This is a genomic window from Pseudomonadota bacterium, from assembly GCA_039033415.1.
Classification (GTDB): domain Bacteria; phylum Pseudomonadota; class Gammaproteobacteria; order Xanthomonadales; family SZUA-38; genus JANQOZ01.
In genome coordinates this window covers 1-57450 of the sequence record JBCCCR010000022.1, presented here as the reverse complement: position 1 = coordinate 57450, position 57450 = coordinate 1, and the positions used below count along the sequence as shown (strand labels likewise).

54 protein-coding genes (1 of these 54 only partly in view) are annotated in these 57450 nt (G+C 61.2%); 26 read left to right on the top strand and 28 right to left on the bottom strand.

The genetic code is table 11. The annotated features are described in order from the left end of the window. Both AAF358_17725 and AAF358_17720 read left to right on the top strand, forming a co-directional pair. On the top strand, positions 1 to 364 hold the final stretch of the coding sequence (locus tag AAF358_17725; GenBank protein ID MEM7707403.1) for an FRG domain-containing protein. The gene continues 428 nt to the left of window position 1, outside the view; the window shows 364 of its 792 coding nt (coding positions 429-792); its start codon lies beyond the left edge, outside the window; its stop codon occupies positions 362 to 364. Between the two features lie 70 nt (positions 365 to 434). Then, positions 435 to 1064 (top strand): glutathione S-transferase family protein, encoded by a 630-nt coding sequence (locus tag AAF358_17720; protein ID MEM7707402.1) that lies wholly within the window; start codon positions 435 to 437, stop codon positions 1062 to 1064. A gap of 43 nt (positions 1065 to 1107) precedes the next feature. Here AAF358_17720 and AAF358_17715 read toward each other — a convergent pair whose 3' ends face one another. From AAF358_17715 to AAF358_17670, 10 genes are all read right to left on the bottom strand, one after another. Continuing rightward, positions 1108 to 1386, bottom strand: a complete 279-nt coding sequence (locus AAF358_17715) for a peptidylprolyl isomerase (GenBank protein ID MEM7707401.1) — start codon at positions 1384 to 1386, stop codon at positions 1108 to 1110. 56 nt (positions 1387 to 1442) lie between these two features. Then, positions 1443 to 2441 (bottom strand): VWA domain-containing protein, encoded by a 999-nt coding sequence (locus AAF358_17710; protein MEM7707400.1) that lies wholly within the window; start codon positions 2439 to 2441, stop codon positions 1443 to 1445. Then, positions 2438 to 3529: a VWA domain-containing protein gene (locus AAF358_17705; GenBank protein MEM7707399.1), complete on the bottom strand. Its 1092-nt coding sequence runs from the start codon at positions 3527 to 3529 to the stop codon at positions 2438 to 2440. The genes AAF358_17710 and AAF358_17705 overlap by 4 nt, the downstream gene beginning before the upstream one ends. Beyond that, positions 3516 to 4898: an FHA domain-containing protein gene (locus AAF358_17700; GenBank protein MEM7707398.1), complete on the bottom strand. Its 1383-nt coding sequence runs from the start codon at positions 4896 to 4898 to the stop codon at positions 3516 to 3518. The genes AAF358_17705 and AAF358_17700 overlap by 14 nt, the downstream gene beginning before the upstream one ends. Before the next feature lie 42 nt (positions 4899 to 4940). After that, a complete protein-coding gene (locus AAF358_17695) occupies positions 4941 to 5738 on the bottom strand; it encodes a MotA/TolQ/ExbB proton channel family protein (GenBank protein ID MEM7707397.1) in 798 nt (265 codons plus the stop codon). Positions 5739 to 5830: 92 nt separating this feature from the next. Further along, positions 5831 to 6154, bottom strand: a complete 324-nt coding sequence (locus AAF358_17690; GenBank protein MEM7707396.1) for a hypothetical protein — start codon at positions 6152 to 6154, stop codon at positions 5831 to 5833. After that, positions 6151 to 8268, bottom strand: coding sequence for a PEGA domain-containing protein (locus AAF358_17685; GenBank protein MEM7707395.1), 2118 nt, complete (start codon positions 8266 to 8268; stop codon positions 6151 to 6153). Before AAF358_17685 ends, AAF358_17690 begins: the two co-directional genes overlap by 4 nt. A gap of 59 nt (positions 8269 to 8327) precedes the next feature. Continuing rightward, the gene (locus AAF358_17680) at positions 8328 to 10550 is read right to left on the bottom strand and encodes a hypothetical protein (protein MEM7707394.1); all 2223 of its coding nucleotides are present in this window, start codon (positions 10548 to 10550) and stop codon (positions 8328 to 8330) included. 11 nt (positions 10551 to 10561) lie between these two features. Next, entirely contained in the window at positions 10562 to 11767 is a 1206-nt protein-coding gene (locus AAF358_17675; GenBank protein MEM7707393.1) for a hypothetical protein, read from the bottom strand. A gap of 8 nt (positions 11768 to 11775) precedes the next feature. Continuing rightward, positions 11776 to 12663 (bottom strand): hypothetical protein, encoded by an 888-nt coding sequence (locus AAF358_17670; protein ID MEM7707392.1) that lies wholly within the window; start codon positions 12661 to 12663, stop codon positions 11776 to 11778. Between the two features lie 13 nt (positions 12664 to 12676). Between AAF358_17670 and AAF358_17665 the strand changes: the two genes are divergently transcribed. The 3 genes from AAF358_17665 (at position 12677) to AAF358_17655 (ending at position 14526) form a co-directional block, all read left to right on the top strand. After that, positions 12677 to 12997, top strand: a complete 321-nt coding sequence (locus AAF358_17665) for a hypothetical protein (protein MEM7707391.1) — start codon at positions 12677 to 12679, stop codon at positions 12995 to 12997. Positions 12998 to 13234: 237 nt separating this feature from the next. Further along, a complete protein-coding gene (locus tag AAF358_17660) occupies positions 13235 to 13873 on the top strand; it encodes a hypothetical protein (GenBank protein ID MEM7707390.1) in 639 nt (212 codons plus the stop codon). After that, on the top strand, positions 13870 to 14526 hold the full coding sequence (locus AAF358_17655; GenBank protein MEM7707389.1) for a hypothetical protein: 657 nt from the start codon (positions 13870 to 13872) through the stop codon (positions 14524 to 14526). The genes AAF358_17660 and AAF358_17655 overlap by 4 nt, the downstream gene beginning before the upstream one ends. 124 nt (positions 14527 to 14650) lie before the next feature. On the opposite strand, the gene AAF358_17650 is transcribed toward AAF358_17655, so the two are convergent. Next, on the bottom strand, positions 14651 to 16087 hold the full coding sequence (locus tag AAF358_17650; protein ID MEM7707388.1) for a tetratricopeptide repeat protein: 1437 nt from the start codon (positions 16085 to 16087) through the stop codon (positions 14651 to 14653). Positions 16088 to 16421: 334 nt separating this feature from the next. On the opposite strand from AAF358_17650, the gene AAF358_17645 reads away from it, so the two are divergent. Beyond that, the gene (locus AAF358_17645) at positions 16422 to 17345 is read left to right on the top strand and encodes a patatin-like phospholipase family protein (protein ID MEM7707387.1); all 924 of its coding nucleotides are present in this window, start codon (positions 16422 to 16424) and stop codon (positions 17343 to 17345) included. A gap of 20 nt (positions 17346 to 17365) precedes the next feature. Here the strand turns inward: AAF358_17645 and typA are convergent, their stop codons facing one another. Next, entirely contained in the window at positions 17366 to 19189 is a 1824-nt protein-coding gene (typA, locus tag AAF358_17640) for a translational GTPase TypA (protein MEM7707386.1), read from the bottom strand. 137 nt (positions 19190 to 19326) lie between these two features. Then, positions 19327 to 20256, bottom strand: a complete 930-nt coding sequence (locus AAF358_17635; GenBank protein MEM7707385.1) for a polyprenyl synthetase family protein — start codon at positions 20254 to 20256, stop codon at positions 19327 to 19329. 225 nt (positions 20257 to 20481) lie between these two features. Between AAF358_17635 and ssb the strand changes: the two genes are divergently transcribed. The 5 genes from ssb (at position 20482) to AAF358_17610 (ending at position 24210) form a co-directional block, all read left to right on the top strand. Next, entirely contained in the window at positions 20482 to 20955 is a 474-nt protein-coding gene (ssb, locus tag AAF358_17630) for a single-stranded DNA-binding protein (GenBank protein ID MEM7707384.1), read from the top strand. 61 nt (positions 20956 to 21016) lie between these two features. Continuing rightward, positions 21017 to 22093, top strand: a complete 1077-nt coding sequence (gene rfbB, locus AAF358_17625; protein MEM7707383.1) for a dTDP-glucose 4,6-dehydratase — start codon at positions 21017 to 21019, stop codon at positions 22091 to 22093. Further along, positions 22087 to 22977, top strand: coding sequence for a glucose-1-phosphate thymidylyltransferase RfbA (rfbA, locus tag AAF358_17620; GenBank protein ID MEM7707382.1), 891 nt, complete (start codon positions 22087 to 22089; stop codon positions 22975 to 22977). The genes rfbB and rfbA overlap by 7 nt, the downstream gene beginning before the upstream one ends. Next, on the top strand, positions 22974 to 23546 hold the full coding sequence (gene rfbC / locus AAF358_17615; protein ID MEM7707381.1) for a dTDP-4-dehydrorhamnose 3,5-epimerase: 573 nt from the start codon (positions 22974 to 22976) through the stop codon (positions 23544 to 23546). Before rfbA ends, rfbC begins: the two co-directional genes overlap by 4 nt. Continuing rightward, positions 23518 to 24210, top strand: a complete 693-nt coding sequence (locus tag AAF358_17610) for a 4'-phosphopantetheinyl transferase superfamily protein (GenBank protein MEM7707380.1) — start codon at positions 23518 to 23520, stop codon at positions 24208 to 24210. Before rfbC ends, AAF358_17610 begins: the two co-directional genes overlap by 29 nt. A 344-nt stretch (positions 24211 to 24554) precedes the next feature. Here AAF358_17610 and AAF358_17605 read toward each other — a convergent pair whose 3' ends face one another. Further along, positions 24555 to 27389 (bottom strand): biotin/lipoyl-containing protein, encoded by a 2835-nt coding sequence (locus tag AAF358_17605; protein MEM7707379.1) that lies wholly within the window; start codon positions 27387 to 27389, stop codon positions 24555 to 24557. Further along, positions 27389 to 29089, bottom strand: coding sequence for a carboxyl transferase domain-containing protein (locus AAF358_17600; protein MEM7707378.1), 1701 nt, complete (start codon positions 29087 to 29089; stop codon positions 27389 to 27391). The genes AAF358_17605 and AAF358_17600 overlap by 1 nt, the downstream gene beginning before the upstream one ends. Positions 29090 to 29453: 364 nt before the next feature. Between AAF358_17600 and glmS the strand changes: the two genes are divergently transcribed. The 4 genes from glmS to AAF358_17580 all read left to right on the top strand — a co-directional run bounded on the left by glmS (position 29454) and on the right by AAF358_17580 (position 32879). Next, a complete protein-coding gene (gene glmS, locus AAF358_17595) occupies positions 29454 to 31286 on the top strand; it encodes a glutamine--fructose-6-phosphate transaminase (isomerizing) (GenBank protein ID MEM7707377.1) in 1833 nt (610 codons plus the stop codon). Positions 31287 to 31407: 121 nt separating this feature from the next. Beyond that, complete coding sequence (locus AAF358_17590; GenBank protein MEM7707376.1) at positions 31408 to 31566, top strand: hypothetical protein; 159 nt, start codon at positions 31408 to 31410, stop codon at positions 31564 to 31566. A gap of 273 nt (positions 31567 to 31839) precedes the next feature. Next, on the top strand, positions 31840 to 32334 hold the full coding sequence (locus tag AAF358_17585; GenBank protein MEM7707375.1) for a mobile mystery protein A: 495 nt from the start codon (positions 31840 to 31842) through the stop codon (positions 32332 to 32334). After that, complete coding sequence (locus tag AAF358_17580; protein ID MEM7707374.1) at positions 32280 to 32879, top strand: mobile mystery protein B; 600 nt, start codon at positions 32280 to 32282, stop codon at positions 32877 to 32879. Before AAF358_17585 ends, AAF358_17580 begins: the two co-directional genes overlap by 55 nt. 206 nt (positions 32880 to 33085) lie before the next feature. Here the strand turns inward: AAF358_17580 and AAF358_17575 are convergent, their stop codons facing one another. Then, positions 33086 to 34471 (bottom strand): hypothetical protein, encoded by a 1386-nt coding sequence (locus AAF358_17575; GenBank protein MEM7707373.1) that lies wholly within the window; start codon positions 34469 to 34471, stop codon positions 33086 to 33088. 164 nt (positions 34472 to 34635) lie between these two features. Between AAF358_17575 and AAF358_17570 the strand changes: the two genes are divergently transcribed. Beyond that, a complete protein-coding gene (locus AAF358_17570) occupies positions 34636 to 35478 on the top strand; it encodes a hypothetical protein (GenBank protein MEM7707372.1) in 843 nt (280 codons plus the stop codon). 137 nt (positions 35479 to 35615) lie between these two features. Here the strand turns inward: AAF358_17570 and AAF358_17565 are convergent, their stop codons facing one another. The 5 genes from AAF358_17565 to AAF358_17545 all read right to left on the bottom strand — a co-directional run bounded on the left by AAF358_17565 (position 35616) and on the right by AAF358_17545 (position 40442). After that, positions 35616 to 36839, bottom strand: a complete 1224-nt coding sequence (locus AAF358_17565; protein MEM7707371.1) for a serine hydrolase — start codon at positions 36837 to 36839, stop codon at positions 35616 to 35618. Then, positions 36832 to 38019, bottom strand: coding sequence for an MFS transporter (locus AAF358_17560; protein ID MEM7707370.1), 1188 nt, complete (start codon positions 38017 to 38019; stop codon positions 36832 to 36834). The genes AAF358_17565 and AAF358_17560 overlap by 8 nt, the downstream gene beginning before the upstream one ends. Positions 38020 to 38102: 83 nt before the next feature. Further along, a complete protein-coding gene (locus tag AAF358_17555) occupies positions 38103 to 38543 on the bottom strand; it encodes a hypothetical protein (GenBank protein MEM7707369.1) in 441 nt (146 codons plus the stop codon). After that, positions 38530 to 39207 (bottom strand): response regulator transcription factor, encoded by a 678-nt coding sequence (locus AAF358_17550; protein MEM7707368.1) that lies wholly within the window; start codon positions 39205 to 39207, stop codon positions 38530 to 38532. The genes AAF358_17555 and AAF358_17550 overlap by 14 nt, the downstream gene beginning before the upstream one ends. Beyond that, positions 39204 to 40442, bottom strand: a complete 1239-nt coding sequence (locus tag AAF358_17545) for a sensor histidine kinase (protein ID MEM7707367.1) — start codon at positions 40440 to 40442, stop codon at positions 39204 to 39206. The genes AAF358_17550 and AAF358_17545 overlap by 4 nt, the downstream gene beginning before the upstream one ends. Before the next feature lie 186 nt (positions 40443 to 40628). Between AAF358_17545 and AAF358_17540 the strand changes: the two genes are divergently transcribed. From AAF358_17540 to AAF358_17515, 6 genes are all read left to right on the top strand, one after another. Next, entirely contained in the window at positions 40629 to 41453 is an 825-nt protein-coding gene (locus AAF358_17540) for a DUF2306 domain-containing protein (protein ID MEM7707366.1), read from the top strand. A gap of 197 nt (positions 41454 to 41650) precedes the next feature. Continuing rightward, on the top strand, positions 41651 to 42073 hold the full coding sequence (gene mce / locus AAF358_17535) for a methylmalonyl-CoA epimerase (protein MEM7707365.1): 423 nt from the start codon (positions 41651 to 41653) through the stop codon (positions 42071 to 42073). Then, positions 42066 to 44222 (top strand): methylmalonyl-CoA mutase, encoded by a 2157-nt coding sequence (gene scpA / locus AAF358_17530; protein MEM7707364.1) that lies wholly within the window; start codon positions 42066 to 42068, stop codon positions 44220 to 44222. Before mce ends, scpA begins: the two co-directional genes overlap by 8 nt. After that, positions 44222 to 45190 (top strand): methylmalonyl Co-A mutase-associated GTPase MeaB, encoded by a 969-nt coding sequence (meaB, locus tag AAF358_17525; protein MEM7707363.1) that lies wholly within the window; start codon positions 44222 to 44224, stop codon positions 45188 to 45190. Before scpA ends, meaB begins: the two co-directional genes overlap by 1 nt. Further along, on the top strand, positions 45190 to 46092 hold the full coding sequence (rfbD, locus tag AAF358_17520; GenBank protein ID MEM7707362.1) for a dTDP-4-dehydrorhamnose reductase: 903 nt from the start codon (positions 45190 to 45192) through the stop codon (positions 46090 to 46092). Before meaB ends, rfbD begins: the two co-directional genes overlap by 1 nt. A 67-nt stretch (positions 46093 to 46159) precedes the next feature. Continuing rightward, positions 46160 to 47215, top strand: a complete 1056-nt coding sequence (locus tag AAF358_17515; protein MEM7707361.1) for a mannose-1-phosphate guanylyltransferase — start codon at positions 46160 to 46162, stop codon at positions 47213 to 47215. 872 nt (positions 47216 to 48087) lie between these two features. Here the strand turns inward: AAF358_17515 and AAF358_17510 are convergent. From AAF358_17510 to AAF358_17500, 3 genes are all read right to left on the bottom strand, one after another. Next, positions 48088 to 48363 carry a PqqD family protein gene (locus AAF358_17510; protein MEM7707360.1) on the bottom strand — a complete coding sequence of 92 codons (276 nt, stop codon included), beginning with the start codon at positions 48361 to 48363 and terminating at the stop codon, positions 48088 to 48090. Further along, positions 48360 to 49172: a hypothetical protein gene (locus AAF358_17505; GenBank protein MEM7707359.1), complete on the bottom strand. Its 813-nt coding sequence runs from the start codon at positions 49170 to 49172 to the stop codon at positions 48360 to 48362. Before AAF358_17505 ends, AAF358_17510 begins: the two co-directional genes overlap by 4 nt. A 72-nt stretch (positions 49173 to 49244) precedes the next feature. After that, complete coding sequence (locus AAF358_17500; GenBank protein MEM7707358.1) at positions 49245 to 50288, bottom strand: nucleotidyltransferase family protein; 1044 nt, start codon at positions 50286 to 50288, stop codon at positions 49245 to 49247. A 276-nt stretch (positions 50289 to 50564) separates the two neighbouring features. Between AAF358_17500 and AAF358_17495 the strand changes: the two genes are divergently transcribed. The 4 genes from AAF358_17495 to AAF358_17480 all read left to right on the top strand — a co-directional run bounded on the left by AAF358_17495 (position 50565) and on the right by AAF358_17480 (position 54050). Continuing rightward, positions 50565 to 51563 (top strand): PhoH family protein, encoded by a 999-nt coding sequence (locus AAF358_17495; GenBank protein MEM7707357.1) that lies wholly within the window; start codon positions 50565 to 50567, stop codon positions 51561 to 51563. Then, positions 51544 to 52023, top strand: a complete 480-nt coding sequence (gene ybeY / locus AAF358_17490; GenBank protein MEM7707356.1) for an rRNA maturation RNase YbeY — start codon at positions 51544 to 51546, stop codon at positions 52021 to 52023. Before AAF358_17495 ends, ybeY begins: the two co-directional genes overlap by 20 nt. 66 nt (positions 52024 to 52089) lie before the next feature. Beyond that, a complete protein-coding gene (locus tag AAF358_17485) occupies positions 52090 to 52935 on the top strand; it encodes a transporter associated domain-containing protein (protein MEM7707355.1) in 846 nt (281 codons plus the stop codon). After that, positions 52935 to 54050 (top strand): DUF4105 domain-containing protein, encoded by a 1116-nt coding sequence (locus AAF358_17480; GenBank protein MEM7707354.1) that lies wholly within the window; start codon positions 52935 to 52937, stop codon positions 54048 to 54050. Before AAF358_17485 ends, AAF358_17480 begins: the two co-directional genes overlap by 1 nt. A 61-nt stretch (positions 54051 to 54111) precedes the next feature. Here the strand turns inward: AAF358_17480 and AAF358_17475 are convergent, their stop codons facing one another. The 4 genes from AAF358_17475 to AAF358_17460 all read right to left on the bottom strand — a co-directional run. Further along, positions 54112 to 54903, bottom strand: coding sequence for a TIGR04325 family methyltransferase (locus AAF358_17475; GenBank protein ID MEM7707353.1), 792 nt, complete (start codon positions 54901 to 54903; stop codon positions 54112 to 54114). Between the two features lie 44 nt (positions 54904 to 54947). Further along, complete coding sequence (locus AAF358_17470; GenBank protein ID MEM7707352.1) at positions 54948 to 55898, bottom strand: cupin; 951 nt, start codon at positions 55896 to 55898, stop codon at positions 54948 to 54950. Beyond that, on the bottom strand, positions 55895 to 56941 hold the full coding sequence (locus tag AAF358_17465; GenBank protein MEM7707351.1) for a hypothetical protein: 1047 nt from the start codon (positions 56939 to 56941) through the stop codon (positions 55895 to 55897). Before AAF358_17465 ends, AAF358_17470 begins: the two co-directional genes overlap by 4 nt. Positions 56942 to 56958: 17 nt before the next feature. Beyond that, on the bottom strand, positions 56959 to 57450 hold a 492-nt coding region (locus tag AAF358_17460), incomplete at its 5' end, for a phosphopantetheine-binding protein (GenBank protein ID MEM7707350.1).

The window sequence follows — 57450 nt, the reverse complement described above, 5'->3', positions numbered from 1 at the left end:
CCGCCTGCGCAGCGAGAGCGCCCGCGTGTTCACCACCCGGATGCTCCACGAAGAGGTCAATACCCTTGACGCTTTTGACGCCCAGCGCGCGAATCCGTTTGTGGTGTTTATCGAGCCGCCGTCGCTGGATGCGCGAATCGTTAATCAGTCCGGGCTGTTCTCGGTGATGTCCAATCCGAAGATTTCCATGGACCAGTGGTTTTCCCCGGCAGAAACCGTGTGTCGCAAGATCATCATTCCCGCAGCGATGAAGTGGGAAGTGCGCGACAAGCTCGATCAGTCCAACATCAATGAGCGGGTGCTGTTTCCCGGCCTCGACGGCCTGTGCACCTACCTGACGCGCTACTACAGCCCGAAGCAGTGACCCGCGAGCTTATGACCCCTGCGGCTGATCCGGCAGATCCAACCCGTTACCCTGAACAGGAATCGACCCTATGAAGTTTTACGACTTTGCCCACGCCCCCAGCCCGCGCCGGGCCCGCATGCTGATCGCTGAGAAGGGGCTCAACATCGAGACCGTGGTGGTCGATCTGGGCAGAAAAGCACAGTTTGAACCGGCGTTTCGAGCGATCAACCCGGCCTGCACCATTCCCGTACTGGAGCTGGACGACGGCACGGCGCTCACGGAAAACAACGCCATTGCGGTCTACCTCGAGGAGGTTTATCCCGAACCACCGATGCTCGGGGTCAGCGCCAAAGAAAAAGCGCTGGTCACCAACTGGAATGATCGCTGCACGCTGGAGGGTTACAGCGCCGTCGCCGAGTCGTTTCGCAATTTCTCGAAGTTTTTTGCCGACCGATCCGTGACCGGACCGCAGCCATTTGCGCAGATTCCAGAGCTGGTAGAACGCGGTCGCCTGCGCAGTGAAGCGTTCCTGGCGACGATGGACGAACGGCTGTCGGAAACGCCGTACCTTGCCGGCGAGAATTTTACCTATGCGGACATCACCGGCTTCTGCCTGGTGGAGTTTGCCGCACGCATCAAGCTCGAACCCGGTGAAGACCAGCCGAGCCTCAAGCGTTGGTACAGCGAGATTGCTGAGCGGCCCTCAGCGGCCGTCTAAGGCGGGGCGCGGCCACATGCCGCGCCCACGCATCTGGTCACGCTCAGGAGCGCTCGGTGACCTCGAGCAGGTGGTAACCAAACTGGGTTTTGACCGGTCCCTGAAGCTCTCCGACCGGTGCGCTGAACACCACCTGGTCAAACTCCGGCACCATCTGACCCGGGCCAAACTCGCCCAGGTTGCCACCCTGCTGACCCGACGGGCAGCTGGAGTGCTGGCGGGCGACGTCGGCAAAGTCGGCGCCACCTTCGATTTCACTTTTCAGGTTCAAACAATCAGCTTCGGTGGCCACCAGAATGTGGCGCGCAGATGCTCGGCTCATGGTGTGAGTCTCCGTTTAAGAAAAAAGGGGGAACGAAAAACGAGGGGTATCGTGAACTACGGCTGGTGAGAATTCAATCCGACAAAGGTTCCGCCATTTTTTTCCGCCAGCAGGCGCATCAGGGTGGCAAAGCGCTCCACCGATGCCTGCTGGGAGCGGGGCGCGGTGAACCACACCGGGAAGCCGACCGTGTGGATCCGCACCAGGCGGTTGCCCTCAGCGTCTTCACGGTTGATTTTGTCGATCGTCTCGATCACGCGGGCGATGGAGCGGCCCGAAAAGTCGTCGCCAAAAACGTAGACGCTGATTTTTTGCCCCGGCTTGTAGAAGCGGGCAATCGCCTTGGTGATCCCCTCGACGGGGCTGGAGTTGGAAAACGCGCTCCAGGTTTTCATCCGATCGATGATCGCCCGACGACGCCCGGGCGAGTCGGGAATCCAGCGCTCGGCATAGCGCGAGAACATGTATTCCCCCATGTCGTTGAGCACCTGGATGCCCTTCACTTCCGGGTAAACGTCGAGGGTCTCAATGATCTTATCCAGCAGGAGGTCCCAGCCGAAGTTGCGCATACTGCCGGAGGTGTCGATCACAAAGATCACGTATTCGCTGTCCACCGGGATACCACCCACCGTGGTGTCTTCGAGCGCCCGGGAATAGTTCAGCCGCCGCTGCATCTCGTTGAGCTGCTGACGGGCTCGGCTGAGCTGGTTTTCGATCGCCGTGATGGCGTCACTCTGATCGGAAGAGGAGTCAAACTCGGATTTGAGGGTCGACAGCAGCATCCGCAGGCGCGCGATGCTGTCCTCAACCTCCGAGAGCTGTTCCTCTTTGGTTTGCAGATCGCGGTTCAGTACCGTGGTCTCGCCGCGGATTTGCACCAGCTGCTCCTGCAGATCCGCCAGGAGCCCGCTTAAGTCTTCGCGGGTTTCCTCGATGATCATCGGCTCGGCCGTTTTCACGATCACCAGCAGCAAAATGATGGCGCCGAAACCACAGCAGATGCAGTCGAGGAACGACAGGCTGACCTGCTCAACGGTGCGCTTACGCCGGCTCATGGCCAGTCCTTCGCGGGCGTGATGAACGAGCCGCCGCTGAGGATCGCCAGGCGCCAGAAGCCGCTGGCGGCCTTCGGATCACCCTCCATGGGAAACAGGATCGTGTTGACCGGCACGCCGATCGGCAGGTCGGCGGTGGCGTCGTAAAAAAACCGCTCCCGCTCTCGGGACGTGACGGTGCCGCGTTTGGTGGCCGGATTCAGCCCCTGGGTCGGCAACCCGTCCACCAGCAGAAACACGTTGTCCGGCAGTGGATTCATCCGGTTGATGGTTTCAGTGACCGAGTGAAGCCGCGTGCCGCCGGTGGGAATGATGCTGCGAATCCGGTCCACCGCCTCATCCAGGCGGCGCCCTTTTTCCACGTCCAGCCACTGGCCGTCGGTGCCCTCGAGCGCCGGCGTGGCCTTGGTATTGAAGGTATACACCTGAAACTGCGCGTTTTCCGGCACCTGCGTCGTAATCCAGTCAACGGTCCGAACAACCCGCTGCCACTTGTCCGCCCGCAGCTTTTGCTCGTCCGGCAGGTTGCGGCGCCGGATCACGTTGACGATCGTCTCGTCCAGCATGGAGGCTGACGCGTCCACAAAGATGGCAATTCGCCGGCCGCCAACCCGAAGCCCGGTCAGGTACTGCCGGTCACCTTCGCCGGTGTAGCTGCGAACGCTCTCGCCACCTTCGGTCTCGAGCTGCTGTAGCCGGTCGCGCTCCTTTTCCAGCGCCTTCAGATCGGTGATGAGCTGGTTCATATGCTCGCGCTTGGCGGCGGTCTCCGCGTCCTGCTCCGACAGCTCCTTCTCGGTGTCGTCCACCTCGGACAGCAGACGATCGGAAGCCCCCTGGGCCGTCACGATCTCCTCTTCGACCTCCGTCAGCGCGTTCTGCAGTTTCGCCAGGTTCAGCTGCTCCAGCTTGAGCTCGGTTTCCACCAGGTTGACCTCACCGGAGAGGTCCGCCGTCAGGTCGTCGTTCCGCTCGTCCTGGGCGTGATTGATGATCACAAAAAACAGGATCACCGCGCCGAAGCCGCAGGACATGATGTCCAGAAACGACAGGTTGAAGGCGTTAAATTGGCGCTTACGACGCGGCACTGGGAGACCTCACGGTGGCGGCTTCGGCGATGAGGATCAGCTCCTGGGCCGGGTTGCCAAGCTGGATGCGGTCCCCGGCGGAAACCGGTCGGCGGCCCTCCAGCGGCTCGCCGTTGATGCGGGTGGCGCCGCCGGACAGATCCTCCAGCAGCCAACCGGTACTTTCCTGGCGCAGCCTGAAGTGCCGCTCACCCACGCCGCCCCCGCCCAGCTTCAGCCCATCGTTTTGCTGGACGCCAGCGCCGACTACAAACGGCTGTCCCGCCGCCAGCCGGTAGGCGGTGTGCTCGTGGAGCAGATGGGTCGGGGCCGAAGCGCGGGCGCTGCCCGGCGCCTCATGGCTCGCCTGGTCCTCCGATTTGAACCAGGGGATGCGGGTGACGTTCACCGCACCACCCTTGCCGGCGTCCCGCGGCAGGTACAGTCGATTCAGCACGCCGGCGAAGTCCAGCCGTCCGCCCGGAATCAGCTGGACGTTCGGCAGCGCGGCCAGCTCCTCGCTGACACCCGGCAGAACCGCAAGCCGCGGGCTGATCACCAGCGACACCGGGTCAACGCCGGCAAGGTGTGAGCCGACAAATTCCGCCATGCGGCGATACAGGGGTTCCGCGGCATCCCGGAAGATTTGTGAAGGCGCCCGCGCCTCAACCGTATTGCCGTTGTGATCTACGCTGAGCGACAGCTGGCGGCGCCCGCTTGCCGCCGCCAGCCACGCCGGCAGCCGATCGAACAGCTGCTGCTCGGTCTGCGCCTGGTGGAGCGGGTCAAAGCGGGTGGCCTGCACAAACGCGCCGGCCGCTGCAAACGCCCAGCCGTCGAGCAGCCGCAGCAGGCCCACCTCTCGGGTGCTCTCAACCGCCGCCTGCGACAGCCACGGCCCCTGGTCCAGCGTGCTCAGCACCAGCCGGTGCAGATGGATGTCCAGGTGCATCAGCGTACGCCCGGGCTGGGGCATCGCGCTGGCCGCCAGCGCCACATTGACCAGCGCGCGCACGGGAATCTTGAGCGTCTGGCAGATCCCCAGCAGCAGACCGAGCTCCGCCCGGCCCCAGTCGGCCGGTACACACAGCACCAGCTGCTTGAGGTCCTTGCCGACGATGCTCCACAGGCGCTCCAGGTGACGATAGGCGAGATCCGCGTGTTTCAGGCCCGCCTGGGGCAGCTGGCCCGTCGGGAGCGTTTCGCTCGCAAAGTATTCCCAGAAGGCGTACTGGGTCTGCGTGGGGATCAGCTTGACGCGCTGCGCCGCGGCCGCCCCGACATGAAGGTTTTTGCCTTCAAACGCCAGGTAGCCCGGGCTCTCCAGCAGCTCGGTGCCGTCAGCCGCTACCAGCAGGCCGGCGTCATTGAGTTCGACAACGCCGATCACGGGCGGCTCACCCCGCGGTTGGAGACACTGCTGCTGGCGAGCTTACGACTCACGCAGCTTCCCGATCAGGTTTTCTTCGGCGTAGTCCTGCGCGTCCAGCGACAGGCGCTCCTGCATCAGCTGGAGCTGGTGCATCAGAAACATCAGAAAGATACTCAGGACCAGCGCAATAAACGTGGAGTTAAACGCCACGCCTAGCGAGTCCGTGACGCCGGTGATGTCACCCTCCACGGCCTTGTGGGCCTGCGCCAGCGCTTCACCGATCCCGCGCACGGTGCCGATAAATCCAATGGAGGGAATCGCCCAGGCGATGTAGCGCACCATCGAGAGCTCCGATTCGAGGCGCTCCGCCTCCTGCTCACAGAGCTCGCGCACCGTGGTCGCCACGCTCTGGATGTCCCGCGTGGAGCGAAAGCGGTGCAGCGCCGTCAGCAGCACCTTGGGCAATAGAAAGCGGCGCTCCTGATCGGGCAGCGCCTGCAGTGGGCGCGAGTATTCGCGCGTGTCTTCCGGCAGGATACTGATGCCGTCGCCGACGGGCATAAGCACCTGTTCGAGCAGCCGGCGCTCCCGCAAACCCCGATAGGCTTTGTAGGCCATAATCGCCAGCGCCCAGAACAGCAGCACAAAACAGGCCTCCTGCTCAAAGTCCCGGATCAGAACGTAAACGGATCGCTCCGGCACGTAGTTGGGGTCTTCTGCGATCGCCTGCGTCTGCGCCTGCATCACCTCAGCGGCCGCCGGGCGCACCACCGTGACGTACACGGTATGCACAATCAGCACCGACACGAGCAGCGCAAAAAGCTGAAACACAAACTCAACCGGGAAACCTTTTTTCATCGTTGTGGGTGTCCTGACAGTACCGTCCATGTTGATCTTATTCCTATAAAAACCGCTTGGGTATCAATACTTAAATGAGGCTCGCAGTCAGCTCAGATGTCGTTGGGAAACGCCACTGAGCTGTCTTCCGAGATTTGTTCGCTCGGGACGAAGCGACGCATCGTGGCGCGCATTTCACCCGCGTCGACGTCGTTGGTAGGCCCTTCGCCCGCCAGCTCCGCGCATTCGGACGGTAGGGTCTCCCCTTCCGCCGGCGGCTCCTGGCATACCGCGGGGTCGAACTCCGCGGCGGATTCGTTGGCCTCCTCGGCCGTCTCCGACTTGTCGGCGGCGTCGTCAGCCTGACCGGCCGCCAGCCCTGTAAGGCCGAGACCGAGCAGCATAGCCAGCATGATCTTTAAGGCATTTTGGTTCATGGCGTTCCTCCGCCCTGGTCGATGTAGCGCGCCACGCGGAAGCCGATGTCGTCCTTGCCGCCGGAGCCCTGGTCGCGCCAGGCCAAACGTAGCTCCGTGATGCTGCCGCTGCGCCAGCTGGAGCCGCGGATCACGTGATTGTTGCCTTCCGCCGCGCCCAGCGGATCGAGCGGCGATTTGCCGAGGCCGCTGCTGCTGATCAGGTAGTAGTCGTGAATCCACTCGTGCACGTTGCCACCCAGATCGTGCAGCCCCAGCGAGCTGCTGCCGTAACGCGCCACCGGCGCGCTGACGGGATATTCGTCGGTGTAGTTCGACAGGCCGCGCTCCACCTCACTGCTGGACTCCGTGCCGGCAAAGTTGCCGGCGGCGCCCGGCGGCGGCATCTGCTCACCCCACGGATATTTGCGCGCGGACTGGGAGCCGCCGCCATAGCGGGCAGCATAAGCCCACTCCGCTTCGCTGGGCAGCCGATAGCCGATGGTCATCGGAGTGACCGGCACCATCACGCCATTGCTCTCCTGATAAGCCGCGGGCAGGCCTTCTTTGGCGCTGAGCCAGTTACAGAACCGCGCAGCCTGATCCCAGCTGATCCGCACCACCGGCTGATCCTTCAGGCTCAGGCTGTTGGTGCTCGCGATGCCGGAGTCGTGGCTCGAGCTGAACGCCTTAAACTGAAGGTTGGTCACTTCCCGGGTGCCGAGATAAAACGGCTTCTCCAGCTGGACCTGGCGGATGAATTCGTTGGAGCGCCGACCCTGCTCGCGCCGCGGGCTGCCCAGGCGATACACGCCGCTGGGCCGGATCAGCTTGAGCTCATAGCCGGTGCTGGTCACCAGGGTGTCTGGATTGGCCTCAGCCGCCGCGTCCGCGAAACTGGTGAGCTCCACGTTCAGCAGCTGCTCCTGGTTTGGGCTCGGCGTCACGGTGGTGCTGTAAGGCTGATAGCCCTCGCGCCGCACCTCGATGCGCTGCGGATGCGCCGCCAGCTCGAAGCGGTCGTTCAGCCGGCCCTGGAATACGCCGTCGACATAAACCTCGGCATCTTCGGGTTCACCCGCCATCTGCACAACCCCGAGGATTGGCTGAAGCCGGATGTTGAGCCGGGTGTCATCACCCTCAGCCACGTCCACGACGCGCTGCCGCGACTGGTAGCCAGCCCGAGTGAAGCCCATGCGGTAAGAACGGCCCGGCGCCAGCGCCAGCCGCAGCGGCGTTTGTCCGCGATACTCGCCTTCCACGGTCACGCTGGCACCGCTAGGGGTGCTGGCCACGGTGACCAGGGTGTCAGCCGGCGTCAGCTCCACCGTCGGCAGCGCCAGCTCAGCGCCGGCGGTCAGGGTGAGGCCGGTGGCCCAATCTTTGTAGCCCTCAAGCTGCAGCGACAGGTCGCGTTCGCCTTCGAGGATCTGCGCCGTCAGCGGCGTTTCCCCCACCGGATCGCCGTCCACGTAAAGCGTGGCCCCGGCCGGGGTGCTCGTCAGCTGAACGTCGGCCCAGGCGGGCTCGAGGACCGCCGCAACGGTCTGCTCGATCTGCTTGCCCTCGATGTCGATGGTCTGGTCGAAGTCGCGATAGCGGGGCGCGCGCACCGTCAGCTGATAGGTGCCGGGTTCCAGCTCGTGCTGGCTGAGCGGCGCGGGGCTCAGCGGCTGACCGTCCACCCAGACGTGGGCACCGGGCACGTCACCGGCCGTCACGCTGAGCAGTCCAGGCAGCTTGTCCATGGTGAAGGCAAACTGCTGGCCGTCTTCCGACAGCACGGCAAAGTCGGTCTTGAGCGGATGATAGCCCTCGAGGGTCGCCTCCACCGTGTAGCCGCCAGGGTGCAGCAGCCACCGCTCGCCGAGCTTCAGCGGAAACAGCAGCGCCCCGTCCAGCTCCATCGAGTCGGGGGCCGGCGCGATGTCGATCAGGACCGAGCGCGCGGTGAAGAGGTATAGGGCACAGCCCGCCACCAGTCCGAGCAGCGCGAAGCTGCCGACGGTCCACCACGACACGCCGCCAATGCCGCGGCTGGTGGTCGCCGCCGCCGGCTGAAAGTCGGTCGGCGTGATGACCTCAAAGTGATCGTCACCCGAGCTCTGCTGCGCGGGCGTTTTCAGGTCGCTCATGCGCCGCTCCTCGCCGTGCCGGCGTTCTCTGTGGGGATGTCACTGCTCCTGGTCATCACTTAGCCTCGCGCCAGGACCTGTTCTTCGCAGCGCAGCGAGACCGGCTGCGGCGCCTGGTCGGCCGGGACCATAAATTCGACGCGGACATCGCGGTAGCCGTCGCGCGTGCCGACCGCCGTATAGCGGCCGGGCAGCAGCTCAAGCTGGTGCCGGTCGAACTGCCCGAGGCGCGCGACCTTATAGACCACCACGTTGCAGGCGTTGTCGGACACCAGCGTCACCGGCTGCGGCCGCGCCGCAAGGTCGATCTGTTGGTCGAGGCGGACGAGCTGGTCGCGCAGCCGCGGGCCAGGACCCTCGATCGCCCGCGCGTCGTAAAGCAACGAACGCGCCGTCGAGCGGCCCTCGTTGGACCAGAGCTGGGCCGGGTCTCGCAGCAGCGAGGTGAGCCGCTGGTCCAGATCCTGCCGCTCAACCGCCTGGGCACGCCCTTCCTGGGCCACCCGCGAGTTGGGGTCGCGCTTTAAGATATCGTCGAAGTGTTTGATGGCCGCTTCCCAGCGCTCCTGATCCTGCGCCGTGCGGGCTTTGCCAATATCGCGGGCGACCAGCGCATCGCGCTGCCGCCGCTCCAGTTCGATCAGCGCGTCTTTCGGCGCGCGGTTGGCCGGCTCAAGCTTGGCGGCCCGATTCAGCGCCGTGCGCGCCTCCTGCCAGCGGCCTGCCGACAGCGCGGCCAGCCCGTCCGACATCGCGTTGCGAAAGCGCGCGTCAGCCAGCTCGGTTTGCAGTTCACTTTTGAGCCCGACCGCTTCTTCGGTCAGGGGGTCGAGTGCCAGCACCTGGTCTAGCAGCGACAGGGCGTCGCTGAGGCGGAGCTCGTCGCGCGCCTCCATGACGTCCGCCATCAGCGCTTTGACCCGATCCAGCGTTTCGGACCGGGCTTTACCGATCTTGGCCTGCTCGTTTTCCGGATCGATCGCCAGCGCCAGCGAGTAGGCGTCGCTCGCGTCCGCCGCGTTGCCCCGGTCGAACGCGTAACGTCCTCGCTCCAGCGCCTCGGCCACAATGATGGGACGAAGCGCTGCAACAGCCTGCATCTCCTGAAACGCATCGGCATAAATCTTTTCCGCGAGCTCGAACTGCTGCTCGCGAAACGGCTCATCGCCGGACGCGGCCAGATCGCGCGCCTCACCAAACCGCCGTTCGGCCCAGCGTTCCACCTGCTGCTCCTCCAGCTCCAGCTGGAGATTGATCAGCTCGTCCAGCACCGCCTGAGCCGACTCACGCTGGCGCAGCAGACGCTCAAGGTCAGCCTGACTCAGCGGCGCCGCCGCCGGCGGCGGCGGTTCGGGCGCTGCCGGCTCGGGCGCAGCGGCCGCGGTCTCAGCGACGCGCTCGGGTTCGGGGGCAACCCGGTCGGGCAGGACGCCAACGACAAATACAATCGCCAGCAGCAGCACGCAGGCGGCGGCGGTAGCGATAAAAGCTGGCGCCTTCGATTGTGGCTGCGCGGCGGGTTGCACCGGGCTAATCGAGGGTGTCGAGCCCTTGACGGCTTTGACCGGCTCATACGATTCGGTTTGCCAGTGCGCCTGCACCTGGGCATCCGCTCGGGCGAGACTCAGCCGGATGTCCTCGAGGTCTTCAGCCGCCAGCGTTGCGGCCGGCGGTTCTTCGGATAGCAGCTGCAGGATCAGACGCGCCAGACGAGGCGGTAGCGGCCGCTGGGCCGCTTGCCGCGTGAGCGCGGCGGCCAGCTCCGGCTGCTGAAGATTTTGGGCGCTCTGCCCCGTCTCCCACTCAAACAGCACGCGTCCGAGTGCCTGCATGTCCTGGGTGGGTGTCGCTGCGGCGTCGAGCGTCGGATCGACGAGCTTCAGGCCGTCCGCGGGCGTCATGATGAGGTGTATGCCGTCCACCGCGCCATGCGCAAAGCCCGCTCGATGAATCAGCCCCAGCGCTTCACAGGTGCGCTGGGCGAACGCCAGCCGCTGTTCCTGGTCGTCGCTGACGGGGGCCTCACCTTCCAGCTCCGGCCGCCATACCCAAACCTCACCGTCCTGCACCAGCAGACCGCTGTCCGGCACAATCGCTGGATGGCTGATGCCGGCCGCAGCCGCCAGCTGCTGCCGGGCCGCCGTCACCGCGTCGGGTGTCAGCGGCAGCCGTCGCAGCCGGACCGGTGCGCCGTCCAGGTTCGCGAGCAGGCTATTTCCGCTCGCGCCAGGCAAAGGCTGCCGGTCGCTGAACTGTTCCAGCGTTGTCGGATCAGTGGGCATGGGGTCGTCGCTTATTGCGGAACCGCGTCCGCTACGGGTATGCCGGTCTCGGCTTCGTAGATCTCCCGCATCAGCCGACGCCATTCCTGGTACTGCGCGTCGAGGGTGCCGTTGAGTTTCACGACCTCACCTTCCACCTCCAGCACAATCGGCTTGACCTCAGCGTCGAACGACGCGGCGAGTTCTTTGAGCGCCTCCTGGTGGATCTTGGCTTCCTGATAGGTGTCGTAGCTCTGCTTCAGGGCGTATAGGCCGCCCAGCGCGGCAGCGTTGCCGATACTGTTCTGGGCCCAGTTGCCGTTGGCGTTGGACGAGATGGCCGCGCCACCCACCACACCCAGCAGGCCGGCGAGCATACGGGTCCGGGCGGAGCGCTTGATGTCTTCTTCGGCCAGCGTCTCCTCGTAGGAGTATCGACGCCACTGGTCGTAGCTGGGATCCATCTGCTGATAAAACACCGCGTACTGCTGATCGACCGTATCGATAAACAGGTACTCACTCTCCCGGATGCGGGCCACGCGGCGCATCATCGGATCGTCGTACGCGGGCAGGCGGTTTATGACCACGTCTCCGTTGCGATCTTCGGTCAGGTGGTTGCCGAACGCGTCCGGCGCCACCTCCGCCGCGTAGCGCAGATTGGCCACGGTGCGGATCTCCTTGAGCTCCTCACGGCTCAGCTCGTCGCGCGCCTTGCGCAGATCGTTGGCGACCAGGTTGTACAGATCCTGAAACGCATCGCCGTCGTACTCCACGTCGTCGCGATAGGCAAACTGGGTCGCCAGGTCAGCGTACTTCTTATCCAACCAGGTGCGCCCGGTGGCGTCGGTGGCGGTGACGCGCACCTCCAGCACCACGCCGTCGGAGTGGAGAATCTCGCCGGTGACGGTGACCTCAGAGGCCGGGTCTTCACCCGGCAGCACCCGCACCGCCCCCCATTGGTTAGACTCCTCGAGCGTGGTCCGCAGCAGGTAAGGGACGTAGCGAGCCTCAGCCCGGCGGACGGCCGGATAGATGTTGTCGTCTTCCCGGTCTTCCTGGTCGGCGGGTATGCCCGGATTAAAAATCTGCAGACCCACATCCAGCAGCTGATCCTGAGCCAGCTCCTGATCGGCTTTGTCGATTTGAACCGAGTTAACGGTTTTCACCGTGGCGGTGGTGCAAGCGGACAGGGCAGCCGCAAGGGCCAGCACAACGGTCACTGAAACGATCCTTGACATGACGTTCCTCATTGAATGGATTTTTTGTAGTTGCGGTACTCTTCCCACAGCTTCTCACGCAGCGACGGGTCGTCTTCGTTGATCGCTGCTTCACGAATCTGACGCGCGACCACGTCGTCGTCCAGGCCGTCACCCACATCGCCCGGTACGCGAGGATAAGTTTCGTTGGCCGTACCCCCGCCTTCCAGCCCGGGCCGGCCGGTGATCGGTTCGTCGCCCGTCTCACCATCCACGTCCTGGGAACTACCCGGCAGCAGCGAGGGATCGCCGTTTACCAGCACCAGCTCAGCGCCGGCACCCGTCTGATCAAACAGCCCACCCTCTTCCTCTTCGCCGCCGTTGCCGCCGGCGGCGCCCTGCGCATCGCCGTCAGCATCGTCATTGGAGGCCAGGATGGTGATGGTGCGTTCCATTTCACCTTCGAAGATCTCGAGCGAACTATTCAGCTCCGCCTCAAGCGACTGCTCCGTACCCGCCGGTGAAGCGCCGCCCGGCATGCCGCCGGTGGCGGCAGCCATCTCGCCGCTGGTGGGGTCGCCGCCGCCCGGCGCGCCGCCGCTGGCACCGGCTTCACCGGCCTCAGCGAGTGATTCTTCTTCCAGCGACTCTTCGCCGCCCGATGCACCGCCACCCGCCGAGCTCTCGGAGGCGTCGGCGAGCGACTCTTCGCCACCGCTTTCTCCTTCGTCCCAGGTGGGCTCAGCGCTCGCATCCGCGGACGCTTCGGACTCTTCCGGCTCTAAGACTTCCAGCTCGCTGGTACCGCCAGCCGCGCTCGACTCGGCGTTCGCCTGCGACTCCGCGCCGGCTTCACTCGGGCTGCTGGAACCCGGCGGCTGGGCACTTGGCGACTGCTCTGGACTCGGTGAAGAAGGGGCGCCCGAAGGTGTTGGCATCGACGGTGTTGGCATGCTGGGTGACGGCATACTCGGGGTCGGCATGCTCGGCGAGGGCGACGGCATGCTCGGCGACGACGACGGCATCGACGGTGGCGACGGCGGGGAGGCCGAAGGAGACGGCATCTGCGGCATTTGCTGCTGCTGCATTTGGCTCTGGCTGGCGCACCCGGCGGCCAGCGCCAGCAAACACACCGGGAGCCAGCGTGCAGGCGTAGCTACGGGGTTCGCCAAAGGCGTTCCCAACGTCCTAGACAGGTTTTGCACCGGCTGCTTCATGGTGTTGCTCTCCACGGGTCGTGTCGCGTTTGCGCTATGTACCAGACCATTATAATCGCCAAATAGTTGCAAGACGCAGGGCCGCTCAGCAAAATACTAAAAGCTTCGTAGTGGCTGTGGGCGATTTCCCGCCAATTCACGGCCTTACGACGGGTAACGCGATACTTTTACTGTACGGAGCGCTTCGTGGTGCTTAGGTGTAGACTTAAATGCAACCTTTTCGCCCGACGAGCGGTCACTTTCAGATGAGGCCACGCAGCAGCATGAGCAAATCGACAGGGACAGCCCACCCGTGAGGATCCATCCGCAACGCCGAGAGCGGCGTCCCATCCGTCTGTTGTTCGCCCTGCTAATGGCTTTGACCCTCGCCGGCTGCGCCGGCACGGTGGTCATCGAGCAGGAGTTTCCTGAGCCGGTTGTGCAGCCCCTGCCCTTCAGCGCCGGCATCTATTACAGCCCGCAGTTCAGCCAGTACGTTTACACCGAAGAGGAAGGCAAGCTGACCTTCGAGCTGGGCACCAAACAGCAGGCGGTGTACGACAAAATCTTCGGCGCGCTGTTCGAGCAGACCATCGCGGTACCCAGCCCAGATCAGGACAACTCCAGCTATGGCGTCGACCTTGTGCTCGAACCGGTCCTCGAAGAATATGCGTTTCTGTCGCCCGCTGAGACCGCCACCAACTTTTACGCCGTCTCGATGAAGTATCAGATCCGGCTCTATTCCGACCAGGGCACCATTGTGGGGTACTGGCCATTTGTCGCCTACGGCAAAGACCGCAAGCGGTTTGTTAACGGCAACCAGTCACTCGGCGAGGCGACGACGCTCGCACTGCGCGATGCCGCCGCCGCCATGGTCAGCCAGTTCAAAGGCGTTGTTGAAAAGCAGCAGTGGCGCACGCCGCTGCCACCAAACGAGGTAAGTTCACCATGAATCCAGGTTTTCGACTGGGTGTCACGGCCGCGCTGACGGTCGCGCTGTCGGGTTGCGTCACGGCGCGCGTGGAAGAGTTTATGCAAACCGATCTGGATATGAGCGGCGACGAGTCGGTGGTGATCCTCACCAATCGCCAGGACGCTGTGATCGAGACCGAAGACAGCTTCTCCGAGTGCCTCTTCGGCCAGCTCCGATCCCGGGCCGGTGACGTCAATATCATCAGCGAGAACCGCTTCAAAGACGAGATGTTTCCCTGGTTTGAGCCGCGGCTGGCGCCCACCCGGGCGGAGCTGGTGAACGTGCTGCTCGAAGAGCCGGTCATCGCCAAGCGAGTGGAAGACCTCAACGTCCGCTACCTGGTGTGGATCCACGGCGAGTCGGAGGCCCGCAACAAGCAGGGGGTGATGACCTGTACGCTCAGCCCGGCCGGCGGTGGCTGTCTCGGGGTCTTGAGCTGGGACAACAACTCCAACTATGAAGCGTCCATCTGGGATATCCAGGCCGGCGAGCCCATGGGCATCATCAGCACGGAGGCCACCGGCACGTCGGTGGTGCCCGCTTTGGGTGTGCCGCTGCCGCTGATTGCCCGGACCAAGAACGCGTCGTGCAAGAGTCTTGGCCAGCAGCTCGGTGACATTCTGGCAGGTTAATGTCTTAACGCTTCAGGGCGGTGTCGGAACCGATTCCCCGAAAAAAAAAGCGGCTCGAGTAAGCCGCTTTTTTTATGCCTGACGGATCGTCATGAGATCCGCGGCGCAATTGACGAGGTGTGGTCTAGCCACGCTGCCCAACGTCCGCCGTGCCGTAGCCGGGGGGCGCGTCGGTGGGATAAACCCGGCGGACCTTGTAGCCCGGCGTGGCCACCGTCGCACCATCAACGATGCGGGGCCGGAACCGCGCAAAGCGAAACGCCTGCAGCGCGACCGATCGGGTCTGTCCGTGAAGGTTGGTGCCGATAATTTCGATATCTTCGGGTCGGCCGCTGCGGGCGATCGTAAACTGGAAGTCGTAGTAAACCTCATCGCCGACCCGGCCGTAGCCAATCACCTCAAGACCCAGCCGGGCGCCGGGGTAGATCAGGTGCGGCCGGTCGAAATACTGCGACCAGTCGCGGCCGCTTTCCCCATCGGTCTGGGCCAGCTCCCAGCCGGCCCGATATTGCCCCCAGGCGTCATCGGACCGATTGAACTGCACAAACCAGTCACCCATCTCCAGGTGCGCCAGGATGCGCTGCTCCATGCTGAACTCCTGGGGGTTGTCGTTCATGATGTCCAGAATGTCTTCGGAGGCGCGGAGCCCTTTGATCGCGTCCGGACCGTTCTCTTCGAGATAAGCCCCGGCAATACCTTTCAACGGCGGAATCAGCTTGGGCGAACGCTCGCCGTGAATCTCGGCGATGCTGGCCATCGCTTTGCGGTATACCACCCGCGCCTGGCGATAGTCCTGTACCTGCTGATACCAGCGGGCGAGTCGGTAAAGGCCCGGCAGCGCGTCCTCGCTGTCGACGCCGTAGTTGCGCTTGTAGAGCTTGTAGGCCAGGAGGTGCAGGTTTTCCGCCTGCAGCCACTGCTCCTGTGCCGCAAAGCTGCTGGCGGTGGCTTCAATAATGCGAATCTGATCGAGGTTGTAGACACCCTGATCCCGGTGGGTCACGTGCTGCGCGTAGTTGAAGGTATCGATCGCCTGGTCGTGCTCAGACATATCCTGGAACGCCAGGCCCATGCCGATCAGAGGCTCCACCAGCTCGGTGCTGAAGATGCCCGCCTTTTCGCGCAGGAGGTTGACGCTCTTTTCAAACTGGATGCGCGCCTCGCCAGGCTGACCGTTGCGCAGGAGCGCGTTGCCGAGATCATTGATATAGGGCACGGTTTCGAGATGACCTTCACCGAGCTCGGTGCGGGTCAGCTCAAGCCCGGTCGCCGCGGCGTCAATCGCCTGCGGATACTCCTCAGACCGCATGTAGTTGATGAATACCTGGCGAGCCTCGTAACGGTCGACACGCAGGTCGCCGATTTGGCCGAACTTCGACTCCCGCTTGGATGAGTCCGTCCCGGTCAGCTCGTCGTACATCGCCTGCTCTTCGTCGTCGAGCTCAGCTTCTACAACGCCCGGTGAGGGCGTGACGTCGTCCGCAGCAGCGGCCGGAAGGTTGGATGCTTCAGCGCTGGACTGAGCGTCCTGCGGGGCGGTAGCCGCCTCAGTTTCGGGCAAAGTTTGGGCGCCGGCAAACGGGGTTGCGCCGCTCAGCGCGACCGCAAGCAGCAGACTGAAGCATAAAGAATGACGCGTGGACACTGGTGTCATAAGCAAAGAGTAGAACGAGTCCGTGGGCCAGGCAAGGCGCAGGAGGTTGAGAAAACCTGCCGAACCTCTGGATTTAGGCCGTTTTTCCTGTGGCGTCGCTCAGCCCGAACGCGGGAGAGTCAGGCGCCGTCCCCAGTGTAGACAACTTAATCCCTGGATCAGTTGCACTTAAGGGGTTGTCGATAAGTGCAATCGCCTGGTCATCAGGGCACACTCACCGCATCCAGGAAGGAGCGTCGGCATGGCGAGAATCCTCACGGGACTGGCGCTGGCCGGCGGTGGTGCCCGAGGCATTGCACACATCGGAGTATTAAAGACCCTTCATGAACACGGTGTGACGGTAGACCGGCTGGCGGGGACCTCCGCGGGCGCCATCATTGCGGCCATGTACGCGTCCCGGCCAGACCCACTTTGGATTGAGTCTCATTTCCGCCAGTTTCTTCAAAGCGAAGCGTTTCTCCGCCTCGGCACGCAGCGGCTGGCGCAGCGCTACGAGCGCGATTCGGACGGTGGCGTGTTTTCCCGCCGCCTCAAAGACCACATGGTGGTGAACCTGTCGCTACTGCGTCAGTACATCATCCCGCGCGGGCTGCTCCGCGAGGCGCTTGAGTTTTTGGTGCCGGCGCGAACGTTTGCCGAACTTAAGATCCCGCTCATGGTTTGTGCGGCTGACCTCAACGCCGGCGAGGCGGTGGTGTACGAAGAAGGTGACCTGATCAACGCGCTGTGCAACAGCGCCAGCATCCCGGGGGTGCTGGAGGCGGAGATCAATGACGCCAGCGTGCTGGCTGACGGCGGCGTGTTTCTCCCCGTGCCGGTGGAGCCCCTGCGGTCGAAGGTGGATTTTGTGATCGCCAGCGAGGTGAATCAGCGACGACTGCCTAAGCTTGAGCAGCTCAGCGTGTATTCCTTAATGATGCGCGCAGAGCACCTGACCCAGATAACGCTAGCCCACCTGCAGGCGAGCGCGGCTGACTTTGTGTTCTATCCCGAGGTGAAGGCCCTGCACTGGTCGCAGTTTGGGGCGTTCGACGAACTGCTCGCCAGCGGGATCTTCGAGAGCCTGCAGCGGATCGAGCCGCTGCAGCGGCGCTTGTCGCGGGCCCGCTCACCCGTGCGGCGCTGGTGGCACGGAGTGCGAAGCCGGCTAGCCGGCTCAGCCTAAGCTACGGTTGCATGCCTGGTTCAGGCGTCGCTCTTTGACTCACGCCCCGCCCGCTTGCGGTCCGACTCGCTGAGCAGCGCCTTACGCACCCGCAGCGCGGTTGGCGTGACCTCCACCAGCTCGTCGTCTTCGATAAATTCCATCGACTGCTCCAGCGACATTTTGATCGGCGGGGTGAGCAGCAGCGCATCATCTTTGCCGGCCGCGCGCACATTGCTGAGCTGCTTACCTTTGAGCGGATTCACCGTCAGGTCGTTGCTGCGCGAGTTTTGACCGATCACCTGCCCGCCATACACCTCGTCGCCGGCGTCGATCATCATCCGGCCCCGCTCCTGAAGATTGAACAGCGCATAGGCCAGCGCTTTGCCGGTGCCGTTAGAAATCAACACGCCATTCTTGCGGGGCGCGATACGCTCGTCGATGCGCGGACGAAAGTCTTCGAAGCGGTGGTGCATCAGACCTTCGCCGGCCGTGAGCGTGCGGAACTCCGACTGAAAGCCGATCAGCCCGCGTGAGGGGATGGCGTATTCGAGCCGGACCCGGCCGTCCCCTTCCGCGCTGATGTTGCGCAGCTCGCCGCGGCGTTCCCCGAGGCGCTGCATCACGGCCCCCTGACCGGCCTCGTCAAGGTCACACACCAGCTCTTCATAAGGCTCACACAACACGCCGTCAACTTCCTTCAGCACCACCCTGGGTCGTGAGATCGCGAGCTCATACTTTTCCCGGCGCATCGTCTCAATCAGCACGGCCAGGTGCAGCTCGCCGCGGCCGGAGACCTGGAAGACGTCCGGGTCTGCCGTATCCTCGACCCGCAGCGCCACGTTGTGGCTGGCCTCCCGCATGAGTCGCTCGCGGATTTGCCGCGACGTTAAGTACTTCCCATCACGTCCTGCAAACGGTGAGGAGTTCACCCGGAACGACATGCTGATGGTGGGTTCGTCGACGGTCAGCTGCGGCAGACCCTCTGGCTGCTGACGGTCGCACAGCGTGTCGGAAATCCCTAAGCCCTCCACGCCCGATACCGCAATGATGTCGCCGGCGCTGGCGCTCGGCACCTCAAACCGCTCAAGCCCCGTCATGCCCAGCACCTGGAGCACGCGCGCGCTGCGCTGCGAGCCGTCAGCTGCCACCACGGTCACCGGCGTGTTGGTCTTCACCTGGCCGCGGGAGATCCGCCCGATGCCGATGACGCCGACATAGGATGAGTAGTCGAGCGTGATGATCTGCATCTGAAACGGGGCGTCCGGGTCCACCTCGGGCGCCGGCACCTCGCCGGTGATCACCTGAAACAGGGGGTCCAGGCTGTCGTCCAGCGCGTCGGGCTCAAGGCCCGCTTTACCCTGCACCGCGGAGGCGTAAATGGTGGTGAAGTCGAGCTGCTCCTCGGTGGCGCCGAGACGGTCGAAGAGGTCAAACGTCTGATCCAGCACCCAGCTGGGCCGGGCCCCGTCACGGTCCATCTTGTTGATGACCACAATGGGCTTCAGGCCCAGATCGAACGCTTTGCGAGTTACAAACCGCGTTTGAGGCATCGGGCCTTCCACCGCGTCCACCAGCAGCAGCACCGAGTCCACCATCGACAGCACACGCTCTACCTCACCGCCAAAGTCGGCGTGGCCCGGGGTGTCGACGATGTTGATCCGATAGTCGCCCCAGGTCACCGCGGTGTTCTTGGACAGGATCGTAATGCCTCGCTCGCGCTCCAGGTCGTTGGAGTCCATGGCGCGTTCAGGCAATTCAGCCCGGGCGTCCAGCGTGCCGGACTGCTGCAGGAGCTGGTCCACCAGCGTGGTTTTGCCGTGATCGACGTGAGCGATGATGGCAATGTTTCGAATTTCGGTCACAGGGACTCTCCAGTCTCAACCCGAAATAAGGGAAAAAGGAAAAAGGGGTCAGGTTAAATTTCGGCCCTCGGCCGAAATTTAACCTGACCCCTTTTTCAGACCCCTTTCTCGGGCGGGTCAGTCTTGGCCTTTTAGATTCAGCTGCGGCGCGAAACCGCCAGTTCAGTGAGCGTAATCAGGCCGTCTTTGGCCGGCCCCGGCGCCAGACAGTCTAGCGAGGCGCGCGCCATCTGGGCCTCGGCCAGCGCTCGATCGCGGGTGTAGTCCAGGGCCTGGGTGTCTTTGATCGCCTGGATCACGAGGTTCAGATCCTGCAGACCGTCGTGTTCGATGGCGTTGCGCACTAGCGTTCTCTGCTGCTCGTTGCCTTCGCGCAGGACGTGGATCAGCGGCAACGTGGGTTTGCCTTCCGCCAGATCGTCACCCAGGTTCTTGCCCAGCTCCCGGGTGTCGCCCGCGTAGTCCAGCATGTCGTCAGCCAGCTGAAAAGCCAGGCCCAGGTGCATACCGTAGTTAGCCAGGCCCCGCTGCACCGGCTCAGAAACCCCGCCGATCACGCCGGCGAGCTCCGCCGCGGCCTCAAAAAGTTTGGCCGTTTTGCAGCGAATGACCGCCAGGTAGCGCGCTTCGTCAGTGTCTGGGTTGCCCTGGTTGAGGAGCTGCATCACCTCGCCTTCGGCGATGGTGTTGGTGGTGTCAGACAGGATCTGCATCACCGGCATCTGATCCACTTCCACCATCATCTGAAACGCGCGCGAGTAGAGAAAGTCGCCCACCAGCACGCTGGCGGCGTTGCCCCAAACCGCGTTAGCGGTGTCTTTGCCGCGCCGCAGCTCCGACTCGTCCACCACGTCGTCATGCAGCAGGGTGGCGGTGTGGATGAATTCGATAATGGCGGCCAGCTTGATGTGGTGCTCGCCGCGATACCCCACGGCCTGGGCGCACAGCAGGTGCAGCGCCGGGCGCAGACGCTTGCCCCCACCCCCGACGATGTAGTCGGAGATCTGGTTGATCAGCGGGACGTCGGAGTACAGGCCGCTGCGGATACACCGATCCACCGACGCCATGTCTTCGCGCACCAGGTCTGTAACGCTGGCAAAAAAGTCGCCCGAAGCGGGCGTCTTGAGATCGTTTACGGTTGCGGACACAGAAAAACTCGTAGTTAGCCCCAGCATTATAAGCTAAATGCGCACCTGACTCACATAGATCCAGGCCCCGCGCCTACAGCTCACAAACACCTTTCTGGTAGACTCTGCCGCCTGCTTTCAGCCCCACGCGCACAGGAGGAAACCATGGCCCGCGGCATCAATAAAGTGATTTTGGTCGGAAATCTGGGCAACGATCCCGATACCCGCTACACGGCCAGCGGCGCGGCGGTGAGCAACCTGAGCGTGGCTACCTCCCGGAGCTGGCGCGACAAGCAGAGCAACGAAATGCGCGAAGAGACCGAGTGGCACCGCGTGGTGCTGTTCGGCCGGCTCGGCGAAATCGCCGCTGAGTACCTGCGCAAAGGCTCCAAGGTCTACCTCGAAGGCCGGCTGCAGACGCGCAAGTGGCAGGACAAGCAGGGTCAGGACCGCTGGACCACCGAGATCATCGCTGACGAAATGCAGATGCTGGACAGCCGCGGCGGCGGCGGCAGCGCGCCGTTTGAAGGCGGTGGCGGTCGGCCGCAGCAGCAGCGCAGCCCGGCGCCCGCGGGTGGCCAGGCGCAGGCTCCGGCCGGCCCGCCGCCGGACGACTTCGACGACGACATTCCGTTCTAAGGCGCGTCAAGCCCGGCAGCATCCAGACCCAAGAACTGCCAAGAAATGAGAAACCCCGAACATGAGTAAGCCCGTGTGGCTGGTGACCGGCGGCGCCGGATTCATCGGCGGTAATTTTGTGCTGGACGCCGTGAAAAGCGGTCGCGCGACCGTGGTTAACCTCGACGCCCTCACCTACGCCGGCAATCTGGAGACGCTGAACTCGGTGATGGGTCAGGAAGGCCATCAGTTTGTGCATGGCGACATCGGTCACGCGGAGCTGGTGGCCGGCCTGCTGAGCGGGCACCAGCCGACGGCGGTCATCAACTTCGCCGCGGAGAGCCACGTGGACCGCTCCATCGACGGGCCGGCAGCCTTTGTCCAGACCAACGTGGTGGGCACGCTGTCGCTGCTGGAGTGCTGCCTGAAGTACTGGCAGGGGCTCGCCGAGACGCAGCAGCAGGCGTTTCGCTTCCTGCACGTATCTACCGATGAGGTCTACGGCTCGCTCGGAGAGACTGGCAAATTCACCGAAACCACGCCCTACGCCCCCAACTCACCCTACTCGGCCTCCAAAGCCGCATCAGACCACCTGGTGCGCGCGTTTCACCACACCTACGGGCTGCCGGTGCTCACCACCAACTGCTCGAACAACTACGGTCCGTACCAGTTCCCGGAGAAGCTCATCCCGCTGATCATCAACAAGGCGCTGGCCGGCGAGCCGCTGCCGATCTACGGCGATGGGCAAAACGTGCGCGACTGGCTGCACGTCTCAGACCACTGCGCCGCCATCACGGCCGTGCTGGAAAGAGGTACGCCGGGCGAGGTGTACAACGTGGGCGGCGACGCCGAGATGGCCAACCTCGACGTGGTGGAAACCATCTGCGCGGAGCTGGACCGTCGCCGGCCGCTGGAGAGCGGCCAGTACCGCGACCAGATCACGTTCGTCAAAGACCGACCGGGCCACGATAGACGCTACGCCATCGACGCCAGCAAGCTGCAAAACGAGCTGGGCTGGGCCCCGGCCCTTAGTTTCGCGGACGGCATCCGCGACACCGTGGCCTGGTACCTGGACAACGAGCCGTGGGTGAACCACATCCAGGACGGCAGCTATCAGGGTCAGCGGCTCGGACTCCAGGGCGGAGGAGCGGCATCGTGAGTCGACGCGGCATCATTCTCGCCGGCGGCAGCGGAACGCGCCTTTACCCGGTCACGCGAGTCGTGAGCAAGCAGCTGCTGCCGATCTACGACAAGCCGATGATTTACTACCCACTGAGCACCCTGATGCTGGCCGACATCCGGGAGGTGCTCATCATCACCACACCGCACGACCAGGCGCAGTTTCAGGAGCTCCTGGGTGACGGCGCCGGCTGGGGCATGTCCATCAGCTACGCTGTGCAGCCCGACCCGGGCGGGCTCGCCCAGGCCTACCTGATCGGCGCTGATTTCGTGGACGGCAAAGACTCCTGCCTGGTGCTGGGTGACAACATCTTCTATGGCCACGGCCTGGTGCCGATGCTCAAGAGCGCTGACGAGCGCCAGTCGGGCGCCACCGTGTTCGGCTACTGGGTGCGGGACCCGGAGCGCTACGGCGTGGCGGAGATGGACGCCAGCGGCAAGGTCATCAGCATTGAAGAAAAGCCGGAAAAACCGCGCTCCAACTACGCGGTGACGGGCCTGTATTTCTACGACGGCCGCGCACCCGCGTTTGCCGCGGAGCTCGAGCCGTCCCCTCGCGGCGAGCTGGAGATCACCGATCTGAACCGACGCTACCTCGAGCAGGATGAGCTTCACCTGGAGCGGATGGGACGAGGCTACGCCTGGCTGGATACCGGCACGCACGAGTCGCTGGTGCAGGCCAGCACCTACATCGAGACGCTGGAGCAGCGTCAGGGGCTGCGTATCTGCTGTCCGGAGGAGATCGCTTTCTCCAAAGGCTGGATTTCCGCGCAGCAGCTTGAGCGGCTTGCCACCCCCTTAAGCAAAAACGGCTATGGCCAATACCTGCTGAAGCTGGCCGCTGACGGCGCCCATCCGATATGAAGGTGCTCCCTACCCAGATTCCCGGCGTGATGCTGTTTGAGCCGGTGCTTCACGGCGACGATCGCGGCTTCTTTATGGAAACCTGGAACCACGCACGCTATAGCGAGGTGGGGCTGCCGACGATGTTCCGGCAGAACAACCTGTCCAAGTCCGCTCAAGGGGTCCTGCGCGGGCTTCACTTTCAGGAGCCCAACCCGCAGGGAAAGCTCGTGCACGTGCTCAGCGGTGAAGTCTTTGACGTTGCGGTCGACATCCGGCGGGGCTCTCCGACGTTTGGCCAGTGGGAGGGTTATCACCTCTCCGGCGACAACCATCGCCAGCTCTATGTGCCGGAAGGGTTTGCGCACGGTTTCTGCGTGCTGTCGGAGTTCGCTATCTTCAGCTATCAGTGCACGCGCGTTTATGAACCGGCCAACGATCGCTCACTGGCCTGGGACGACCCGGACATCGGCATCAGCTGGCCGGTCGACCAGCCGCTGCTGTCGGACAAAGACCGCAGCGCGCCCAACCTTGCCGACTGCAACACCCTGCCCGCCTACGATGAGCACGAGCAAGCCGCATCAGTTTGAGCTGAGCCTGATCCAAGCGCTGGAAGCCTCAGCCCCGGGCTCCAAGGCCGCCTGGTGCCAGTTCTCCGACCACCACTGGTCTGACCTCACCGGAGAAGAACGCCAGCCGCTGAGCCGAGCGGTGGACAAGCGCCGGCGGGAGTTTGCCGCCGGCCGCGTGGCTGCCAAAGCGGGTGCCGCCGCGTTGGGCATTGAACTGTCTTCGCTACCGGTCGGCTCCCAGCGCGAACCCTGCTGGCCGGGTGGCCTCGTCGGCACCATCACGCACGACAACGTCAGCGCCTTAGCCTGGCTGGCGCCACAGGCGCAGTGGCTGGGACTCGGGCTGGACGTGGAGTGCAGCACGCGGCTCAAACCCAACACCTGGCGCCTGTTGTTTAATGACGATGAGCTGGGCGTGCTCAACGCCAGCGATGACCCTACGCTTGCCGTGCTGATGTTCAGCGCCAAAGAGAGTATCTACAAATGCCTGTTTCCGCTGGTGAAACGGTTTGTGGGCTACAAAGAGGTGTCGGTGCTACCCGGGAATCGCGAGCAGCTGGAAGTTGTGCTGAATGATGAGCTTGCGGCCGAGACGGCGATCAGCGCCATGACCGTGCAGGCTTTTCACCTCGACGATCGCCTTGCGACCTGGACGTGGCTCACCCGGGAACCGTCACGGTAACAACGCCGAGCCTCAGGCTCGGCGGGGTCGAGTCCGCGTGGTCGCTAGCCCTGTGGGCGCCGACGAACCGGCCTGTCGCGGCGTCGCTCTCGGTGCATACGCCGCCCGGACGAGCCGGACTGCGCCATGGCGGGCGTTGCGGTGAGCGTGAGAACGGCTGGTGCGACATAGCCCGCCTTTTTCAGTAAAGCCCGACGGCTCGTCTTCTGCATATTGATGTCCTTTGCTTCGCATCACCGGCCCCCACCGGCGATCAACGTATGCCGACATTGTCACCGAAAAAAGTCCCAGAAACCGTTTCTGTGACATTCCTTCACACGTCGCCCGCATCGGACAGCAATACGTCAGGTTAGGCGTGCAGAAAGCTCCCGCAAACGCTGCGAGCGGGCAGCGTCATCTTCACTCTCACCGTCACCGTCAGTGGCGTCTGGCTCGATGTCGAATACCGGCTGACCTTTTTTCACCACCACGCCGTCGTCCGCAATCAGTAGACGGGTGATGGTGCCGGCAAAGCGCGCCCGCACCACGTTGAACATTTTCATCACCTCAATCACGTAGAGCGGATCGCCCGCCTCGAAGTGGTCGCCCACCTCAATAAACGGCGGCAGGTCCGGCGCCTGGCGGGCGTAGTACATCCCGCCGGCTTCCGCGAGGATCTGGTTGCCGGTGGCGCGCGGCGGCGGCGCCAGCACCAGGCGGGCGGCATCCTGCGTTTCTTTGCCCTGCAGCCGGTCAGGGATTTCGACGGTGAGATCTTCGTTGACCTTCAGATCGTAGAAACCGCTTTCCTGAGCCAGCAGCTGAGGCAGCGCCAGGATTGCGTTGCCAAGCTGGAACCCGGCGTGACTGGCTTTGAGCGCTGCAGCCGACGGACCATCGCCCGCATCTTCCGACGCTGCCGCCAGCGCGGCTTCGGCTGAAGCGTAGTCTTGAGCACCGAGCTGCTGCTGGAGCTGCTCGTAGAACGCCATCGCCTGCTGCAGCAGCGCCTGATCGTGGTCCCAGATGACGTAAGCCGGCGGTTGATCTGGCTGCGCATCCATCGACAGGAACGAATACAGGCGATCCAGCACCTCCAGCGGGTTGACGGACCAGCGCCAATGCTCGTCATCCCAGCTTCCCCAGCCGCTTGAAGCGCTCAGCCAGCCCGACAGCACGTGCGGATGATCAAAAAGCCGCCGCAGAGGCCGCAGCAGCAGAGTGCGTTTCTGCTCCGCGATCGCCTGTACCGCTGCCCGATGCTCCGCGCCAATGCTCTGCAGCTCCTGGGAAACCACCGCCGAATAGACGCCGGCAAGGTCCAGCCCCTCAGCGCTGGTGGCCAGGTCCGCCACCGCAACCAGGTAAGGCGGCACAAAGCGGGTTCCAACCTTCGCGCGGACGTCGTTGGCCAGCAACCAGTGCAGCAGGCCGTAGTGAAACTCGAGGTTGGTCTCAAGGTCGCGACCGCGAAGCTTGGCCCGGCGCATCACGTCGCCCAGCCCTTCACACGTTTCGCGCCGTGACTCCCCAACCGTCAGCAGAAGCGCGAGGTTGCTGTCGTACGCGCCAGCCAGGTAGTACGGCATAAACAGGCCCGTATCGGGATTGGGTACGCTGATTCCCTGGTCGTCGCGAATCTCATTTGGCAAACATGGCGACCACGACTGAATCAGGCCACCCGCGTGCGGCGCCAGGGCGTCATTGGTGGCGTTGAGGCGCATCTCGATGGAGTCCATGTTTCGCACGACTCGCTTCGGCCTTGGCAGCCGCGGACCGTGTGCCGCGAGTATCGCCATCGCCTCGATCAGCGAGTTGACCTGAAACGCCTCGCCGGGAAACTCCGGGTTCTCGAACTCCAGCGCGTAGCACAGCTCCGTCACGCGGTGCTCCACCTGGATGCGGGTATTCATCTCCATGAAGTAGTGGTTGTTGCCGTCGACGATACATTCCCAGGTGGACACCGAGTCCAGCCCCGTCGCTGCGCCGAAACGCTCCGCCTCGGCCTGCATGCGATTGAGAATGTCCAGCTCATCCTGCAGCGCCTGAGCACGTATCTCGTTGCCGGCCGACCGGGAGGCTTCGATGGCCCGTTCGATCGACGGCTCGGTCACCGAGATTTCCAGCAGCTTCTGCTCATGCATCTGGAGCGAACAGTCGCGCGAACCGAGCGCGATACACCAGTCGCCATTGCCGAGCAGCTGCACCTCCTGGTGCCGGTTGCTGTCGATGTTGAGCTCGATCAACAGGTTTTTGTTATCGCCGGGCCCGGTGGCCTTCACCTCAGAAAAGATCTCTCGAGCCTTCTCCGGAGCCTGGGCGGCGGCTTTGGCGATACAGGCCTCAGGGCTGTCGGCACTGAGGCTGCTCGGCGACTCAAGGAGCCGCTGGCCTTTTCCCCCACCGCCACCAATGGCCTTGAGCCGTAAGCGACGATCGGGATACTTCTCAAACAGGTTGGCCACCTGCCGGCGAATCTCATCGCAGAGCTCGTCGACGGTGATGACCTCCACCGCAGCGCGGTAGCTAGCATCCAGCACGTCTTCCGCCAGCAGCTCGGGGGTGTCGGGTAGATCGGCCGGCAGCTCAAGACCTTGCTCCTGGGCCAGCGCCGTGAGCGCGTCGACCGTTGAATGTTTGCGCAGCAGCGCCAGGGCGCTGACGTTATCCACGCCAGGCGTTACGCTGATGTCGCAGGCCAGCGCGGTTCGTTTGGCCACGTCTTTGCGCCCGGCATCGCGCACGGTGCGGCTGCAGGGGCCGATAAAGTTGAGTCCGGCCTCCTCCAGTGATCGCACCAGAATTTCCTCTTCGGCCATGAAGCCGTAGCCGGCGAACACCGAGTTGTAGCCGTTTGCCTTTGCGATGCCGATGATTTGCGCGATGCGATGCTCCCGCTCGGCTTGATCCACGCCGCTGTAGTCGGGCAGCCGGTGGATGCGCGACTGGTCCTTGAGCTCCCGCAGCTCCGGCGCAAGCGCTCGGGGAAAGGCGATTGAATCTTTTTCCGAGAGCAGAATGCCGAAGTGCTCGATGCCCATCTGGGAAAAGACGTCCATCGCCTCCTTGCGCACCGGGCCGCGGCAGATGATCAGTGGCCTCAAATGTTCACAGGCAAAGCTGCGCTCCCAGTCGGAGCCGCCCCGGCTGCGGCGACGGTCTTCGAAGACCTGCGGGTTTTGGGTATAGATGCCGGCCATCAGTGGAACTCCCGCTGGACGCCCGTCAGCGGACTGGGCTCGTAGTGACGCAAACAGAAATCGATGGTGGTGCCCAGGAGCTTCCGTAGCTCGGACGGCATGACAATCTGCGAGATGGAGCCGAGGCTCAGCCCCTCTTTCGGATTCATCAGCGCCTTTTCGTAGCGTGCTACGAGCTCAGCGTCTTTGCCGGCGAACCAGGCATCTGCCTCGCGGGTGGCCTCAGCGGTCGCCGCCTCCGGCGTGCTGCCCGACTCTCGCAGCTTGGCCGCCAGCTCAGCCACGCGCTGCTTTCGCTCAGCACGCAGTGACTGCAGCTCTTTTTTGTAGACAAACTCACGGCCGGCAGGACCCATCACCGCCACACGAGTGGACGGCAGGGCGAAAACGTAGTCCGCCCCGGTGGGGTAGTTGTTGAAGGAGGCGTAAGCACCGCCGTAAGCGTTGCGGACCAGCAACAGAATTCGCGGGGTGCGCAGATCGACAATCGCATCCAGCATCGCCCGGCCTGCCTGCACGACACCCCGCTGCTCCTGCTCGGTTCCCGGCAGGAAGCCGGGGGTGTCTTCCATAAAGATCACCGGAATGTTGTAGAGGTTGCAGAAGCGAATGAAGCGCGCGCTCTTGAGCGCTGAGTCGACGTCGATAAAGCCCGTTGAGACGGCGCTGTTGTTGGCCACAAAGCCCACCACATGACCGCCGATGCGGCCGAGCGCCGTGGTCATGTTGCCAGCCCGATCGGGCTGCAGCTCGAAGTAGTCTCCGTGGTCACAAATCTGCTGGATGATGATGCGGATATCGAACGGTGTGTTGAACCCCGCCGGCTGGGCAAAGGTGCGATGAAACAGCACGTCGATCTCCGGCGTTTCCCGGTCGAGCGGATCGGAGCTTGGGCGAAACGGGGGCGACTCGTGGTTGTTGCCCGGAAGGTACGACAGCAGACGCCGGACGGTCTTTAGTGCGCCCACTTCGTCGGGGGTGGTCAGGTCCGCGACACCGGAGGCGCCGTGTACGCCCGGGCCGCCGAGCTCGTCGGGCGTCACGTCCTCACCCAGCACCTCGCGGACCACGCCGACACCGGTCAGTCCAAAAAACGAGTCGTTGGGCTGGATGACAAAACTCCCCTGCCGCGGCAGGTAGGAACCGCCACCGGCGTTGAAGCCAAACATACACATGATGCTGGGGACCACGCCGCTGATTTTGCGCAGCGCGGTAAACGCCTCGGCGTAACCGTCCAAGCCGCCGACGCCGGCCGGTACGTAAGCACCCGCGCTATCGTTCAGCCCCACCAGAGGTATGCCGCGCTTCGCGGCCAGCTCGTAGAGCCGCGCAAGCTTGCGGCCGTTGGTGGCGTCCATGGATCCGGCGCGCACCGTAAAGTCGTGCGCGTAGAGCGCCACGTCGCGGCCGTCGACATTCAGGATCGCGGTGACCAGCGAAGCCCCATCAAGGTTGGGCCCCCAGTTTTGAAACAGCACGGTGGGCTCTTTGTCGCTCAAGACCTTCATCCGCTCCCACACGGTCATGCGGTTTTTCAGGTGCTGGCGCGTGATGTTGCGAAGACCGCCCGCAATCCTCGGGCGTTCCCGAAGCATGCGCGCTTCAGCGAGCATTTCTTCGTATTGAGTCAGCGACTCTTCGGGACCGGCATCGGGTGGCAAAAACGGGTTGTTCAAAGAGGGAACCACGGGGTCGGTCATCGGGATACCTAAATGGGGAAACCCGCCTATGCTACAAGCGGTTACTGCGTATTTCTAGCGTGTTCGAGCGGCTAAGGAAAACCCGATGACATGTGTCGGGAAACCTGATCAAAGTGGCAAAAATCGATGAGCCGCAAGCCATAAATTCCCGGCATGGAGAGGGCAAGTCCAGTGCATCGACGCCAGAGCGACTCGGCGTCCACCAGCGACGAAATCCGGGAAGCAAGTCACTAGGTGACTATTTGGTCGCCGGGAGCCCGCTTAGAGGCAAATGTAAATTTTTCCTACCGCTGGCGTTTGGGGGTGACCGGACCCTTCGGGCCGATTAAGCTCAATTCCTGCCGGTTTACGACTAGGAAACACCATGTGCGGAATTGTGGGCGCTATTGCCCAGCGGGACGTCAAGCTGATCCTCATGGAAGGGCTCAAGCTGCTGGAGTATCGGGGCTACGACTCCGCCGGCATTGCGATCATCGAAGCTGACGGCTCGCTGGAACGCCGCCGGGCGGTTGGCAAGGTGGCGGCGTTAGCCGAAATCCTGGAAAACGAACCGCCGCAGGGTACGATCGGCCTGGCTCACACTCGTTGGGCCACACACGGCTCACCCTCAGAAAGCAACGCACACCCCCACTTTTCTTCACCCCGGATTGCCGTGGTCCACAACGGCATCATCGAGAACCATCTGGAGCTGCGGAAAGAGCTCGAAGCCGCCGGCGTTGAATTCGAATCGGAAACCGACAGCGAAGTCGCGGCTCACCTGATTCGCGACCGGCTGGAGAAAGGGGCACCAGACCTGCTGTCCGCCGTGCGGGACGCGGTGACCGTCCTCAAAGGCGCCTACGCCCTGGCGGTGGTGGATTCGGAGAACCCGAACGTGCTGGTCGGCGCTCGCCTGGGGTCACCCATGGTGATCGGCGTAGGTCTCGGCGAGACGTTTCTCGCCTCGGACGCCGGTGCCCTACTTCCGGTGACCCAGCGCTTTGCCTTTTTAGAAGAAGGTGACGTTGCCGAGCTGACCCGCGACGGCTTCAAGGTGGTCGACCGCGACGGTGAGGCGGTCAGCCGTGAGCTGAAGACCTCAGCCCTGTCGATGGACGCTGCCGACAAAGGCACCTACCGGCACTACATGCAGAAGGAGATTCACGAGCAGCCGGACGCGATCGCCAACACGCTCGAAGGCCGGCTGGCAGATTCGATGGTGCTGGAGAGCACCTTCGGCCCCGAGGCCGCAACGGTGCTGCCGAAGGTCGAGAACGTGCAGATTGTCGCCTGCGGGACCAGTTACCACGCCGGGCTGGTAGCACGCTATTGGATCGAGGCCATGGCCAACATCGGCTGCAACGTCGAGATCTCCAGCGAGTTTCGCTACCGCGACTGCCACGTGCCGCCGAACACGCTCTTTCTGACCATCTCCCAGTCTGGCGAAACCGCCGACACCCTGGCGGCACTCAGCCGAGCCAAGGAGCTCGGCTACCTGGCAACCATGTGCATCTGCAACGTGCCCGAAAGCTCGATCGTCCGCCAGTCGGATCTGGTGATGATGACTCGGGCCGGGGCTGAGATCGGCGTGGCGTCGACCAAAGCGTTCACCACGCAGCTGGTGGCGCTGTTTCTGCTGGCGATTGGCCTGGCCAAACACCGCAACCCCGAGCTCAAAGAGGGTGAGTATGTCGATCAGCTGGCCCATTTACCCGGCCAGATTCGAGACGTGCTGGAAACCGAAGCTGAGATCGCGAAGATTGCTGAGCAGTTTGTTGAGCACGACCACGCGCTGTTCCTCGGCCGCGGCACCGCCTATCCGATCGCGATGGAGGGCGCGCTCAAACTCAAAGAGATTTCGTACATTCACGCCGAGGCCTACGCCGCCGGTGAGCTGAAACACGGCCCGCTCGCCTTAGTGGACGAGGCCCTCCCGGTGGTGGTCAGCGCGCCGAGCAACGACCTGCTGGAGAAGCTGGTGTCCAACCTGCAGGAAGTGAAGGCACGAGGCGGCAGGCTCTATCTGTTTGCGGACAAAGGCGTGGACGTGCCGGAGCTGGATCAGATCCAGGTGATCTCACTGCCCACCGAAGCCGGCATCCTGGCGCCGGTGCTGCACACGGTACCGCTGCAGCTGCTGGCCTATCACGTGGCCGTCCTGCGAGGCACAGACGTCGACCAGCCGAGGAACCTTGCCAAGTCGGTCACCGTGGAATAACAGATCACCGCTTTCCGTCTTGTTGTGTACTCACCAAAAAAATTGGGGATAAGACAGAGACCTTGGGTTTAGTCGACATAGTCTGAGAATAAAGCCGCGACGTGGAGGAATGGTTGGAAAAATGACAACGGAAGACTCCACAGGCACTGTTCATGCCAAGGATTGGATATGCGCGGCGCAGGCCAATTCGTGGATGCACATCAAGGCTGGTCAAGGCGCCAAACATGGCTTATCCGAAGCAGACTACAACCAAGAGTTAGCCCAACGCCCGAATCATTGAACAGCTTTTTGAGGCGGTGGCAAACACTGAATCTTGGGCGAACCTAAAATATGGCCCCGAAATCGGGCTCTATCGTCATTTGACTCGCCCCGAAGGATTCAAACCTTCGACCAACTGGTTCGTAGAAGTATCAGCGGCTATTTAGCTTGTGAGTCTTTTGTCGAGGCTTAACAGCCAAGAGTCGATATCGATAACAGGTTGCGGCCTGTTGGATAAAACTATTTAACAGGCTATAATCTGTTTTTTAAACTCCAATCTACAGACTATAGCCTTATGAAACTTCGAAACAGGGCCAGAGACTCCCTAGATTCGCGCCTTGATTGGCTGCGGCCCGTGGACCGTTTTCAACGTCCACCAAAAGGTTGGATTAGGGCCATACGAGATGCTTTGGGTATGTCGGGTCCCCAGCTCGCCCGTCGAATGGGGATAACTCAGCAAAGTGTCCAAGATATGGAGAAATCAGAGGCCGCAGAAAAAGTACGCTTGGAGACTCTGCGGCGAGCGGCGGACGCGCTTGACTGTGTGCTGGTCTACGCATTGGTTCCAAAAAAACAACTGCAACAGATGGTCGAAGACCAAGCTAGAAAGATCGCTATTGATCACTTGTCCAGAGTCTCACACAGCATGGCTCTCGAAGACCAAGCTGTTGCGAATGACGACCTGGAACTCAGAGTCCAAGAATTTATCGACAACTCATTAGGTCAACGCGATCTGTGGAATGGGAAGAGACGGATCTTTTCGAAGAACCTGACGGTGCGACGCCCCTAGACCCAGACGAAAGCACGGGTCTACTCCTTTCATGGGTAACGACTCGAGCGGACCTGAATGTCGCAGAGCAAGACAATATAGATTCTGCTGTAGCCTGGACAATTCGCCAACGTAGTTCTGACTTCCTGACTGTGGATTACGCGATAAAACTGCATAAGCGCATGTTCGGTCAGGTTTGGGCTTGGTCAGGCACCTTCAGAGAGACTGAAAAGAACATCGGTATCGCGCCACATAGAATTGGTCAAGAGATGGCGACCTTATTCGACAACGTTCGCTACTGGGTAAGCGCCTCAACCTTCAGCCATGATGAGATATGTATTCGCCTACATCATCTGCTGGTATACGTGCACCCCTTTCCAAACGGAAACGGGCGACATGCTCGGTTAATGGCAGACTTGCTGGGAGGGCAGCTGGGAATTGACGTGTTTACCTGGGGCAGCGCGTCCTCGTATCAGGTCAGCGAGCTTCGCAGAAGCTACATCGCGGCTCTACAGGCCGCAGATGCTCACGACTACGACCCGCTTTTGCTTTTTGTGAGAAGCTAAACGGTCAAGCTCGATAAAACAGGTTGGGTAACTCCCAAACTTTCGTGTTATTCCCATACACTATCCGGGGTGCACACTTAGACTAAACCTTCCACCTGACCTAGCCAGTAAACAAAAGAGCGGTGGCACTTGCCGACGGCTCTTGACCCCAAGCGGACAAACCTGAGCAACTCCGCCCTAATCTATCGGGCGACCTAAGCCTTGGCCTACTGCGCTGACAAACGCTGACAAAAGGTGAGGTCGGCGTCGCGTTGGCACAGGTCCGGTGCGCCGCGCGCCCGCCAGTAGTCGTAGAAGCCCAGCCTCTCAATGAGGTCGGCGAACTCCGCTCGCTTTCGGGTATCTCCGCCATACTCGAAGAACAGCACCACAGAGGTCTCGAAATGACCGCCTGACGATTCCTGATCCAGGATTTCGAGCGCCGGGTCGATCATGCCGACGCGGTCCAGCATATGAAATGCCAGCCAGCCGGGCAGACCGTTTCTATAGGCCTCATTGACTTCGCTCGGCAGTAAGGCGCTGTCCGAACGTTTTGCCTCACGGACATCGATATAGGCGAGTAGCGTTGACTCGAACGCCTCGAAAGGCGTCTTCTCCATCCACGCGCGAGCAGCCTCATAGTTGTCGTTTTCCATCACGACCAACCACCGACCCACCCAGACTATCGGGGTCTCAACACCGAGGCTGAACCACAGGTAGTCCAGCATCTCCTGCGCCTGCTCGACGTGGCCAAGCTGGTAGTGGTTCATGGCGATTTCGCTGAGGATGGGCGGCGAGTTGGGTTCCAGCGCCAAAGCCGCGTTCGTCAGTTTCACCGCCTCATTGATGAATCCGACCTCGCGGTAGTGCCCGGCGAACCACAACAGCAGGCTGGTGTTGTCGGGGTCAACCTTGAGCGCTTCGCGATAGATTCTTTCCGAAGACAGCCAGTCACCCCGCCCCTTCGCGACCGAGGCCATGACGGATCGTGCCTCAACCAAGGTGGCGTCGAGCTGTAGCGCCCGATCAGCGGCCAGCAGGGCCTCATCCGTCGCCTCGGATGCGCTCACTTCGTCAGAATAGGTCGGCAGCGTAATCCATGCGGTGGCCAGCGCTGACCATGCTTCCGCGTAGGTGTCATCCCGTTCCACCGCCTGAGTGAGCAGCTTGACGGCCTGCCGATTGGGTCCTTCTCCCCGCTGGCGCCAAAGCGCGCTACCGCGCTTGTAAAGATCGACGGCAATCGGGTCTCTCCCGACATCCGGACCGACCAGGGCCGGTCGGGGCCAGATAGCGATCATGGCGACCACCGCTAGCACGGCCGATGCGAAGACACCCAGGGCAAGCCTGCTGCTTTGTTGGCTCCCCGGCGCGAGCTCCGCCGGCGGCGCGGGGGAAACGTCAGCACGCGAGCCAACCCAGGTATCCAGCTCTGCAGGGAGGGCAAATACCGTGCTGCGCCTCTCATGCTGCTGGCGATGCACCGGCAGCTGCTCCTCTCGCTCCCACCGTCGGGCGGTTCGCTCACTGCAGCCAAGGTAATTCGAGATTCGCTTCCAGCCAATCAGGCGTGACTCAAGACCTTGATCGCCGGTCGATTCGGTTTCAGACATCCAATCTCCAGTGGATTAGGCCACTGCGCCTCAAGGCTAACGGATGCGGCTATGCCGGCCAAGTGCGGCCAACAGCGGCAACCGGCCGGTCAACGGGCCCGCCGCCGTTGCCGCGCCCCGGTTGGCCGAGGTGAACTACAGCCAAATCCACAGAGGAACCCGCCATGCTTCCGTTCCCCCACGCTCATTGGTACGTGCTCTCATTCCTGTTAATGACTTTTCTGGCTTTCATGCCAGGCTACTTTGCGGTGCTGCCGACAGCACCGTGGGTGCACCATCTCCACGGCATCACCGCCACGATGTGGATTGTCCTCGTGGCCACGCAGAACTGGACCGCCCATCACCGCAAGTGGAACTGGCATGTTCGGGCCGGCATGGCGAGCATGGCGCTGGTGCCGGTTTTCACGGTCGGTGGGCTGTTGGTGACGCAGCACATGCTGCGAACCGAGTCGGTGTTTAACCAACTCTTCGGTCACGCGCTGTCGGCGGCCGATCTGTTGGTCTCTGCCGCGTTTGTTGTGCTCTATACGCTGGCGCTACGGAACCGGCGTGACCCGGATCGACACGCACGCTACATGCTGGCGACCGTAATCCTGCTGGCAGGGCCATCGCTCGGCCGGTTTTTTGCCGGCTACGTGCCTGGCTTTCTGGTGCGGAGCCTGGAGACGTTGCCAAAATTCGGCGACGCGCTAAATGCCGCCTTCATCACCGCAGTGGCCTTCTGCGCGCTATTGATTGTCAAAGACCGGGCTCGTGCCAAACCGTTTGCCCCGTTTGTATGGGCATTGCTCACAACCATCGCCATGTTCCTCAGCTACCAGGTCATCGGGCATCACGCGTCGTATTTGCCAGTGGCCAACTGGCTTGCAGACCTGCCGATGCTGCATGTCGTGGTATTTGGACTCGTGGCATCCAGCGCTGCGATTGCGTGGGGCTGGCTGAACCCACGGAGCCGAAAAGCTGTTGGCACCCGGCCCGGCAGGGGCATAGCGGCCAGTGTGACGTGAAGGCGTCATTTCATCTGGCAGGTCGCTCGGTCGGCGAAACTTAGAATCAGTGGCAACTAGGCGATTGCGCTGACTATGCCTGAGAGCGTGAATCAAGAGCGAAGCGTGGCGCCTCTTTCGCACCACTTGGCTTCGGATTATGGCGGGTAGGCGTCACACAGGGTCGTCCACAGGGTTAGCAAGGACGTGACTAGCACTTCACCGACCTGGTCCGGATAGGAGCCGTAGCCGACCATCAGCAGCTCACGCTCAACGTCCAGCATCGCAAATTGACCATGAATGCCCAGCATGGCCAGCTGGGTTGCCTCACCATTCATGACGTAGGTCTGGTTGCGGTAGTAGCCTTCAGCAAACAGCGGATAGTAACTGCCGCGTTGCCACGCCTCGCGCAGCTCGGCCCCGGGGCTAAGGATATCCCTTAGATAGGCTGCCGGAACCACCGGCGCCCCTTCGAGGTTTTTGCCTTCGTTCAGAAACAGTGACGCCCACCGCGCAAAATCCCGCAGGGTGAGGCTGAGCTGGCCCTCGGTGACCGCTACACCACTGGCGTCGAGGTTGAGCCAGGCGTCCTGCTCTGCGCCGATATGTTGGTACACCCGGCTCTCCAGCAGTTCAGCAACACTCTGCCCGTACACCGCTTCGGCAATCAGGCCTAGCGCGTTGGTCATAGGTGAGGCGTAGTTGAAGCGATAACCCGGCTCACTCTCCAGGTCGTTCATATGCTGCTTGATCCAGGCGTAATAGCCGGGCGGCGTGTCGGCCGTCGGCGGGTAATACCCCGTAGCGCGAAAATAGCTCCAGCAGATGCAGTCCGGGTCGTCGTAGTGTTCCTCGTAGCGCAGCCCGGTGCGCATATCCATCGCATGCTGGACCGAGATGTGCTGCCAGGCTCTTAGCTCAGCCAGCTCACTCAGGTATTTTGCAACGGACTCCTGTGGATCCACCAACCCTTCATCGATAGCCATCCCCAGCAGCACCGTCGTGAGTGATTTGGTGGTGGAGTGATTCACGTGCCGGTCGGTCTCTCGCATGCCGTTGCGGTAAGACTCGTGCACCACCTTCCCTTTACTCATCACCAGGAGTGCATCGTTGAACAGGCGTCGCTCCAGCAGCTGGCTGGCGCTCAGCTGCCTCTCGGTACCCGGCTCAGGAATGCGCAGCGCATCCATGTCCAGCCCGCTGGCTGCATACGTCAGCGGTATCGGCGTAGCGGGGGCCCGGATAACGTCGGTGTTCCAAAAGCGGGCCATGGCCCGCTGGCTGTAGGCCAGGTGTGTCGGCGCATCCCAGTTGGACCAGTTGATGCCGAGCTCAGCGTTGATAACGCGATCAGCCGAGCCTGGCTTGAGTCTCTCAACCATCTTCTGTCCCCGGTATACCTTCGCGGCCCGCCCATAAGATCGCCGAGACAAACAGCAGGAGGCTGACCACAACCGCAAGCCCTGCCAGCCAGTTAACCGCGGCCAGGCTGGACTCGGTCACCAGCATGGCCGCAATGCCCGGACCAATGGCGGCCCCCAGGCCGTGAAACGCCGGACTAGCCGCCACGCCCCTGCCCGTACCATCCACCGCGTTGACGGCCGAATACTGAAAGGTGAGCGAAAAATTCCAGGCGAAGTTGTAGAGCACCATAGCTGTCACGTAAGCCGTCAACGACATGCGGCTGTCCAGCAGCCAAAGCGCCACCAGCGTACCGATCGCCGCAAAAGCCAGGGGCCCCAGCCTGCCGAAGCGCTCGCCCAGCCATGCGGCGCAAAGCGCTCCGGGGATTCCGGTAGCGACACCCACAGCCAGACTGTTCCCAATCTGACTCCCGGTGAAGCCTGCCAGCACCGCCATCCGCTCGACGTAGGTCCACACCACGCCAACGTTGAGAAAAAAGAACAGGCATCCACCGAGGGCAAGCAGCAGGGCGGGTTTAAGCAGGCTGGCTGAGTCATCAACTGATGCTGCCCTCGCCTTCCCGCTCCGAGGCAGAATGAGCACTAGCGCCAGTCCAACCGCTTCCAGCAAGAAAAAGACGCCCAGCATGCCGTCGATGCCCGCGCTGGCGACCAGGCGAGGAAACAGCAGCATGCCAACGACCTGAAAAGAGACCTGAGCGGCGATCGACAATCCAAACCCGCGATCAGCGTTCTTCCGGTCGGAAAGCGCCGTCAGCGCCAGCGAATAGGTGGCGCCGCCACCCAGCGCAGCCATCGCCTGCAGCAGCATGAACATCGTGGGGTTATCCACCACAATTGAGAGCCCCATCGACACCAGCATCAAACTCAGGGTGACAAAGCCGGCGAGACGCCAGGGAACTCGGCGGACCAGCACCATCATCGCGATGGAACTCACCGCTGACCCCAGCGCAACGCAGGCGGACAACACGCCTATCTGCGAGGCGCTGATCTGCAAAGAATCGGCCGCGGCTCCCACGTAGATGGGCAACACAAGAAAAGCGGCGACGGCAATTACCGTCAGGCCAATCGACGCGAGCAGCGCTCCGGCGGATTCGACGGCTTGGTCATTCTGGTTAGCTGATGCGGCGACCGTCATGGTTTACCCAAGAAATGTTCTCGGGAAGCGCTGACGAACGTGCGCAACAGAAGTAAACGTCGAAGCTGACCCATCATCGGAGCTTACTCGCCTCCAGTGCCGCTTGTGGCCGGTGCCGGCCATGTCAGCCCTGACCAAAGCGTGCCCAACAGCACGAGGTAGCTCGAGACGAGCGCGAGAAAGAGTCCAATGGGATGGTTCGGGACAACGCCTTGCCACAGCAAATAGCCAAGGTAGATCGTCGCAACGGTGTTGACGAGCAGCACAGTTGGCAGCCAACGGCGCTTTCCCGCCCAGAACGCGATGCAGGAGCCGGAGTTAAGAAGTCCAGTCGCCAGCAACAGCACGCCAGGAAAAAAGAGTCCGACAAGTCGATCTGAACCTTGCCCGTCGATGACCGTTGGCCAAATGGCCGCAAAATGACCGAAAGCTCCGGCGATCAGAAAAACGCCAAGTAGCCCGCCATACACCGACGCTACGTTGTACAGCGAATTCTTGAGCGGTGGCTGACTAGAACCCGACATCACGATCTCCCGCCTTGGCCAAACCGCATTCATAGGCAAACACCACGGCCTGCGCGCGGTCACGGAGGCCCAGTTTGGACAGCAGGCTGGACACATGAGACTTCACGGTTGCGGCGCCGATACACAAGAACTCCGCGATCTCGACGTTGCTCTTGCCCGCAGCTAGCGCCTCAAGCACCTCCCGCTCGCGCGACGTTAGCCGCTCAAGCCGCTGCGCAAGATCTCGGTTCTGATCCGGCTGGCTGACAAATCGAGCGATGAGTCGGCGAGTGACTTCGGGAGCGAGCATCGCGCCACCGGCCGCTACCGTTCGCACGGCGGCGACCAGCTCTTCCGGGGCCGTGTCCTTGAGAATAAACCCGCTCGCCCCGGCACGGAGCGCCCGGAATACGTAGTCGTCCGGGTCGAACGTGGTCAGAATGATGATACGGGTGTTGTCGTCAGCGCCGTCCAAGATGCGCGCCGTCGCCTCCAGGCCGTCGAGCTCAGGCATTCGAATGTCCATCAGAATGATGTCGGGCCTCAGTTTGCGGGCGGCCTCGATCGCCTCCAGACCCGTGCCCGCCTCGGCGATCACCTCGATGTCTTTCTCGTTCCCGAGCACCAGCGCAAAACCACGGCATACCAGCGCCTGATCGTCCACCACCATCACGCGAAGCATCAGCGCACCACGACTTCGATGGGCAGTTCGGCATGCACCACAAATCCACCGTCCGATCCTTCGGCAGCGCGAAGCGATCCACCCAGCAATTCGGCGCGCTCGCGCATTCCGGTTATCCCCTGACCGCCCGTCTTGCCAGGATCGCTGCCTACGCCGTTGTCGTTTACCGAGACGACCACACAGTCGTTTCGCCGTTCGATGGCGATAGCAACCTGTACCCCCTCCCCCGCATGCTTCATCACATTGGTTAGCGCTTCCTGCACGATGCGGTAGACGCTGAGCTGAAGACGAGACGGCAGCCCCGCTAGCGGACCGGTCGTTGCCAGGTGCACGGTGAGCCCAGCGTCGCGGACCTCGCGGACCAGTGCCGGCAAGTCGGCGATACCTGGCTGTGGGCCCAAGGTCTTCTCCTGGCCTGCCGGGCGCAGAACGCCAAGCAGATCACGCATCTCGGCCATGGCGTCACGCCCGGCCGTTTCCACGGCGGCCATAGCATCCAAAGCGGCGTCCGGATCTGACGCGCCAACGGTCCGCGCGGCGCCGGCCTGCACGGTCATCAGGGACAGCTTATGAGCCACGACGTCGTGCATCTCGCGCGCGACGCGGTTGCGCTCGGCTACAACTGCACGCTCCGCTTCGACATGCTGTTCGCGCTCAAGCTGAGCAGCACGATCTTCGAGTAAACGCAGGTATTCGCCGCGAAAGCGTAACCGTCGCCCGGCGTACCACAGGCCGACCCAAACCGCGGTCGTTACGACTCCGCTGACGCCTGGCGCGACCGGCAAACCCTGTTGCACTGCCAGAAAGACGAGGGAGCCGCTGGCGGCGATCGTGCTGATGCGGCTATCAGTCTCGTACCGACCGAGGCTGTAAAGCGACAGCGCCAGCGGGGCCAGACCATCGATTGACGGCGCGAACAGCAGCAGGATGCCCGTCAAAACAACAACCGCATGCACCTGCCATGGGTGACTGCGGCGCCAAAGCAACGCCAGGCAGGCAACAAAGCCAGCGAGGAAGACACCGATGTCGGTAAAGGTGCCCAAGATCGGCTGCGAAGCGCGCCACGACCAGCTCGCCAGCGTCAGGGCCAGCGCGGCCGCTGCAAGCAGGGCGTCGGTCAACTGCGGCCAGCGCTGGAGCGGACCTTGAAACGGTCGCCATACGCCCATGCCGGGCACCGTACGATCTGGCGTCGCGTCAGGCACACCCTTCCTCTGGACAGCGCTGGCAATCGACATATAACTGTTGCTTCACGCTGGAAGACTAAACCACCGGCGTTCCCGATGTCATGCAACCGAAGCGGGAGGCTTTGATCGGTGATGTCCTCCTTTTGGGGGAGCCGCCGTTCCGCCGCCCGACCGATGTATTCGACGCCCGCGAAAGGCACGCTGTTCTTAACCCAACAGAACCCTCTGAGGCAGTCGATGACCACGCTCTATCTGGAGACAGCAAGCCTGACGTCCACGGCCGAGCAAGCCGTTCAAGTCGCAGCAAAAACCTGGTTTGCGGTAGCCGTTGTGGGCCACTGGATTTTCCTTGCGTACATCCTCGCGGTTTTTTATCCGCCGATCGCAGAACGGGGGCTTGCGGGTCTCGAAGGCATGCATCTGCCTACCGGGTTTCGCGAAGGTGACACCCTCGGCAACCTGATGTCGGTCAGCCATGTGCTCCTGGCCGCGATCATCATCGGCGGCGGCCCGCTGCAGCTGATTCCCGCCGTGCGAAAGCGCTTTCCGACGTTTCACCGCTGGCTGGGACGAAGCTATCTCGTCGCCGCCGTTCTCAGCAGCATCGGTGGGCTCTATTTGACGTGGGCGCGGCAAAGCCCGACGGGAAACCTGGTCTCCCACCTAGGTATATCGGGTGACGCCATCTTGGTGCTGGTATTTGCGGCCGTCGCTGTGCGGCACGCGATAGCGCGTCAAATCGTTGAGCACCGACGCTGGGCACTGAGACTTTTCATGGTTGCGAGCGCCGTCTGGTTCTTTCGCGTAGGGCTGATGGGCTGGTTTGTGTTGACGGGCGGTATCGGCATCGATCAGGAAACGTTCACGGGACCGTTCCTCAACGCCCTTGGATTTGCGCAATATCTGCTGCCGCTCGCGATGCTGGAGTGGTATTTCCAATGCCAACGAACCGCGAGCCCAGGTTCACAGCTGGCGTTCGTTGCCACGCTGGCTCTCCTGACGCTGTACACAGCGCTCGGCATCTTTGCGGCCACGGCGGGGCTCTGGGCTCCGTTGATGTGACAAGCAAATCTGCTGGAGGTGATCGAGAGCTCGACCGAAGGGGAGCGATAGTGCCGGCGTAAGGAGCGGTTAACGGCGAACGGTGCAGAGCGTCGGAAAAACCGAAGGCAGCCACTGATCTGGCGCCATTTCCGGGCCTGCAAGTTCCAACGCTGTTCCAGTATTATGGTTGGCCCGTTCTCACAAAGGATTTGGGCATGATCACCGCCCTGGATCACATTGCTGTTGCCGTTCCGGATCTGGAACAGGCCATCAAGCGCTTCGCAGAAGACTTCGGCCTGGAGTTCTCCGGCACGGAAGACGTGGAAGACGCCAAGACCAGCACTGCGTTTTTTCCCCTGCCGCCGACCAGCATCGAACTGGTTCATCCGCTGAACGGCGCCGGCCCGATCGCTAAGTTTCTGGAAAAACGCCCGGGCGGACTGCACCACCTGTGCTTTCGCAGCGACGACATCGACGCAGACGTGGCGAGGCTTAAAGGCCTGGGCTATGAGTTTCTGGCTGACGAGCCGGCGCCGGGCGCCCACGGCAGCCGCGTGATCTTCATCCACCCGCGCTCCTGTGACGGCGTGCTGGTCGAGATCAACCAACCCGGACCGGACGGCCATGGACATGCCTAAGAAGCCCTACGAGCCGCCCCAGGTTTCGCTGGAGCAGTGGCAGACCACAGCCGGCAAGCAGGTCTCGAAATCGGGCCGGACGCTGGATGACCTCACCGTAGACACTCCGGAGGGTATTTCCCTGCGACCGCTTTACACGGCGGAGGACGTGGCCAGCAACCCGCTCACCGACACCCTACCGGGTTTTGAGCCGTTTATCCGCGGCCCGCAGGCGACGATGTACGCGGGCCGACCATGGACCATTCGCCAGTACGCGGGGTTCTCAACAGCTGAGGAATCAAACGCGTTTTACCGCAAGGCGCTTGCCGCTGGCGGCCAAGGCGTCTCCGTTGCCTTCGACCTGGCGACCCACCGCGGCTACGACTCTGATCACGAGCGAGTTACCGGCGATGTTGGCAAAGCAGGTGTCGCGATCGATTCCGTGGAGGACATGAAAATCCTGTTCGACGGGATCCCGCTGGACAAGGTCTCGGTGTCCATGACCATGAACGGTGCAGTGCTGCCGGTGCTGGCCTCGTTTATCGTTGCGGGCGAAGAACAAGGCGTCGACCGGGCCGCACTCTCCGGCACCATTCAGAACGACATTCTGAAAGAGTTCATGGTGCGCAACACCTACATCTATCCGCCGCACCCCAGCATGAGGATTGTCGGCGACATCATCGCCTATTGCGCGGACAACATGCCGCGTTTCAACAGCATTTCGATTTCTGGGTATCACATCCAGGAAGCGGGTGCCGACGCGGCGCTGGAGCTGGCCTACACGCTCGCTGACGGGCGCGAGTACGTCCGCGCCGCGCTGGCCGCCGGACTGGAGATCGACAGCTTTGCGCCACGCCTGAGTTTCTTCTGGGGCATCGGCATGAATTTCTATATGGAAATCGCCAAGATGCGCGCCGCCCGGTTGCTATGGTCGGAGATCATCGACGAGTTTGAGCCGACCAACCCGCGGTCAAAGATGCTGCGGACTCACTGCCAGACCTCAGGCTGGTCGCTGACCGAGCAGGACCCTTACAACAACGTGGTGCGCACCACCATCGAGGCGATGGCGGCGGTTTTTGGCGGCACCCAGAGCCTGCACACCAACGCGCTGGACGAGGCGATTGCCCTGCCCACCGAGTTCTCTGCGCGTATCGCCCGCAACACCCAGCTGGTGATCCAGGAAGAGACCGGCATCACCGACGTGGTCGACCCCTGGGGTGGCTCCTACATGATGGAGACGCTCACCGCCGACATCGCTGAGCGCGCTCGCGTGCTGATGTCGGAGATCGAAGAGAAAGGCGGCATGGCCAAAGCGATTGAGAGCGGTCTGCCCAAGCTGCGCATCGAGGCCTCAGCGGCCGCCAAGCAGGCCCGGATCGACCGGGGTGAAGACGTGATTGTCGGGGTCAACAAGTACCTCAACGACGCTGAGGACGACGTCGAGGTTCTGGACATCGATAACGAGTCGGTGCGCCGGTCGCAGCTGAAGCGCCTTGAAGAAATTCGGGCCAACCGTGACTCCGGCGCCGTTGAAGCTGCGCTCAGCGCGCTGACCTCGGCCGCCGAGGGCGACGGCAACTTGCTGGCTCTCGCCGTCGACGCCGCCCGAGCGCGAGCCACCGTCGGCGAAATCTCTGACGCGCTAGAAAAGGAGTTTGGTCGCTTCAAGGCCGACTCGCAGACCGTCTCGGGCGTCTACGGGGCGGCCTACCAGGACGACAAAGAGTGGCACGAGATCGTGCAGCAGGTTGAGCGGTTCGAGGAGGACCACGGCCGCCGTCCGCGGATGTTGGTCTGCAAGATGGGCCAGGATGGCCACGACCGCGGTGCCAAAGTGATCGCCACGGCTTTCGCTGATATTGGGTTTGATATCGACCTGTCGCCCATGTTCTCCACGCCGGAGGAAGTGGCGCGCCAGGCGGTCGAGAACGACGTACACGTCGTCGGCGCCTCCACGCTAGCAGCCGGACACAAGACGCTGGTGCCCGAGCTGGTGAAAGCCCTGCGCGAGCAAGGTGCGGACGATATTGTGGTGATTGCTGGCGGCGTCATTCCGAAAAAGGATTATGAATTCCTGACAGAAGCGGGCGTCGGCGGCATCTTCGGGCCGGGCACCCATATTCCCAGCGCGGCGCGGGAAGTGCTCGGCGCCATCAAATCGACCAGCTGATGAACGCCGGCCCCGGCGGGATCGACCTCGCCCTGCTGAAGTCCGGCAACCGCCGGACGCTGGCAAAAGCCATCACGCTGGTCGAGAGCCGCGCTGAGCGCCATCGCGCGGAAGCTCAGGATCTGCTGAATGCGGTGCTGCCAGACACCGGCAAAGCGCTGCGGATCGGGATTTCCGGCTCCCCAGGCGTTGGCAAATCAACATTTATCGAAACCTTTGGGCAGCATGCGCTGCGAGCCGGCAAGAAGCTGGCTGTGCTGGCGGTCGACCCAAGCTCACCAATTGCGGGCGGTTCAATCCTGGGCGACAAAACCCGTATGTCGGACCTGGCACGCGAGGATGGAGCTTTCATCCGCCCTTCCCCCTCCGGTGGTGCCCTGGGTGGCGTAGCGCTCAGGACGCGTGAGAGCCTGCTGCTGTGCGAGGCCGCCGGCTACGACCTCATACTGGTCGAGACCGTGGGCGTCGGTCAGTCAGAGTTCGACGTGGCCGCCATGGTGGACCTGTTTATGGTGCTGTTGCTGCCCAACGCGGGTGACGAGCTGCAGGGCATCAAGCGCGGGATTGTGGAGCTGGCAGACCTGCTGGTGGTGAACAAGGCAGACGGAGACCACCGAGACCACGCGGCCCAGACGGCATCGCGCTACCGCGGCGCGCTGGGGCTCCTGCGCCAAATGGGCAGCTGGAAACCCCAGGTGCTGACCTGCTCTGCCCTGGAAAACGAAGACATCGACCAGGTCTGGGACACGGTGCAGGCGTTCTACCGGCAGGTGCTCGGGGACGGCAGCCTGGAAGCTGCAAGGCAACGACAGGCCGTCGTGTGGATGGAGCGGCTGGTGGGGGAGATTTTGCAGCAGCGGTTGATGGCCAAGCCCGAAGCTCAGTCGCTGAGGGAGACGCTGGAACAGCAGGTGCGAGCCTCAAACCTTACCCCGTTTGCCGCGGCCCAGCAGCTAGCGGACGCCTGATGGCTGCCATACCGCGGGTTCTGCTGCTGGGAAGTGAAGGTCAGCTCGGGCGCGAGCTGAAGCAAACGCTCGCCAAACCGTTTGAGCTGCTCACAAGCTCGCGCAACCAAGGCGACCATCCGTGCGATCTGTCCGATCTTGACCAGGTCGCCGACCTGCTGCGGAAGGTGCAGCCGGACCACATCGTCAACGCCGCGGCCTACACGGCGGTGGACCAGGCTGAATCCGAGCGAGATCAAGCATTCCTCCTCAATCGTGACCTGCCTAAGCTCTTGGCTGAGCATATGGCGGACCGCAGCGGGCTGTTAACCCACTACTCCACCGACTACGTGTTCAGCGGCACCGGCAACCGCCCCTATCGAGAGAACGACCCGACAGATCCGGTCAACACCTACGGGGAGAGTAAGCTCGCCGGGGAGAAAGCGGTCGAGGATACGGGGTGTCAGCACCTGATCTTTCGCACCGCCTGGGTGTACGGCCGCCACGGCAAGAACTTCGTCAAAACTATCGTCCGGCTCGCGGCTGAGCGTGAATCGCTGAGCGTGGTGGATGATCAGCTGGGGCGACCTACGTGCGCGGCAGACCTGGCCGAACTCAGCTCCGCCGCCTTAGCGCAGTCTTTGGGCAATTCCACCAGCGGCATTTTCCACCTGTCAGCAAACGGAGACCCGGTCTCCTGGTATGGATTTGCCAAGGCGTTTCTATCCTGGAAACAAACGCAACAGCCTGGTGTAGCGCTGGCGGAACCATCGCCAGTTCCGAGCACCGAGTTTCCAACCCCGGCACGACGGCCATCCTATTCGGTCTTAAGCAATCAGTTGTTTGAAGAGCGTTTTGGGCTGGCGGTGCCAACATGGCAGGACCAGCTGAACAAGGCTTTGCCATCATTTACCTGGAATTGAGCGCCACGCAGTGGCTCAAGGCCCAAAATCCGCTTTAATGACCATCTAACCTCATTAGGAAGTTCAAGTGAAAATCGTCCCTGTGATCCTATCCGGCGGCGCCGGCACGAGGCTCTGGCCAGAATCTCGCAAATCTTTTCCGAAGCCCTTCATGGCGATGCCAGACGGCGAAACGCTGATCGAAAAGACCCTCAATCGCGCTAGGCTGCTTGCAGACGGCGGGCCGATCATCACCGTGACCAACCAGGACTACCACCAGCTCACGCGAGACGCCTACGAGAAGGCCGAAGCGCATTCGAACCGACACATCTTTCTGCTCGAGCCAGAGGCCAGAAACACCGCTCCGGCAATAACCATGGCCGCTGCGTGGGCCAGCGAAGCATTGGGCGAAGATGTGTGTCTGGTGATCCTGCCATCGGACCATTTGATCGCTGACGTTGATAGATTTCGTGCCGCAACCGACAAAGCGGCCGAGCTTGCCGCTGCCAGACATCTCGTGACCTACGGCATCAAACCGACGCGACCCGAGACCGGCTACGGCTACATCAAATCAGCGGCCTCTCTCCTGTCAGGTTTCGCGGTAGACAGCTTCGTCGAAAAGCCGGATCTGGAGACGGCAGAGGGTTACGTCGCATCAGGCAACTACCTCTGGAATTCGGGCATGTTCTGCTTCACGCCCGCGAGTTTTCTGAAAGCCGCCGACGAAGTAGCACCAGATTTGGCTGCCGGCGCGCGAGCCTGCCTGGCGGCTACGGATTGCTCGGATGACACGATTACGTTTGATCAAGTCTCCTTCGGCGAATTGCAGGCCATCTCAGTCGACTACGCAATCTTTGAGAGCGCCTCCGATGTAGGTGTAGTCGCCGGAGATTTTGACTGGAACGACGTGGGCTCCTGGCAGGCAATCAGCGATCTTGCGGCATCTGACGCTGGCGGCCCTGAGCAAGATACGGTTTTGGTAGACAGCGAAAACGTTTACGTCCGGAAATCTGGTCGCCTCGTGGCGTTGGTCGGCGTGAGCAATCTGGTTATCGTCGATACACCCGATGCGCTTCTGATTTGCGACCGGAGCAAAACACAGCAGGTAAAGGACGTCGTGGAACAGCTTAAAGAACGCCGATAGGTTAGCAACACCGGAATCCTCGCCACAGGACGCCAAAAAATCGGGGCCGCAAAAGCGGCCCCTAGGTGTAGCTAGCAGAGACTGTCTCAGAGAGCGATCAATTGCACCGTCTAGCCTGGCGCGCAAGGAAACGTTCAGTACGTCTTTGGCTCCAGTTAGGGTTTGGCTGACGCCGGCAAATCCTCGGCCCGCTCTGCGACCCACCGGAACCAGAGGCCGCCATAGCTGGCAAAGCGCTCAGCGTCATAACCGCAGGTGCTGCGTATCCTGCCCTCTTGAGAAACTGTCGTCTTGATTGGTCTTGCGACACAACAATCCTCCAACTTCTAGCTGTTACCCCCGACCACTATTTTAGCGGCGGGATGCTCGGAGCGAAGAATCGTTTGTCAACTTTCTGTGACATTTGCAGTTCGACCTGAAGATCAGAATCAGAACCAATCGGTTCCGATACCACGACGCCTGACTGAGCATCCAAAAAAAAGGCCAGCGATTAAAGCTGGCCTTTCTCGTGAATCTTTACGATGCCCTATCGGCAGATCATGCGGCGTCCGACAGGCACTCTAACAAGTGTCCAGCGCCAACCGATTCGGCGAATGCGCCAGCGATAGATCGTAACCCACCGGCAGTTCTTTCCGCCTGATGGGTCAGGACCGGGACCGCCGCCGCTACCTCCCGACCCGATACTTGCGATCGAAGGTGTGGCGCTAAGCGTCAGAACAACAGGCGCGGCATAACCCGATTTCTTCAGTAAATCACGACGTGAGACTTTATTAGTCACAATTCCTTCCTAAGCCCAATGGCCCCCTGTAGAGAAACTATAGCCAATCATCGCCCGACGTGCCACACCTAAACCGGAAAAAAGTTGAAGTATTTCACTCTATGCGGTCTTCAACTGACTTTAGCAGCCCAGAATCCGAAAAAACCTCCAAAATCTGTCTAACGTCTGCGTCGACTCTTTCGGTAGGAACGCCAAATTCTCCCGCCAGCCAGGTCACGATATCGTCGACACTATTGCTACCATCACAGCTCTCGAGAACTGCAGCGGCGGTTCCGTTGAGCTTGTGGACCTTTTGATTATCCGCATCAAGGACGATCATTTCGTCATCGACGACTTCAATTTCTAGATTCGGTTTTTTTTCCGGATTCATTGATTCAACGTCTCTAAAACAAGTTTCGCTGTGGCGGTCAGATCGGCAGACTCTAGCAAATAGACGCCCTGGTTTTGGGATAAACTCCGAGCAGCTTTTAGGCCTGCCGCCTCATGCGCCAACCCATTCAGGAGATTTGGATATAGCCTGAAAGCCCCTTCTGCTGCCGATAACGGGGTGGCGACGGGTTCCCCCCGTGTCTGTTCTACCAAAAACACCGCAAAGACTTTCCGCGGCTCGTAGCAAACGCCAGATGGAAGCCGGTTGACGGGAATGTGGTAGGTCCAACCTGTGAAGGGCGTGCCTTCTGGCAATGCGTAGGGCTCCGCCGGACACCGCTTTTGATTGAGCGAGTGAGGGTAGGCATTGACGATGGGGCGTTTGGGGTCCGTTAGGTCAATGGGTGCAAGCTCGTCGCTCAGATAGGCACAGCCATGATGGGTGAGCGCCCATGCGAGCGTCGACTTCCCGTTTCCTGAGGCACCGGAGATCAGAAATGCACGACCTTCGAACTCAAGAGCCGCAGAGTGGAGAAAGACCAGTTCAGGCCGAGCGAACTGGAGTCCCATCACCAGATAGGACTCAATACTGTGAATCAGCTCGTCGCGACCGGAATCGACCGCCTCGTCGTGCCCGCTGACCCAGGTGATTCGATACCCCTCGCCCCGATTCTCTGCCGAGATTCTGACCTTCGGTCGACCCCGCGAGAGTGGTCGGAACGCGCCAAAGTTAGAGCGAACTAGCGATTCGGCCTCATCGTCGAGCTCGAGGTTTAGTTCAACAGGGACGCCAACAATTTCCAGGAGCAACTCTGGACTCCCAAAAGAAAGCGATATATTGCCTCAGTAGCTTGCCATGACAAAGCAGCAACGCCTCGTAGCTTACAATCGTTGACTTTGGCGGGGCATAAGACGTTGACCGACGGCGTTAATCGCGACCGAAGCCCAAGCTCGCATAAGGTTAGCCTTGAACCCCAGGCGACTCTTTGCCACGAGGTAAACACCGAATGCGGCACCCGCAAGTTCAGCCTGTAGCGCCGAATCTTCAGAACTCAACCCATCGATTTGCGCAAGGTTGCCTGGTAACGGCCACCAAAGTCCTTCGCTTGCCGTACGGCCCTCTAACCGATTCAGAATGTAATCCATCAGCTGGCAGGCACGCTCGATTTCTTCGGACAAACCTTCTTCTGGTTTCGCTACGCCCGCTCGCCTCATAAACAGGCTATCGAGAATCGGACGCTGAAGGCCGGCGTTTCCCCAGCGATCCATTAAGTCGAAATACCAGTGAACGATCGTGTGTAATCGGGTCAGCGTTGGCGTCAGGAACCTCACGGTCCTGCCCCCAACAACTTCTGATTTCAGATTTTTCCTGACGGATTCCCCCTGAAAGATCGACTCCACATGAAAAGGCGATTGGTCAGTGATGAGCCGATGGTGGACTTCGACCCATTGCTTCAAATCGGGGTGGTAGACCGGCACCACGTGATGATGACCGTCCCACCGCTCCGCCGGATGGTCAGTGGGATTTCTGAATCCTTCTGCCTCAAGCAGCCTCAGTGCTTCATGACCCGTGTCATTGGGCAGGAGTAGATCCAGATCACCCATGACTCGCCAGTGCGGTTCTGGATAGAACCGCTGCGCAACATCGGCGCCCTTCAGAACTACCGGCTCCAGCCCAGCGCTTTCCAGAACACCAAGAACCTCATCGATGTTCTTCCGGGTTCTGGCCGAAATGACGCGGGCCGTCATGTCTGCGGACTGAAGCAGTTCGATCGACTGCGAGGAAGCTTCTACATGCCCTTCCTGCAGCAGCGCCCAGAAGATAGGGCCAAGACCGTTATCCGCAACTCGCCGTGCATCGATTTCAGAGATCGAATAAGCGTCTTTCGTGGGCTGGTTTAGGCGGCCAATAAGTTGCAGCAACATGCGATGATGCGTTCTATCCGCAAAAAAGTGTCAGTCTAGTTTTTTCTCCGAGACATTGCGATATGGCAGGAAACGGGCTAGTTTTGCGGGCCGCCTAGGACTCCGCGGTTGCGGTTTGCAGATGCGGCAGGTAAAGACCCGCCGGAGCGCGCTGGCCTTTGCGAAGACAACCGATTCCGATTTCCCAGAGCTCGAGCGATCTGATCAATCGGCGCTGTAATGGGGAGATCACCCAAACAATGACAACTTGTGACGACTACTCGATACGGGCCAACAATGCCGACTGAGCCCACGACACTGCCGGAATCCGTCGTTTCGCTGACTTTGTCTCCGCAGGACAGCGCGCGGCTGGCCGGTTTGTGCGGGCCGCTGAACGCCAACCTGCGGCTGATTGAAGGACGCTTCGATACCAAGATCAGCAACCGGGGCGGGATATTCTCTATCGAGGGCCCAGACGCCGAAATCGCCGTCAACCTGCTGCGCAACCTTTACGCGAAAACCGCTGATGGAGCGCTTACCGCCGAGGAAATCAATCTGCAGATGCAGTCAGCCTCGGTAGAAGCACCCTCGGAGTTTTCAGCCGACCCTACTGCCGTAAGCGAAGTGAGCGTTCGCACCAGACGCGGGAATATCATTGGTCGCGGTCCGAACCAAAAGGCCTACCTCAGGAACATTGTCAGCAGCGATGTGACCTTTGGCATCGGTCCAGCGGGGACCGGCAAAACCTATCTTGCGGTTGCCTGTGCGGTTGATGCGCTGGAACGCCAGCAGGTGTCTCGTCTGGTGCTGGTGAGACCCGCTGTTGAGGCGGGCGAGCGGCTTGGCTTTCTGCCGGGTGATATGGCGCAGAAAGTCGACCCCTATCTGCGCCCCCTGTTTGATGCCCTGTATGAGATGCTCGGCTTCGAGAAGGTCGAAAAACTCATCGAGCGCAACGTGATCGAAGTCGCCCCGCTCGCATTTATGCGCGGCCGCACGCTCAACGACGCATTTATCATTCTCGATGAGGCACAGAATACGTCGGTCGAACAGATGAAAATGTTCCTGACTCGCATCGGTTTTGGTTCCCGCGTAGTCGTGACTGGCGACGTGACGCAGGTGGATCTGCCGCGGCACCAGACGTCCGGTCTCAAGCACGTGATTGACATTCTCAGGGAGATCAAGGGCGTGAGCTTCACGTTCTTCCAGTCCCGAGACGTGGTTCGCCACGCCCTGGTCCAGCGAATTGTGGACGCCTACCAGCAGTCGGCCGACAGTGAATCTGACGACGCCTGAGATTCGGATTGAGATCAGCTTCGGCGATACGGTAGAGCCTGATTGGGCAGATCGCGAGCTTATTCAGTCCTGGGTAATTAACGCCCTGCCTGCGGACTTAGACGGAGGCGAAATCGACGTCCGCATCTGTGACAAGCCGGAGATGCGCGATATAAACCGTAGATTCGCCGGCAAGGACTACGCGACGAACGTTCTTGCTTTCCCGGCGCAAATCGACGCAGCGGTGCCGGCCAGGATGCTGGGCGATATCTTGATCTGCGCTCCCGTAGTCGATACCGAAGCTCGAGAGCAGAACAAAACGCGGCAGCAGCACCTGGCGCATATGCTGACTCATGCCGTGCTGCACCTGCTGGGTTTTGATCACCAAACCGTCGAAGAGGCAGAGCGTATGGAAAGCCGCGAGGTAACCCTGCTCCAGAACCTCGGATTTCCTGACCCCTACGCTTCGTCGGGACAATAGCAAGGCGGGCCTGATCGCGCTAAACTGATAGGTCTTTTCGCTGCACTGCATCTACAGTTTCGCCGTATGAACGACGACGTACCCAGTAGCAACGGTTCCGAACCGAAGAGCTGGCTGGAAAAACTCGGCCACGCCCTTACCGGTGGTGAACCACGAAACCGCGAAGATCTCCTCAAACTACTGCAGGAATCCCTCGAGCGGGAAATTCTCGATAAGGAAACGTTTGCCATGCTCGAAGGCGCCATGGAGGTGTCTTCGCAACAGGTGCGTGACGCGATGATTCCACGAGGTCAAATGGTGTGCGTGTCAGCGGGCCAAACACTCGCGGAAGTGCTGCCGGTTATTGTGGAGTCAGGCCACTCACGCTTTCCTGTCATCAAGGACGACCGAGACGAGGTGGTAGGCGTGCTTCTGGCCAAAGACCTGCTCCGCTTCTTCGACAACGCAGACGAGTTCGATCTTGAGCAGATCCAGCGCGAGGTCGCCTTCATTCCGGAGAGCAAGCGCCTCAACGTACTGCTGGAGGACTTTCGCAGCTCGCGAAACCACCTGGCAATTGTGGTGGACGAGTACGGCGGCGTTGCCGGCCTGATCACCATTGAAGACGTGCTGGAAGAAATCGTCGGTGAGATTGGCGACGAGTACGACGCCGAAGAAACCGACTTCATCAACGCCATGGAAAACGGGCGCTATTCGATCAACGCCCTAACGCCTATTCATGATTTCAATGAGTACTTTTCCTGTGAGTTATCAGAGAAGGACTTCGACACGGTCGGTGGATTGGTGACCGGAGAACTCGGCCGACTGCCTGAAACGGGCGAAGCGGTCACGGTTGGCGGACATGAGTTTGAGGTGCTGAAAGCCAACAGCCGCCGACTTCTTGTGCTGGGGTTAAAGCCATCTTCCGAATAATGCGTTGGCTGGCGGCTGCGCTGTTCAGCTTTCCAGCCCTAACGCTCTCTCAATCGCTCTCGTTAGAAGACACCGAGGTGTCTCTTTTTACCATTGGCCCGGGCAAAATCTACTGGCAGGCGTTCGGACACAACGCCATCACAGTTGCGGACCCTGTCAGCGGATTCAACGCCATCTATAACTTTGGCATTTTTGATTTCACCAGCGAGAACTTTCTGCTCAATTTTGTTATGGGCAAGATGTCCTATCGTGTAATGGCGTTTGATCCTGACGCTGACATAGCGGGGTACATTCGCGACGAAAGGACGGTCACGAAACAGGTGTTGAACCTCAACGCCGAACAAAAGCGAAAACTGATTGAATACCTTGACTGGCACAGCAAGCCTGAAAACGCGAGCTATCGATACGACTATTTTCTCCAAAACTGTTCAACCAAAGTTCGCGACGCGCTGGATATCGCCCTGGACGGGGCGCTCAAGGCCAGCTCTGAGAAAACTATGACCTCGGAAACTTTTCGAAGCAGTCTGGGATCTTATTCCAATGCTGTTGCCTGGCTTCATCTTGGTGCGAACATTGCGCTTGGCCGGCCGGTAGACAACCAAATATCGCTCTGGTCTTCCTTCTACTTACCCGATCAGCTCTCAGAGGCAGTTGCGACTTTTGCCACAGAATCGGGGGCGGCGTTGGCTCAGGAGCGCATTGAAATCTATGAAGGGTCTGCCGCAAACACATCGCTGCTACCTCTAATTTTTCTGGCGATCGGAGTCCTTTGCCTTTGGCTTGTCCATAGAAACTCTTGGGCACGGTCTATATGGTCTTTGGTGTCGGGCCTGGCCGGAGTAATCCTGCTGTTGATCTGGCTGCTAACGGAACATTGGGCTACCGCATGGAATCCGGCGCTTATCGCGCTAAGTCCTTTGCTGCTGGCTTTGCCTTTCTGCACTGGCAAGGCGAGAAAGGCGCTCACCTTCACCGTCATCATTTCAGCAGTCTTTGCACTTTTTTTTGTTCGAAGCTATGTTCAGGTGCTGATAGTGTCGTTCCAGATTACCGCCTTGGTGCTCGCATATCGGGCCGCGACACAATCTAAGCCAGCGGTTCCGCCGTCAGGCTGATTCGCCTAGGACTTTCTCGACGCAGAGGCAAGCCGAGACGCCGTTGGCTAGGGCACTCAGCCTAGCCCTCTCGACAAAAGCGAAAACCGCAGTAATGATCGAGCGAGTACTTGGCGTCTGAGAAGGGGATGGAGCAGCTCTTTTCCGGGTTTTTCCACTCGTCCAGCAACTCATAACCGAGCGCTTCCAGGTCCGCAATCAGCTCCCCCCGATTGACAATTTTGTAGGGGCAAAAAGCGGGGCCCATGTTCTGCACCGTAAAGTAGGTTGCCTGTTCGGTCACGGGTAATAGATTAAGCAGAATCTGTTTTGGTAACTCCGCCAACGAATCGAGTGTCTGCGACAGTGGGTCCGGGAGATACTGCAACGCCCCCGCGGCAAGCAAAACATCGTAGGTCTCGCGCTTTGGTTCCGTCAAAAAACTCAGGCGAGTCTCGCCTCGCTTACCCGCGATGCTTTTGCCAGCATCGACCACCGCCGGAACGTCGAGAATTGTCCAACTGAGTTTTTTGGGATACTCGATATATCGTTTGTAGGCGTAAAAGGAAACGCCAGTATGGCCCCCAATCTCGAATACCCGGCTCCAGCCGGGCAGCGAATCCGCCAGCCAGAAAAGAACCGGATAGTCCGCCGGATACACCTGCGTGTGGCGTTCCGCGTACAACGTCGCTGCAGCCTCGGTATCGTAGCCAGTAGGTTTGCCTGTTGGCGTCGCGGCCAGCGCGGCTGCGTAGTCAGGAAACACACCGAAAAATAAGTTGGAGCGATCGGCCGTAAGAAAGAATCGCCTATAGCGCGCCAGCAATGCGGCTCGGATCGGCGGAAACTCTTTCAGCAGTTGTTTCAGATTCAACGCAGTGATGTCCGTGAATGGTGACGTGTTGAGTGCTCTAGCGTTTAGTACGAACCCGGTGGCGGCCGATAACCGCGAAATCGTCGCTTCAAACCCGCGAGGAGCCGTCCAATCGGAGCCTTGAAGCCGTCGCTTCGCCCTCCGCCGGGGGGCGAAGGTTTGATGCCGACCTTCCGGAGCACGTTGTTGAACTGGTGAACGCGGGCCAGTTCACGCATCCGCTCTGTATAAAACACCACACCTATAGAAATCGACACCCCGTCGTCCTTCCATTGTTCGGGACAACGGGTCATATGCGGAGAAGTCGCTGGAAAAAAAACTCCTTGCCCAGGGCTAGTCAGCGTCTCGATCCCGCGCTCACGCGTTTCTTCTCGCAGGCGCACGTTTTCGAGTCGTCGGTTGACGATAAAGTTTTCGACGTCGACAGCCGAAACTACTTGGTCATCGCGCCAGTCGAAGACCGTCATATACTTCCGGCCTTTGATTTGAAGCCAGAAATTGTTTTCTCGATCAATGTGAAACGGGGTAACCGAGGGGGCGGTTGAAAGAAAGACAAACCCACCTGCGTCCAGAATCTGACCTTGCTCTGGTTCAACTAAAGGCCTGACGCTTTCTAGGATCTGCCACATCAATTGCTGATATTGTGGGTGCGCTTCGATGTTGTACAGCGCGACCCAGGCTCCACTTTCGTTGATGGACGCAAAAACCTCATCGATAGACCGACCGTCAGCCGGCCGACTCGCGTGTTTGAAGGCGCCGTCAATCTGCAGATCGGAATCGACGAATCGGCATTGCTCTCTCGGCATGAGGTATCTCGCCAGCTCATGCAGCGCATCGAGCTGGAGCAATGGATGCTCCTGTGCATTGTGCCGAATGCCTGATAGCTTCAACGTCGAAAATTCTTCAGGAGACTCCGGCTCAATAGTCAGCCGATACGTATCGGCCGGTTTCCGCTGGTTGTCTTGATTTTTGGCTATGGGGTCTTGCGACTTCATCCCAGGGCACCCTCAATAAGCTGAACGATCTCAGAATCCGCTAACTGGCCGAGGCCGAGATCAAAATGCACGTTAAGCTGAGCGATCAGGTGATTCAACCAAAGTCCGTGATAGATAGTCCCCGCATGGTAGTCGGCAAGCACCAGGTTAGACGGATGATCCCCTAGCGTATTGCTTATTTTGACATTACCGATAGCGAAGTAGCTCGCGGGCTCGCGAACGAGACGACTCCCTACCCGGTCCACGTGCCACCCGAAATCGTTGATAAAGGCGATCCGGGGGTTCTCGGATGCTACATCCTTCAGCTGGCGGTCGTATTCGGTGAGCACGCTGTCGATGTTTATCAGCCACTCTTTGTTCGACCAAGCGGGTTCATCCATCGTTAAGTTGTAGTCCCTGGCGAGGCCAACCAGCGCAATTCGTAAGCTCGGATTCGCTGATAGCAGCGAAGACGCTGCCTCTCTTATCTGAGCGATGCAGCTTTCTACGGTCTCAACAATCCCTCCAGCGTAACCCGTCTCGGCATACTCACGTTGGTGCTTGAGCTGACCGATATCGTTAACGCCAATTCGAATCACCACCAACCCTTCATTCCAGGACGTATTCGCTCGAACTCGATCAACCAGCCATCGAGCCTGGTAGGGCCAGCTTTGCAGCAGTGACCGACATTTCAAGCCAGAAACCGCATAGCTGTTTTCATAATCGTATTTGTGTGGGGCTCGGGACGACAAACCTAGAAACTGCCGCCCCCTGGCAAGTCTGTAATCACTGCCCCAGTGTGCAAGGGCACCCAGGTCAACCTCACCAGGCCTGAGTCGCGCCCAAATATCGGTCCACACGAAGGTATACGCGTGATAGTCGTTCCCTCGACGTTTCCCGTCGACATAGTCACCATAAAAATGACTATCGGAGTCGCCAAGAACTGCAACCTTTAGCGCCTGTGGCGCCGCGGTCGCCGGCTGGGCGCCATTCAACAACCGGCGCAATTCGGGTGAGAACAGCCAGAATGAGAACACTACGACCCCCGCCACCGCAAGCAGCATAGCACCGCGGAGGCTCATCACGTTCGGCCTGTACCGGTCCTGTCACGCTTGAGCCAACGACTCAGAAAACCGCGTTCAGCGCTGGGGCTTTCGGGGACTTTCAATCGATTGTCTTCACACCACTTGGCAATGGCAGACAGCGGATCCATAACGAGTTGTCGAGTAGAGACCCGAACGCCAAGTTTTGTTTCAATCAGCGCAATGGCTTTAACGGCCAACAAAGAATGGCCACCCATCTCGAAGAAGTTCTCACTTTTAGCGACAGGTCCTGGCACCCCTACGAGGTCGCACCAGATCGCAGCGATACTGCTCTCAGTTTCGCTAAGCTCTACCCCACTCGGCGACCTGCCCGCTGTTGCGTAAGTAATATCGGGCAACTGCTTTCGATCGACCTTACCGTTGGGCGTCAGCGGGATCTCGTCAATCGGCTCAAACTGCTGCGGCACCATGTAGTCCGGCAGCACCTGACGTAATGCCTTGCGAAGCTCCAGGCTCGATACCTCAGTATC

What these genes read in the sequence shown, in the direction of transcription:
- AAF358_17720 (MEM7707402.1), top strand. Translation starts at nt 435, where the DNA reads ATGAAGTTTTACGACTTTGCCCACGCCCCCAGCCCGCGCCGGGCCCGC.
- AAF358_17715 (MEM7707401.1), bottom strand. Translation starts at nt 1,386, where the DNA reads ATGAGCCGAGCATCTGCGCGCCACATTCTGGTGGCCACCGAAGCTGAT.
- AAF358_17710 (MEM7707400.1), bottom strand. Translation starts at nt 2,441, where the DNA reads ATGAGCCGGCGTAAGCGCACCGTTGAGCAGGTCAGCCTGTCGTTCCTC.
- AAF358_17695 (MEM7707397.1), bottom strand. Translation starts at nt 5,738, where the DNA reads ATGAAAAAAGGTTTCCCGGTTGAGTTTGTGTTTCAGCTTTTTGCGCTG.
- AAF358_17690 (MEM7707396.1), bottom strand. Translation starts at nt 6,154, where the DNA reads ATGAACCAAAATGCCTTAAAGATCATGCTGGCTATGCTGCTCGGTCTC.
- AAF358_17685 (MEM7707395.1), bottom strand. Translation starts at nt 8,268, where the DNA reads ATGAGCGACCTGAAAACGCCCGCGCAGCAGAGCTCGGGTGACGATCAC.
- AAF358_17680 (MEM7707394.1), bottom strand. Translation starts at nt 10,550, where the DNA reads ATGCCCACTGATCCGACAACGCTGGAACAGTTCAGCGACCGGCAGCCT.
- AAF358_17675 (MEM7707393.1), bottom strand. Translation starts at nt 11,767, where the DNA reads ATGTCAAGGATCGTTTCAGTGACCGTTGTGCTGGCCCTTGCGGCTGCC.
- AAF358_17670 (MEM7707392.1), bottom strand. Translation starts at nt 12,663, where the DNA reads ATGCCAACACCTTCGGGCGCCCCTTCTTCACCGAGTCCAGAGCAGTCG.
- AAF358_17665 (MEM7707391.1), top strand. Translation starts at nt 12,677, where the DNA reads ATGCTGGGTGACGGCATACTCGGGGTCGGCATGCTCGGCGAGGGCGAC.
- AAF358_17655 (MEM7707389.1), top strand. Translation starts at nt 13,870, where the DNA reads ATGAATCCAGGTTTTCGACTGGGTGTCACGGCCGCGCTGACGGTCGCG.
- AAF358_17645 (MEM7707387.1), top strand. Translation starts at nt 16,422, where the DNA reads ATGGCGAGAATCCTCACGGGACTGGCGCTGGCCGGCGGTGGTGCCCGA.
- AAF358_17635 (MEM7707385.1), bottom strand. Translation starts at nt 20,256, where the DNA reads ATGGCGTCGGTGGATCGGTGTATCCGCAGCGGCCTGTACTCCGACGTC.
- ssb (MEM7707384.1), top strand. Translation starts at nt 20,482, where the DNA reads ATGGCCCGCGGCATCAATAAAGTGATTTTGGTCGGAAATCTGGGCAAC.
- rfbB (MEM7707383.1), top strand. Translation starts at nt 21,017, where the DNA reads ATGAGTAAGCCCGTGTGGCTGGTGACCGGCGGCGCCGGATTCATCGGC.
- rfbC (MEM7707381.1), top strand. Translation starts at nt 22,974, where the DNA reads ATGAAGGTGCTCCCTACCCAGATTCCCGGCGTGATGCTGTTTGAGCCG.
- AAF358_17610 (MEM7707380.1), top strand. Translation starts at nt 23,518, where the DNA reads ATGAGCACGAGCAAGCCGCATCAGTTTGAGCTGAGCCTGATCCAAGCG.
- AAF358_17605 (MEM7707379.1), bottom strand. Translation starts at nt 27,389, where the DNA reads ATGGCCGGCATCTATACCCAAAACCCGCAGGTCTTCGAAGACCGTCGC.
- AAF358_17600 (MEM7707378.1), bottom strand. Translation starts at nt 29,089, where the DNA reads ATGACCGACCCCGTGGTTCCCTCTTTGAACAACCCGTTTTTGCCACCC.
- glmS (MEM7707377.1), top strand. Translation starts at nt 29,454, where the DNA reads ATGTGCGGAATTGTGGGCGCTATTGCCCAGCGGGACGTCAAGCTGATC.
- AAF358_17590 (MEM7707376.1), top strand. Translation starts at nt 31,408, where the DNA reads ATGACAACGGAAGACTCCACAGGCACTGTTCATGCCAAGGATTGGATA.
- AAF358_17585 (MEM7707375.1), top strand. Translation starts at nt 31,840, where the DNA reads ATGAAACTTCGAAACAGGGCCAGAGACTCCCTAGATTCGCGCCTTGAT.
- AAF358_17575 (MEM7707373.1), bottom strand. Translation starts at nt 34,471, where the DNA reads ATGTCTGAAACCGAATCGACCGGCGATCAAGGTCTTGAGTCACGCCTG.
- AAF358_17570 (MEM7707372.1), top strand. Translation starts at nt 34,636, where the DNA reads ATGCTTCCGTTCCCCCACGCTCATTGGTACGTGCTCTCATTCCTGTTA.
- AAF358_17565 (MEM7707371.1), bottom strand. Translation starts at nt 36,839, where the DNA reads ATGGTTGAGAGACTCAAGCCAGGCTCGGCTGATCGCGTTATCAACGCT.
- AAF358_17560 (MEM7707370.1), bottom strand. Translation starts at nt 38,019, where the DNA reads ATGACGGTCGCCGCATCAGCTAACCAGAATGACCAAGCCGTCGAATCC.
- AAF358_17555 (MEM7707369.1), bottom strand. Translation starts at nt 38,543, where the DNA reads ATGTCGGGTTCTAGTCAGCCACCGCTCAAGAATTCGCTGTACAACGTA.
- AAF358_17545 (MEM7707367.1), bottom strand. Translation starts at nt 40,442, where the DNA reads ATGTCGATTGCCAGCGCTGTCCAGAGGAAGGGTGTGCCTGACGCGACG.
- AAF358_17540 (MEM7707366.1), top strand. Translation starts at nt 40,629, where the DNA reads ATGACCACGCTCTATCTGGAGACAGCAAGCCTGACGTCCACGGCCGAG.
- mce (MEM7707365.1), top strand. Translation starts at nt 41,651, where the DNA reads ATGATCACCGCCCTGGATCACATTGCTGTTGCCGTTCCGGATCTGGAA.
- scpA (MEM7707364.1), top strand. Translation starts at nt 42,066, where the DNA reads ATGCCTAAGAAGCCCTACGAGCCGCCCCAGGTTTCGCTGGAGCAGTGG.
- meaB (MEM7707363.1), top strand. Translation starts at nt 44,222, where the DNA reads ATGAACGCCGGCCCCGGCGGGATCGACCTCGCCCTGCTGAAGTCCGGC.
- rfbD (MEM7707362.1), top strand. Translation starts at nt 45,190, where the DNA reads ATGGCTGCCATACCGCGGGTTCTGCTGCTGGGAAGTGAAGGTCAGCTC.
- AAF358_17510 (MEM7707360.1), bottom strand. Translation starts at nt 48,363, where the DNA reads ATGAATCCGGAAAAAAAACCGAATCTAGAAATTGAAGTCGTCGATGAC.
- AAF358_17500 (MEM7707358.1), bottom strand. Translation starts at nt 50,288, where the DNA reads ATGTTGCTGCAACTTATTGGCCGCCTAAACCAGCCCACGAAAGACGCT.
- AAF358_17495 (MEM7707357.1), top strand. Translation starts at nt 50,565, where the DNA reads ATGCCGACTGAGCCCACGACACTGCCGGAATCCGTCGTTTCGCTGACT.
- AAF358_17485 (MEM7707355.1), top strand. Translation starts at nt 52,090, where the DNA reads ATGAACGACGACGTACCCAGTAGCAACGGTTCCGAACCGAAGAGCTGG.
- AAF358_17480 (MEM7707354.1), top strand. Translation starts at nt 52,935, where the DNA reads ATGCGTTGGCTGGCGGCTGCGCTGTTCAGCTTTCCAGCCCTAACGCTC.
- AAF358_17470 (MEM7707352.1), bottom strand. Translation starts at nt 55,898, where the DNA reads ATGAAGTCGCAAGACCCCATAGCCAAAAATCAAGACAACCAGCGGAAA.
- AAF358_17465 (MEM7707351.1), bottom strand. Translation starts at nt 56,941, where the DNA reads ATGCTGCTTGCGGTGGCGGGGGTCGTAGTGTTCTCATTCTGGCTGTTC.